The following is a 57,671-nucleotide window of genomic DNA, read 5'->3' as shown; positions in this document are numbered from 1 at the left end:
TCTTCCACGTAGAGCCAGTCGCGTACGTTGGTACCGTCTCCATATACAGGCAGACGTTTTCCTTCCAGAATGTTCTTGATAATGAGAGGAATCAGTTTTTCAGGGAAATGGTATGGTCCGTAGTTGTTGGAGCAGCGGCTGATAGTGACAGGCATTTTATAGGTGTCACGGTAAGCCATTACGATTAAATCAGCACTGGTTTTTGAGGCGCTGTACGGACTGTGCGGACAAAGCGGAGTTTCTTCGGTGAAATATCCTTCTGTCCCTAAAGAACCATATACTTCATCAGTAGAAACCTGGTGGAATCGAACGCCTTTTTTCCAGGTAGGATAGCCGTTTTCATCTTTTCCTGTGACCCATGCACGACGGGCTGCATCCAGTAGGTTCTGTGTTCCCAAAATGTTGGTCTGTAAGAATAATTGCGGATTTTCGATGCTGCGGTCCACATGACTTTCAGCTGCAAAGTTTACGATGTAATCAAACTTGTAGTCAGCAAATAACTGGTCGGCCAAATTACGGTCACAGATATTTCCTTTTACAAAGAAGCAACGTTCGTTGTCGATGTCCTGTGAGATTGTTTCCAGGTTCCCGGCATATGTCAAAGCGTCGAGAATTACAATCTTGATGTCGTCATGTTTGCCCAGAATATATTTTATATAATTGGCTCCGATGAATCCGGCAGCTCCAGTAACTAGATAAGTTTTCATATAGAGTTTTATTTTGAATGCAAATTTCGGAAAGTTTTTTGGATGTGACAAGACTTTTTTGTTTTAATCATTCAATTCAATTACCTCCAGGTCAGAGAAATTTCCGTTTTCTATGTTGAATCGTACAAGTGTGCGTACCCGATGAAAACCATATTTTCCGGCAGCTCCCGGGTTGATATTGAGTAACCCCAGGTTGCGGTCGTATTTAACTTTTAGAATGTGTGAATGGCCACTGATAAACAGCTTTGGGGGATGTATCATAAGTGTTTCCCGAATGGAAGAATCATACTTTCCAGGATAACCTCCGATGTGTTTGATGAGTATGTCGGTACCTTCCAGTTGGAAACGGTTGATTTCTGGGAAGCGTATACGCAAGTCTTGTCCGTCGATGTTGCCATAGACAGCTCTCAGTGGACGAAAATCCGCCAGACGTTCGGCTACCTCCAATGAACCGATGTCGCCGGCATGCCATATTTCGTCACAATTTTCGAAATATTTCAGGTAACGTTTGTCCCAGTAGCTGTGGGTATCCGATAAGAGTCCGATTCTTTTCATTTTTCTTTTGCTTTTGTCCGGCAAAGATACTACATTTGAAAAAACCTTGAATGATTTCAGTATATGGAAAAACACTATAATTATTTCAACCGAGATATAAGCTGGTTGTCATTTAATCACCGCGTATTGCTGGAGGCAGATGATGATACGCTTCCTCTGTTCGAAAGAATTAATTTCATAGCTATTTATTCGTCGAATCTTGAAGAGTTTTATCAGGTTCGTGTGGCGGAACATAAAGCGGTAGCATCTGGAGGTAAGAGTGAAGACATGACTGTGGAGGAAGCTCATAATCTGATTCGGCAGATTACGGATACGGTGAACCGTCAGTTGGAAGACCGTGTACGCATCTATGAAGAAAAGATTCTTCCGGCATTACGACGTAATCATGTGGTGTTTTACCAGAGTAAAAGCGAGGTGGAGGATTTTCATAAGGAGTTTGTGCATCGCTTTTTTATGGAAGAAGTGTTTCCCTACATTCAGCCGGTGAAAATCGATCCGGATAATGTGCGCTTTTTCTTGAGGGACAGACGTTTGTATCTGGCTGTAAGGGTATGGAAAGATGCGCAGGAGAAGCCGGAATATTATATTATAAAAATGCCTTATAGTAAGGTGCCCCGCTTTGTGCAGCTTCCTTCGCATGAGGGATATTATTACCTCATGTTTCTGGAGGATATAATTAAGGCCAATTTGAAAGAGGTGTTTATTGGCTACAAGGTAGAATGCAGTTATTGTTGTAAGATTTCACGTGATGCTGATGTGTTTGTAGATGATGTACCTGCTGAGAGCATGGTGGAAAAATTGAAGGAGAAGGTGAAGAAACGTAAGATTGGGGCCATCTGCCGTTTTGTGTATGACCGGAAAATGCCGGATGATTTTCTGGATGCCCTGGTAGAAGCGCTGGGAATTAACCGGGAAGAGCTTGTGCCGGGTGATAAGCATCTGAATCTGGAAGACTTGGCGTCCCTTCCCAATCCGAATCCAGATATTCCGGCCATCGTCAAGCCGCAGCCGATGTTCTTGCCCGGGATGAACGAAAAACACTTTATGTATCGCCGGATAGCCAAACGGGATATGCTGCTTTATTATCCGTATCACAGTTTTGAACATTTCATTCATTTTCTGTATGAAGCCGTTCACGATCCATTTTGTCGTGAAATCATGATTACGCAGTATCGTGTGGCGGAACATTCGGAAGTGATTAATGCCTTGATTGCTGCCGCACGAAACGGGAAACATGTCACGGTGTTTGTGGAACTGAAAGCCCGTTTTGATGAAGAGAATAACCTAGCTACGGCCGAATTGATGCGGAAGGCGGGGATTGACATTATATTCAGCATTCCGGGACTGAAAGTACATGCCAAGGTTGCATTGATTCTCCGGAAGAATGACAAGGGAGAACGGTTAAGAAGCTACGCGTATGTCAGTACGGGTAATTTTAATGAGAAGACAGCAAAAATTTATGCAGACATAGCTTTGTATACTTGCAACAAGCAGATAGTGGACGACATGTGTACCCTGTTTAAGGTCTTGCGGAAAGAAGTGACAGAGCCTCGTTTCAAACGCCTGTTGATAGCACGGTTCAATCTGCTTCCGGAATTAAAAGCTCTGATTCAACAGGAAATTGATTTTGTAAAAGAAGGAAAGCCTGGTCGGATTATTTTGAAGATGAATGCCTTGCAGGATACGGCTATGATAGATGAGCTGTATCGTGCCAGTGAGGCAGGGGTGCAGATTGATTTGATTGTAAGAGGAATCTGCTGTCTGGTTCCGGGAGAATCGTTTAGTCGGAATATTCGGGTTACCCGTATCGTGGATAGTTTTTTGGAGCATGCCCGCGTGTGGTACTTTGGGAATGGAGGTGATCCGTTAGTTTTTATCGGTTCGCCCGACTGGATGCGTCGTAATTTGTATCGTCGTATCGAGGCGGTAACTCCTATTCTCGACGGCAGACTTCGTCGGGAATTGACAGACATGCTGGAACTCCAGTTATCGGCCAATCGGAAAGCATGTTGGGTAGATAATCAGTTGCGGAATATCTTTAAAAGAAAACCGGGTAACGATGATGTGCGCGCGCAGTACGATTTTTATGAATATTTGAAAAACAAGTTGGCTGAGAACTAATCAGCCGACTTGTTTTTGTTTTCTGATATAAGCAGTAATTTGTCTCCTGGTTTCAATTCCATTTGTCCGTTGGGAATCAGGAACTCACTGCCACGTTTCACGAGCATAACCAACGTTCCTTTGGGAATCTGCATTTCGGCCAGTCTGTTTTTATTTTCCAGCATTTCGGCTGTCAGGGTGAGGTCATTCAGGCGGGTGTCGATTTCTTCCGGCAGTTCCACTCCAAATTCATTCCCTTCTTTAGGTGCGGGCAAGTCCAGCTGCAGGATTTTTGCCGCCTTTGTAATGGTCATCCCCTGAATGACCAAAGACAGAAGCGTGATGAAGAATACAATGTTGAACAATTGCTGCGAACCTTCAATCTGTGCCAATACCGGATAAGTCGCAAAAATGATGGGGGTAGCTCCTCTCAGTCCCACCCACGAAACAAACAGTCTGCCTTTATTCGTAATGTTACGGAAAGGTAGCAGGCAGAGGAATACGCTGAGCGGACGGGCAACGAGAATCATAAACACACCAATCAGTAAGGCTACCGCTGCGATATCGAGCATTTCGTGTGGGTTGACCAGTAGTCCTAAAGTAAGGAACATGATAATTTGGAAAAGCCAGGTCAGTCCGCTCATAAAGGTATTGATTTCTTTTCGGAAAGCCAGTCGGGTGTTTCCAAGAATGACTCCCATGATGTAGACAGCCAGATAGGCATTTCCTTTCAGCAGGTCCGTAATGGTGAAGGTAATGAATACCAGGCTCAACAAGAGGATTGAGTAAAGCGAACTGTTGGACAGGTTGATGCGGTTTATCAGCCATACGCTGAATCGTCCCATGGCGTAACCGATGACTCCACCGAAGAAGAACTGCACGAGCAGGTCTTTGGTAATCAGTAGAAAATCAGGATTACTTCCACTTGAAATCACTTGTATCAGTACGATGGTCAGCATGTAGGCCATCGGGTCGTTACTTCCACTCTCCAATTCTAGCATGGGGCGTAGATTCTGTTTCAAGTTCATGCGCTGGGAGCGGAGTAGGTTGAACACAGAAGCAGAGTCTGTAGACGACATGGTAGCGGCAAGCAGCAAGGAACTAAGCAGGGTTAATTCTATGTTGGTTCGGTTCCAGTCGGAAATATAGAATATAAATATACCGGTCAGCAAGGTTGTAAGCAATACACCGGCAGTTGACAGTACAATACCGGGAGTAAGGATGGGTTTGATTTCGTTGTATTTGGTATCCATACCTCCGGAAAACAGGATAATACTTAGTGCCATCATTCCAATGAATTGCGCGTCTGAAGCACTGTTGAATTGCAGTCCGAGTCCGTCACTGCCAAAACACATTCCTACTATCAGGAAAAGTAGAAGAGTGGGAATACCAAACCGGTATCCGGTTTTACTGATGAGAATGCTGGAAAAAATAAGGATGGAGCCAATCATCAGTATGTTTTCAGCTGTAAAAATCATGATTATGTAATAATAAATAAAGTAATGTGAATGTTGTATATGTATTATAATGTTCAAAGGTAAGAAAATGTTTGGCAGGCAAATGCTTTTTGTAAAGATTTTTGTGAATCTATTGTCTCTTCTGTAGTACTTTTTCAGTATGTACTTGCTAAAAGTGGAAAATTCTACGACAAATTCTCTGTTTCACACTGTGAAATACAAAAACCATAGTGTGGGATACATATTTCACACTGTGGGATATAAATCTCGCACTGTGAAACAGAGAACTTTTTCCTACGTTTTGTAGAATGTATGAGGAGAAAATTAGGAATATGTAGGGCAATTTATACTTGTTTGTGGAATGGTACTATAATTCTATAGAAATTTATTTTTGTTTTCAAGGAAAAATGTATATTTGCAATGTTTTGTTCCGTATTGATTTCCGGTTTGGCGAAATCGCGGATGAAAAGGGAATCGGGTGAAAGTCCCGGACAGTCCCGCTGCTGTAAGCTCCAGACATTTACGTTTGTCTACCCTCTGCAAGGCCACTGTCTTTTAAATGAAGATGGGAAGGCAAGACAAACGGGAGTAAGTCAGAAGACCTGCAAAACAAAGTCATGCTTGCATTCTCGAGGAAAGAATGGCAAGAACGTGCGTAATGTAGAATTACAATTAAAACTTAAATGAACAGATTGAAGAAACTGGCTATTACTGTCGGCTGTCGCTTTCTTATAGCTATGTGTCTTTGCTTGTTTGCAGGTGTAGATATTATTTATGCCCAACATGCGGACTCTGATAGTATTACAGGAAAGGTGCACCAGATTCCGGATGTGACGGTGAGTGGGAAGAAGACGATGAATAAAATATCTTCAGTTGTTCCCGTGCAGCGTTTGGGAAAAGACATGATGGAAGATCTGGGTATTCAGAATATGGCAGATGCGGTAAGGCGTTTTGCAGGCACTGATGTGCGTGATTATGGAGGTACGGGAGGATTGAAAACAGTTTCCGTTCGAAATATGGGAGCTGCCCATACTGCAATTAGTTATGATGGAGTTGCGGTAAGCAATTGTCAGGCTGGACAGATAGATATAGGGCGTTTTTCTTTAGACAACGTAGAGTCTTTATCGTTAAGTGTAGGTCAGAATGAAGATATGCTTCAGTCTGCCAGACTGTATGCTTCGGCTGGAGTCTTGAATATTGAAACATCTCGTCCCGAGTTTCTGGAGGATAGAAAATGGCAATTGTTGTTTCAGGTAAAAAGCGGTTCTTTTGGACTGGTTAATCCTTATTTTCGATATGGACAACAGCTAGGCGAAAAGACGGTCTTGTCTGTTGACGGAGACTATTTACGTTCGGATGGACAGTATCCTTTTTTGCTGAAAAATGGGAAATATACTCAGACAGAGAAAAGAACGAATTCGGAAGTGGATTCCTGGCATACGGAATGGAATCTTGTTCATGAATTTAAGGAAGATAAAAAATTGAATGTTAAGGCATACTATTATCAGTCAGAACGTGGATTACCGGGAGCTGTGATTTTGTATAATCCTGTTTCAAATGAACGCCTTTGGGATAAGAATGCTTTTGTGCAAGCAAAATATCAGGATAAAATAGCTGAGAAATGGTCATTACAGGCATTGGCTAAATACAATTATGCCTGGAATAAATACCAGGATAAGGGGGCACAATATGAGGGGGGAGTTTCCACAGATCATTATACCCAGCATGAATATTATGCCTCAGGAGCTGTTTTGTATCGACCGTTTCAGGGCTTTTCCGTATCATTGGCTCAAGATTTAGCAGTGAATACACTGGATAGCAATTTACCGGATTGTCCGTTTCCCACTCGTGTGACTTCTTTGACAGCCTTACATGCTCGCTATCAATTGGATGGTGTGCAAATGGATGCTTCCTTGATAAATACATATATAAAGGAACATGTGGAGAGTGGAGAAAAGCCGGATGATTTGAAGAAATTATCCCCTTCTTTTTCGGTGAATTGGAAACCTTTCAGTGAACAAGATTTCTTTTTAAGGGCTATGTATAAAAGTACTTTTCGTACCCCAACCTTTAACGACTTGTATTATTATCGTTTAGGAAATCGTTCTCTTCGTCCGGAAAAAGCAAAGGAATATAACATAGGCGTAACGTGGGGGGCCAAAAGGAACTCTGTATGGGACTATTTGACATTTACAGGAGATGTGTACTTCAATCAGGTAACAGACAAGATAGTGGCTTTTCCTTCTACTTATGTATGGAGAATGGCGAATTATGGGAAAACTCATATATGGGGAGTGGATATTACTCTTTCTATGGGTATTCCTTTAGGTGAATTGTTTAAAGCATATGTATCAGGAAGTTATACATGGCAAAAGGCTGTTGATTTGACTGACCCGAATGCTAAAAATTATAAGGATCAATTGCCTTATACGCCAGAACATAATGGGAACGGTTCCGTCATTTTGGAAACTCCATGGGTAAAATTAGGATATAGTTTGATTGGAGTCGGAAAAAGATATTACTTCTCACAGAATATTCCAGAGAATGAGATTGAAGGATATGTGGAACAAACGCTAACTCTTTCTCGGCAATTTTCATTTAAGACCTGTCGTTTAAGACTACAGGCAGATTTAATTAATTTCATGAATGAGCAATATGAGGTAATAAAGTATTATCCAATGCCAGGGCGTTCATGGAAAATAACAGCTGCTATTCATTTTTAAATTTAAATATTTATGCAATTTAGAAAATTATTTTTCAGTTTGTGCTGCATGGTGACATTAGGAGCGTCACTGGTAGCTTGTAGCGAAGATGAAGAGTTATTTGATGACAGTGGTTCTAAGGTTACCCTTCCTACTCATCGGGCATTTATTCTGAATGAAGGTACCATGGGGTATAACAATGCAACATTGTCTTTTTATGCACCGGATAAAGATGCCGAATTTATTAATGATATTTTTTATACTCAGAATCAGGCTAAATTAGGTGATACAGGACAGTCCATGATTGAATATAATAATGACCTTTATGCAATTATTGCAGGTTCAAGATATTTGGTTCGGATGAATACGGCTGGAGTAGAGAAACAGCGCTATACAATTCCAGAATCAGAGGGAGCTCCTCGTTATTTGGCAGCTGATGACGGGTATATTTATATGACGCAATATGGTGGTCAAGTGACGAAACTGGATGCAAATACCCTGAAGGTGGTAGCTACATTTACCGGGGGAAATAACTTGGAAGGTATTGCAGAATGTGATGGCAAGTTGTACGTGGCTAATTCATATTTAAAGAATGATGCCGGGAATCAGTATCAGAAAGAGTTGTTTGTCATTAATGCAGATAACATGCAGTTAGAAACGACTTTAACTGTTGATATTAACCCGAATCAAGTGTTGGAAGAAGATGGAAAAATTTTCTTGATTTCTTGGGGAAATTATGCGGATAAAGGATATTCTGCTCAGATGATAGAGCCGCAGAATGGTAATAAGCAGACTTCGTTAGGAGTTGCTACTAATATGGCTGTAGGAGATGATATGGTGTATTTTGTAAATTCGGAAACAGATTATTCTAATTGGCCTGAAACAAGTACGAACAATACATTCTTCTCTTATAATATTAAGACTGCTACGGTAAATTCATCTTCTTTCCTGAAAAATGCACCGGCAGAACTGGCTACATCAAGTGTATACATGATGAGTGTGGATGATGAGAAGGGAGATATTTATATTGGAGTGACATTCTATTCGAACTCAAATGGTACGATGTATCGTTTTGACCGTAACGGTAACTTTGTAGAAAAGTTTGATTGTGGTGGTCAGAACCCTAAAACAATGGTTTTCATTGATTGATTTTTATGAAACAAATTTTACTATCTGCCCATATAGTAATTACAGTCTTGCTTCTCTCTGCCTGCGGCGGAGGAAGCAAGACTTCTTCCGTTCAGGAGGAAGGAGATACCCTGAAAATGAGGTATGCCACTAACTTGTCTGTGGTAAAGTTCTCTGATTATACCATGGTTTCTATCCGTAACCCATGGGATACATTGAAAATATTGCATACTTATCTGTTGACTGATAAGACTCAGCCGGTTCCGGAGAATCTGCCTGAGGGGACTGTCGTACGGGTTCCGTTGGAACGGGCTGTGGTGTATTCTGTGGTGCATGGAAGTGTGTTGAAAGAATTGGGACAGGCCAAAAGTATCAGGGGAGTCTGCAATCTGGAATATTTCAAGATGCCGGAGGTACAGAATGGATGCCGGAATGGAGAAATTGTAGATTGCGGAAACGGAATGAATCCGGATATTGAGAAAATTATCGACCTTCGTCCGGATGCTATCATGCTTTCCCCGTTTGAGAACAGCGGAGGATACGGTCGGGTAGGAAAGTTGGGAGTACCCGTAATCGAATGTGCGGATTACATGGAAACCTCCCCGTTAGGGCGTGCAGAATGGCTGCGCTTTTACGGATTGCTGGTAGGGCAGGAACAGCGGGGAGATTCACTTTTTGCACAGATAGAAAAAGAATACCTGGCAGTAAAAGATTTGGCGGCACAGGCTACCTCCCGTCCTACGGTATTAAGTGATTTGAAGTATGGCTCTGCATGGTATATTGCCGGAGGACAGAGTACTACAGGACGCTTGTATGCAGATGCCGGAGCAGATTATGTTTTTGCAGAATTGCCGAACAGTGGTTCTGTGCCGATGGCTTTTGAAGCCGTTTTCGACAAAGGAGAACATGCCGATTTCTGGTTGATAAAATACAATCAGCCACAAGATAAGACCTATAAGGAACTTCAGAAGGACTACTCGCTTTATACTCGTTTCAAGGCATTCCGCGAACGTCGGATTTATGGATGTAACACCTATCGGATACCTTTTTATGAAGAATCCCCTTTTCATCCGGAGATATTGTTGAAAGATATGGTAAAAATATTCCATCCCGAGTTGCTTGAAGGTTATGAACCGAAATATTTTAGTAATTTAGCGGAATGATACATTCTGATAAAAAACATTACGTAATATTCGGCACCCTGGCTCTTTTGATAGCGCTTTTAGTGGTAGCCAATTTATTTTTAGGTTCGGTAGATATTCCGGCGCAGGAAGTGCTGCGTATTTTAAGTGGAGAAGAGGCTGAAAAGGCAAGCTGGACGTTTATCGTGTGGGAATCGCGTTTTCCTCAATGCATCACGGCTTTGCTTTGTGGAGCAGCCTTGTCGGCTTCCGGACTGATGTTGCAGACGGTTTTCAGTAACCCATTGGCCGATTCTTCTATTTTAGGAATCAGTTCAGGAGCCAGCTTGGGAGTCGCACTTGTGATGCTTGCCGGAGGAGGAACCATTGCCACAGGTGTGTTTACACTTTCCGGATTTTTTTCTGTCATATTAGGTGCATTTTTGGGTGCTGTAGCTGTGTTGGCTTTGGTATTGTTTTTATCCTCTTTGATAAAAAGTAATGTAATGCTGCTCATAGCCGGTATCATGATAGGCTATATTACTTCTTCACTGATTTCTTTGTTGAATTTCTTTGCTACGGCAGAAGGAGTCCACTCGTATATGGTGTGGGGAATGGGAAACTTTGGTGGAGTTTCTTTGGAGCAGCTTCCGGCCTTTTCGTTGCTGACTGTGGTAGGCTTGTTAGTAGCAGTTATGCTTATTAAGCCTTTGAATGCCTTGCTTTTGGGGCCGCGCTATGCCGAAAATCTGGGAGTGAATATTCGCCGGGTACGTAACTTCTTATTGTTGGCTACCGGATTGCTGACTGCGGTAACGACTTCATTCTGTGGCCCTATATCTTTTATCGGTCTGGCAGTTCCTCATCTGGCTCGTTTGATGCTGGGTACCTCCAACCATAATTCGCTGATGCCTGTTACGCTGCTTGCCGGAGGAGCATTGGCATTGCTGTGTAACTTGATTTGCGTCCTTCCGGGAGAGTCGGGGGTAATACCGCTGAATGCCGTAACTCCAATCTTGGGGGCGCCGGTCATCATTTATGTCATTATCAATCAACGTCGAATTCAATACTTTAACTGATGAATCAATCGGAAATCGTGGTAGAGGGTCGTAACCTGACAATCGGTTATCAGGTAGGGAAGAAGCGGACGGAAGTACATTCCGGTCTGAATTTTCAGCTTTTTCGTGGGGAATTGACATGCCTACTGGGAGCGAATGGAGCAGGTAAATCTACCTTGCTTCGCACTTTGGCGGCTGCTCAACCGTCTTTATCTGGCGACTTGAAACTATTGGGGCGTGATTTGTCTGCCTACTCCGAACGTGAGTTGTCAAGAACCATAGGGGTCGTATTGACAGACCGTACGCAAGCAGGAGGGTTGACAGTATATGAACTGGTCGCCTTGGGACGACAGCCTTATACAGGATTTTTCGGACGTTTGGATAAGACCGACAAGCAGTTGGTAGAACATGCACTGCAAGCCGTAGAGATAGCACATAAGGCACGATGTTATATGGCTGAACTTTCTGACGGAGAACGACAGAAAGTGATGATTGCAAAAGCGCTGGTGCAGGAATGTCCGTTGATATTGTTGGATGAACCGACTGCTTTTTTAGATGTGGTAAGCCGTATTGAAATCATGAATCTTCTGCATCGTCTGGCCATAGAGGAAAAGAGGGCTATTCTTCTGTCTACTCATGATATTGAACAGGCGTTGGTTTTGTCTGATCGTCTTTGGCTTCTTTCTTCAACCGGAGGGTTGGAATGTGGCGTGACGGAAGATCTGATATTGAACAACCGGATGGATACATTGTTTGCCAATCATGCCCGGATTAAGTTTGATTTGATGCATGGTGGCTTTTCTCCTGAGGTGTCGGGGGAGAAATCTATTGTTTTAAAGGCGAAAGATGAAGTGCTACGTCATTGGGCGCAGAATGCTTTGAACCGTCATCATTATTTTTGTCTGGATACTTGTTCTTCCGCTCAGAAGCTGCCTTTACTGGATGTGCAAGCACCCGATATGCTTCTTTATACAGATGAAAACGGACGAACTACATGTTTTTCTACCTTTGAGGCATTACTTCATGATATATAATTATTAGTGAATAAGCTTATTTGAAAGATATTTGTTATTTTTGCTTGACATAGTTGAAACGAAAACAATAGATATATGATAGCCGTGATAAAAATGGCCGGCACATCTCCTGAACTGTACAGTTGCATAGCCCCGTTGGTGATGAATCCGGAAATTATTAAGTATAATCATAATTATCCCTTTAAAACCAATGAATCATTTATTTGGTTTGTGGCATTTTATGCTAATCAGGTAGTCGGTTTTTTTCCTGTAGAGGTACGGAAAAAATCTTTGGTAATCAATAACTATTATGTCAGTAATGACGATGAAGATGTTTTTGTGAGCTTATTGAAGGCTGTGGATAATGATTTCTTGGGAGAAGAAAGGGACGTGGAGGCTGTTGTTCAGAAACCTCATGAATCATATTTCCGTACACACGGATTTGAAATAGAACGTGCGTGGAGCTTGTATCTTAAAATGAGGAAGAAGCATGAAAACGAATGAAAAACCGAAAAATGTCTATGAACTGACACAAGAGCGTTTGGCTGTTCTTTTTAAAGAATTTGATAACATTTACGTGTCGTTTTCTGGAGGAAAGGACAGTGGTGTGCTGCTTAATTTATGTATTGATTATATACGTCGGCATCAACTGAATATAAAGCTTGGTGTCTTTTTTATGGATTATGAAGTGCAGTATGACCATACCATTGAGTTTGTTAATCGTATTTTGGAGAAGAATAAAGATATTCTTGATGTGTATCGGGTTTGCGTTCCTTTTAAAGTAAGGACGTGTACTTCCATGTATCAGCATTATTGGCGACCATGGGATGAGAAAGTACGAGATATTTGGGTACGAGAAATTCCTCAAAATGTGCTGAGGGCACAAGATTTTGATTTCTTTCATGAAAATATGTGGGACTATGAGTTTCAACTACGTTTTGCTGCCTGGTTGCATGAAAAGAAAAAGGCAGTACGTACAGCTTGTCTGGTTGGAATACGAACTCAAGAAAGCTATAACCGATGGCGTACCATTTACGGTGGTTTGAAGCAACAGCTTTATCACAATTATCAGTGGACTTCCAAGATTGCCAATGATGTGTATAATCTTTATCCCATTTATGATTGGAAAACGACTGATATCTGGACTGCAAATGGAAAATTCGGTTGGGATTACAATCGCCTGTATGACCTTTATTATTATGCAGGTGTGAGCTTGGAACGGCAGCGAGTGGCCAGTCCTTTTATTAGTGAGGCCATTGAGAGTTTACGCTTGTATAAAGCTATAGAGCCGGATACTTGGGGACGGATGATTGGCCGTGTGAACGGAGTTAATTTTTCTGCTATTTATGGAGGTACCCATGCGATGGGATACGGTTCTATTAAATTACCGGAGGGGCATACTTGGAAGTCCTTCATGGAATTTCTACTTTCCACACTTCCGGAGGAAACCCGAAGAGGTTATTTAAACAAGCTGCATACCAGCATTAAGTTCTGGAGAACGAAAGGTGGTTGTTTGAGTGATGAAACGATAGCAAAACTTGAAAAGCTGAATATCCCGATAACGGTAAGAAATAAAAGTAACTACAAGACGACCAAGCGTCCGGTTATGATGGAGTATTTGGATGATATTGATATTGCGGAGTTCAGGGAAATACCTACTTATAAACGTATGTGCTTGTGTATTCTTCGTAATGATTATGCATGTAAATATATGGGATTTGCCATGAACAAAGAAGAGAAAAAAATGAAAGATTATATTTTACAACAATATAAGAAGATATGGACATAGAAGAGAAAACAAGTCCGGTTTACCATGTAAAAGCCGTACCGGTGGAGAAAGTGTGTGCCAATAATTATAATCCGAATGTGGTGGCGCCCCCAGAAATGAAGTTATTGGAACTGTCAATTTGGGAAGATGGATTTACTATGCCTTGCGTATGTTATTATGACAAGGAAAAGGACAAGTATATTATTGTAGATGGGTTTCATCGTTATCAGGTGCTGAAAACCTCTCAGCGAATTTATGAACGTGAGAAAGGGATGTTGCCTGTAGTGGTAATTGATAAGGATTTGTCTAACCGTATGGGATCTACCATCCGTCATAATCGTGCGCGGGGGACTCATGATATTGGATTAATGACGAATATTGTGGCGGAACTGGCCCAGGCTGGGATGTCGGATAAATGGATTATGAAAAATATAGGAATGGATAAAGATGAATTACTTCGTTTAAAGCAGGTTTCGGGGTTGGCATCTTTGTTTGCAGACAATGATTTTTCTATCCCCACTCCCCAGTCCATTTTACCGGAGAGTGAAGAGTAAAGTTCTTTTTAGTATATAACGTAGCCTAAGATACCACTGCATACAATCAGCAGAATCGGGTTTACCTTATATCGGTTGGAAGCAATGAAGCATCCGATAAAAAGCAGGATGCTGATAATGATTTGGTACGTGTCTGTTCCGAAATTTTCCCCATTCATCAGTACGAGAGCAGCAGCTGCAAGCAGACCGACTACTCCGGGACGCAGGCCATTAAATACGGCTTCTACTGCCGGATGACGTTGATATTTCAGAAAAAAACGGCTGATAAATATCATGAGTATAAACGAAGGTAGTACCACAGAGAATGTGGCCACCGTAGAGCCTAGTATGCCGACTGCGTGTGAGTAGCCGGCATTTACCATGGCCGTGTATCCCACGTAGGTAGCAGAATTAATACCAATAGGACCAGGGGTCATCTGGCTGATAGCGATGATGTCTGTAAAGTCGGACGAACTGAGCCATTCGTAACGGGTGACTACCTCTCCTTGTATCATGGAAATCATGGCGTAACCTCCCCCGAATCCGAATAAACCTATTTTGAAAAACGTGTAGAATAGTTTCAGTAATAAAAGTACCATAGTTTATCTCCTTTTAGTTATATTTCTTTTGGTAGCGTCCATAAAGGTAACCTCCTAATCCACTGAGGATGATGACATAGATAGGCGAAAAACCGAGAAGCCATATCAGTAGTGCCGAAACCACCGGGATCCAGATATTGTATCGGTTGATACGGGCCGATTTTGCCATTTTGAAGGTAGGAGCTGCAATTAAGGCTACTACTGCGGGGCGGATGCCTTTGAACACATGTTCTACAGCTTCTACATGTTGGAATTGTCTGAAAAACAGAGCGATAGCAAGGATGATGAGAAAAGAGGGAAGTATGGTACCTAGAGCCATCCAGAAAGCTCCCCAGAATCCTTTCAGTTTATAGCCGATAAAGATGGCAATGTTGACGGCAAAGATGCCTGGTACAGTTTGTGCCAGTGCCATCAAGTCAAGAAAGTCTTCCTTTTTTATCCATTTTCGTTTGTCTACCAGGTCGGCCTCTATTAAAGGAACCATGGCATATCCTCCTCCAATGGTGAATAGACCTATTCGGAAGAAGATGAAAAATGCTCTTAAATAGAAATTCATGTTATTGCGTTTAATTCTTTTTCATGTAAATACTTGGGGGGACTCCATAAAATTTTTTAAAGGTATCCGTAAAATATTTGGGGTCGGCAAAACCCATTTTGTCTGAAACCTCGGCTACCGTATAGCGCTGGCTTTTTAACATTAGGGCAGCTTCTTGCATTCTGATATTACGGATAAACTCAGCTGGAGCTATTCCCGTTAAAGCTTTAATCTTGTTGTAGAAGCTGGTACGGCTCATGTTAACTGAAGCGCACAGGGTATCTACATTGAAGTTCTTTCCTAATCCTTCTTTGACAAGTTCGGTCACTTTCTGAATAAACTCGTCGTCCAGGCTTGTGGGCAATTCCACGGCAGGAGCTTCTTCCGGTAATGCGGTTACGGCCGATTTAAAGCGGTCACGTAACGTCCTTCGGTTTTCTATAAGGGTATGAATGGTAGCTTTTAAAATATGTATATCAAAAGGTTTCACCAGATACTGGTCGGCTTTAATTTCCAGTCCTTCCAGAATATGTTCCTTGTCGCCGAGTGCGGTAAGAAGAATAATTGGAATATGGCTAGTTTCCATTTGTTCTTTCAGTATCTGGCACATTCTTTTGCCATCCATTATTGGCATCATGATATCAGACAGAATTAAGTCCGGTTGCTTTTCGTGGACAAAATCAAGGGCTTCTTGTCCATTGCCAACACCCTCTACACGATAGGTGTCTGAGAGGCTGTGCATAATGAACGATCTCAGAGATACATTATCTTCTACCACAAGAATGAAAGGAGCTTGTCCGTCTGTCTGTACATTGGTGAATTGTACATCTGTTATAATACTTTCCGTTGTCTTTTTTTCTATAGCCTGTGTCTTCTCCGTGGTGGCTTCTTTTTCTTCTTTTTTATACAGATAGTTTTTGCTTTTTATGGGGAAACTCAATACGAAAGTGGTTCCTACGTTTTCTGTACTGCTGAATGAGATTTTACCTTCATGATTTTCAATCAGGCGATAGGTCAGCAACATTCCGATGCCACATCCAGTGGTAGTCTGGTTGGCAGTGTTGTATCCTCTGAACAAATATTTGAAGAGTTTTTTCTGGTCTTCTTTGTTCATTCCAATGCCAGTATCAGAGATGGTGAGTGTCCAGTTGTTTTTGTTGTGTTCAGCTTTTAGCGATACACCCCCTCCTTGCGGGGTATATTTCAGGGCATTAGACAACAAGTTACGTAAGATGGAATCCATTTTACTTACATCAATCCATACATTCAGGCTATCAAACGTACTTTCGTAAGACAGTTTGATGTCTTTCTGGCGGGCAAAGCTTTCAAACTGAAGCAGGTAGTTGCTTAAGTAATGGTTTAATTCGTGCTCTGTCACGATGGTTTGTGAAGAGTATAGTTCTTCTTTCTGAAAGTTAATCAGGTTATTAGCCAGTTCTGCCAGGTTCTCGGTGCTTTGCATGGCTAGCTTAATATTCTTTTGTCCGTTTTCACTTAAGTTTTCCTTTTCCATGATTTCACTCAGAGGAGCCTTAATCATGGTCAACGGTGTACGGATATCGTGTGCGGCATGTGTAAAGAAATTGATTTTTTCTTCAGAAGTTTTCCGCTCACGTTTGATAATCTGGTAGCGCAGGAAAGTGTAGGCTGCTCCACTAATCAACAAAGCATATACCAGAAAGGCCCAGAAAGTCAGCCAGAAAGGGCGTTCTACCATAATCTGTATTTCTCTTTCTTCCAGTATCTGCTGGTTATCGAGCAGGATAGATCGCACTTTTAGAGTATAATTACCTGGCGATAAGTTAGTATAGCGTATGGTTCCGTTGCTGGTGGGAGGAGTCCATTGGTCGTAGAATCCTTCCAGTTTCCAACTATACAGAATACTTGATGGATTGTCGAAATTGATGGAAGACACGTCCATTGAGAATGTGTTCTGGTCGTATTTCAATTGAATGAAATTGGTTTCGTCCAGAGTTTTTGTCAAAGGAGAATTCTTTTCCATCGGGTATACAGGGTGGTACATGATATTCAGGTTAGAGAATACCATGTGACTAGAAAAGTTTGAAGGTAGTTCCAGGCTGTCGGGCAAGATAATAACTCCCTCGTTGCTTCCAAAAATCAGCTGACCGTTTCGGGTATGTATTCCGGCAGTCGGATTAAAGTTAGCTCCTTGTAAACCTTGTTCCCGGGTCCAGTTGGTAAAAGTCTGTTCTTTCAGATTATAGAAAGACAGTCCATTTTCTGTTCCTAAAAACAAATTACCGTTCTTGTCAGGAACAATACTATAGATATTATTGGTTTGCAAGCCGCTGTTATTGGCCATGCAGTGTGTGATTTCATTTGTTTGATTATCAATGACAAACAACCCGTTACCGTAGGTGCCGACATACGTTTTTTTCAAATCGGGAGTATTGTAGATTGCATTGATACAGCCAAAGTCTTCTTTTTCCATGTAAGGATACAGTTGCTGTTTCGGTTTATCGAATACATATAATCCTTGTATGGTTCCTACCCAGAAAGAATTTTCATTTCTTTCTAAAAGATACGTGATAGGGTAGGAGCTACTGTATTCCTGTTTTTCCTGCGTACGTGTATCAAAGTTTTTCAGGCTGTAGAATCCTCCACTCCAGATAACTTCATTTTTATCTTTTATCAGTCCGCGGATATATTTGTCCGGGGTTTCACGTGCCTGCGATTTTCCTTGCTGATGGAAAGTTGTAGTTCCGGCCTTCTTGTCTATGCGGAAGATGCCGGACATATAACCTCCGGCCAGGATAATTCCCGGTCTTATTTCGCATACGGACAAGAAGATATGATTCTCATATTGAGGAAGTTCCTTCTCTGTGCAATAGCTTTTCCACTTTTTTTCACTTATGTCATAACAGCTTATTCCGTTACAGGTGGCATACCATATATCTCCATCAGAGTCTTCCATGATGCCGTTAATACAGTCGTTTGACAAAGTGTTGCTGCTGTTCGGTGCATGTTTAAGCCATTGGTATTTAGGGTATTTTTCTGAATAGACGGTAATACCGATGGGATAAATCACGTTCCAGATACGGTTACTCTGGTCCATATAGATATCCTTGATGATACTTCCGTTCATCTTGTTGAAACTCTCATTGTCTTCTTTTAAGAAATGAGAAAGTTCCTTTTTTCTGACATCCAGTTTGTATACTCCGTCTCCATCGGTTGCAATGAACACTTCATCCAGGTTTTTCCGGTTGGGCGTGATGGTGTTAACTCCAATGTCTTTCAGGTGTTTTCCGATGTCTATTAATTCTCCACTATCTGGGGTATAGATAAACAATTTATCGAGCAGGGCATTGATGATAAGCTTGTTTGTAGGTTTATGATAATAAATGTAATCTATAATATTAATGGTAGAGATATTGATTCTCTGTACATTTGTCAGTTGACCTTTATTTAAGACTGCTGAATACAGAAACTGTTCAGTGGATATGAAATATTTATTTCCCTTTGCCTGTGTGATACAAGTTACTTTACCGGGGATTTTCTGACTTATTTTATGCGTCTTTTGAGTATCTCCATTATAAAGATATTGATATCCTTCTGTACAGAACCAGATATTCTTTTCATCGTCTAGATAGATGCAAGTTATCGGGCACTTTTGAGTTTCCGGGAACTGCTCATGTAAATCAAATACCAGTTGAAAGGAGTCTCTGGCTTCATTCAAGTTGAAAACCAGTCCGTCTTTCCCAATTTCCCATAACTTTTTTTCCTTGTCTGTTTTTAAAATATTCAGATTAGGGAAACAGTTGACAACCGTTCCGTCTTTAATCAGCGGATAATGTGCAAACTGCTTTCCGTTATAACGGTCAATTCCCTTGTGAGTAAGAATCCATATGTAATCGTGTTCTCCTTGTTGAATAGAGAGAACTCTTCGACTGCTAAGTCCGTCTGCGATACCGATATATTGAAATACTTGTGCCTCTGAACGTGTGTATATGACAGATAATAGAAGGAAAATGAGATAGATAAATTTCTGCATAATACTTTTGTTGGTAAGTGCAAATTTCGGAAAAAACAATCTCTTATCAAAATAATATGGGGTTTTATGTACGAACAGGAAATAAAAAAAGGCATGACCGAAAAGTCATGCCTTGAAATATTTACGATAAAGTATTTATGCATTATTTATCGCCACGGATAGCTGCGATACCCGGAAGGATTTTACCTTCGATAGCTTCGAGCAATGCACCACCACCAGTTGAGATATAAGATACCTGGTCAGCCATACCGAACTTGTTGATACAAGCTACAGAGTCACCACCACCGATCAATGAGAAAGCACCTTCTTTAGTAGCTTCAGCAATAGCTTCAGCGATTACCTTAGAACCACCAGCGAAGTTGTCCATTTCGAATACACCGGCAGGACCGTTCCACAGGATAGTCTTAGCACCCTTGATAGCAGCTTTGAATTCTTCGCGAGTCTTAGGACCTGCATCCAGACCTATCCATCCGTCAGGAATGTTCTTGTCTTCGCAAACCTGAGTATTTGCATCGTTAGCAAACTTGTCAGCAGCGATACAGTCGCAACCCAAAACCAAGTTTACACCTTTAGCTTTAGCCTTAGCCATGATTTCCAAAGCCAGATCCAGTTTGTCATCTTCTACCAATGAGTTACCGATCTTACCACCCTGAGCTTTAGCGAAAGTAAATGCCATACCACCGCAAAGAATCAAGTTGTCTACTTTGTCCATCAAGTTTTCGATGATACCGATCTTAGTAGAAACTTTTGACCCCCCCATGATAGCAGTGAACGGACGTTTGATGTCTTTCAATACGTTGTCAACAGCCTGTACTTCTTTTTCCATCAGGTAGCCCAACATCTTGTGGTCTGCATCGAAGTAGTCAGCGATAACAGCTGTAGAAGCGTGTTTACGGTGAGCAGTACCGAATGCGTCCATTACGTAGCAGTCAGCGTAAGAAGCCAAAGTCTTAGCGAATTCTTTCTGAGAAGCCTTCATAGCTTTCTTAGCGTCTTCGTAAGCAGGATCTTCTTTTTCAATGCCTACAGGCTTACCTTCTTCTTCCGGATAGAAACGGAGGTTTTCAAGCAGCAATACTTCACCCGGTTTCAAAGCAGCAGCAGCATCCTGAGCTTTAGCACAGTCAGGAGCAAACTGAACCGGAGTACCCAGAGCAGCAGCTACAGCGTCTACAATCTGGCTCAAAGAATATTTAGCGTTTACTTTGCCTTTGGGTTTACCCATGTGTGACATGATAATCAAAGCACCACCGTCTGCCAAGATTTTTTTCAAAGTAGGCAGTGCACCACGGATACGAGTATCGTCTGTAATTTTACCTTCTTCGTTCAAAGGTACATTGAAGTCCACACGAACGATTGCCTTTTTGCCGGCAAAGTTGAATTTGTCAATAGTCATCATAATCTCTAATATTTTTTGTTTAAAGTGTTTCTGTTGTTACAGACATCCCTTCGAGAGGATGCACCGCAAAGGTAAGAAAAAAAATAAAAAAGAAAGAATGAGGTATAGATTTTTACATACTTAATAGAGTGTTTTGAAGGTCGTTAAAAAACGCCTTTGCATTTGGTTTGAAACGCAAGTACGTTTCAATGCAAACGCAAAGGCGTTTTATCTTAAAGCACTTGCGTTTTGATTCAAACGTCAAAGCGTTTTGTCTTAAACACAAGTGTATTTTGAGTTGAATTTAGATTCGTGTTGAATATCAATAGGTTAATCTTCTGTAGGAGCGGCGTGTTCTGCTTCGAAAAGTAATGAATCTCCCTGCGTGATAAGAATGGAATCGCTGTCACAGTAGTGAGGGAAATAGTCATTACAATCCCATGAACGGTCCAGCTTTTCTTTAGGACTTGGGAATTTCTTGGCATAAAGTGCGGCAAGCTCCGGATTGGCCAATACTTTTTCCATGAAATATCCGAATACGGGCAGTGCGGTGCGACTGCCTTGCCCTAGTTCGCCTGTGCGGAAATGAATGCTGCGGTACTCTCCGCCTACCCAGGCTCCTCCTACCAGGTTGGGACTGATACCCACAAACCAGGCATCGGAGTGATTGGAAGAGGTACCGGTCTTCCCGCCGAACTCCGTACCTTTATCAAAGATGCGGAAACGCCAGAGCGCTTGTGAAGTTCCTTTCGGGCAAGTCAGTCCACCTCTTAACATCTGTTGCATAAGGTAGGCACTGGCGTAAGGAATGGCCTGGGTTGTTTCGGCCTCTTTCTGGTAGATAACTTTTCCATCCTTATTTTCTACACGGGTAATCAGTATGGGCTGAATGGCTTCTCCATCGTTCACTACGGTGCCGTAGGCAGAAACCAGCTCCAATAGCGATACGTCAGAAGCTCCCAGGCTGAGGGCCGGTGTTTCTTCCAGCTTGGTCTGGATGCCCATGCGGTGTGCAGTAGTGGCTATCTGGTGAATACCTACTTCATGGGCTATGTTGGCAGCAATGGTGTTGACCGATTGGGCAAACGCCATTTTCAGAGACATGGTATCGAGAGTGGCACCTCCATTGGCATTGTGAGGCATCCAGAGTTTCTTTTCTCCATTTTCTTCCACTTCCCAGGGGATGTTTTCATCCACACGCAGGTCGCAGGGAGATAATCCCTGATTCATGGCTTCAGTATAGACAAAGAGTTTGAAGGTAGAGCCGGGCTGACGCTTGGACAACACCTTATCGTATTTCCAAGATTGGAAATTGATGTCGCCTACCCATGCCTTTACTTCTCCCGTATGCGGAGCGATGGCTACAAATCCGCAGTGCATGAAGCGTTCCATGTAGCGGATAGAGTCCATGGTGCTGAACAGGGTATCTTTTTGTCCGAGGTCATAGTCGAAGACTTTGCAACGATGAGGCTGGTTCAGGTAGTAGGTGATGGAATCAGTCTGGTTGCCGTATTTATGGGACAGATACTGGTAGGCCGGTGTCTTTTCGGCCAGCTCTTCGATGAAGCGAGGAATTTCCTCCCCATTCCGGTCCCGCCACGGAGCCTGCGTGCCCCAATGCGCATCAAACCGTTTCTGTACTTCGCGCATCTGACGGCTGACAGCTTCTTCGGCATATTGCTGCATCCGGCTGTCGAGTGTGGTATAAATTTTCAGTCCGTCGCCATAGAGGTCTGTATTATTTTCCTTGCACCATTCCTTCAGTTCATTGGCTATGGCTTCGCGGAAATAGAGTGCCGGACCAGTGTAATAATTCTCCTGCTTGAATTTCAGAATGGTGGGAAGTTTCCGGATGGAGTCCAGCTGATACTTGTTCAGCACATGGTGTTCATAAAGCTTTCCCAATACCACATTCCGTCGTGAAAGACTGTTCTTCGGGTTGATTTTAGGATTATAATAAGTAGTAGCCTTCAGCAGACCGATAAGTGTGGCAGCCTGTTCTACGGTAATTTTATCGGGAGTTGTATTAAAATAGGTATGACAGGCCGTCTTGATGCCGAATGCGTTGCTTCCGAAGTCTACCGTGTTGAAATACATGGTCAGAATCTCTTCTTTGCTGTACAGCATTTCAATCTTGACCGCTGTAACCCATTCCTTGGCCTTCATAATCAGCAGTTTTACTCCGGGAATATGTCCTAAGAGTCCGGTAGAGTATTGTGAACGTACCTTGAACAGGTTTTTGACCAGCTGCTGGGTGATGGTACTGGCTCCGCGTGCCGTTCCGTGAGCTACGTAGTCTTTGGCGGCAGCAAATACTCCTTCAAAGTCGATACCGAAATGCTTGTAAAAGCGTTCGTCCTCCGTACAGACCAGCGTCTTGACCAGTATCGGAGAAATATCCTTGTATTCCACCGGTGTACGGTTTTCTGAGTAGAATTTTCCAATCAGTTTTCCGTCGGCACTGTAAATTTCGGAGGCGATGTGCTGTATAGGCTCTTTGATGTTGAACATGCTCGGTGATTTTCCGAACAGCCACAAGAAATTGAGGTCAATCATGACCAGTAAGACGATGAGCATGCCAATGCCGGTGAGGATTCCCATTCCGGTACGCCCGTACCATGGCAATTTACGGAAAGTATGTACATACCAGCTTATGCACTGTTTCCCGAATTTGGTTATCCGGCTCAGAAGCTGTTGAAAAAGTCGGATAAGAAATGATGCTGCTTTTTTCATATCTCGTTGTTTAACCATGCGTCAATCAACTTTCGCGCAATACTTAGTTTCTTGGGGATTTCCGGCAGGTGGTCGCGGTGGTAGAATGCTCCGGCACTCAGTTCTTCATCTTGTAATTTGATGGTTCCACTTTCATATTCCGCATAGTATCCCACCATGATACCGCTTGGATAAGGCCAGGGCTGGCTCCCGAAATACTTCAGGTTTTTGATACGGATACCAGTTTCTTCCATTACTTCGCGGTGTACGCACTCTTCCAGTGTTTCGCCAGGTTCCAAAAAGCCGGCTACCAGTCCTTTGAAACTGCCCCGGAAGTTGCGTGCGTGTACCAGTAATACACTATCCCCTTTCTTTATTAAAACGATAACAGCAGGAGAAATGCGCGGATAGATTTCCTGTCCGCAGTGAGGGCATCGTTTGGTGATGGGGCCCGTCTGTGTGGTAGGGGTGCCGCAAGCCGGACAAAAGCGGCTGTTCTTGTCCCATGTCAGTATTTGAGAGGCTTTCCCGGCACATTGGTATTCTTCCAGTGGCAGTACATCGTACGAAGCACGCAGGTCTGTCGGAATAAATGAGGTGTTCTGTCCTGTTAGTGCTTCCAGCGGAAGGGCACATGCTTTTGCCGGATGGCCCAGAATTTCCCCGACGGTATGTATGGGCGTATCAGCAGGAAGCTGTACGGGAGGTTCCACGGAATATGGGATGTGGAACCTGTCTCCGTCTTTAACCAGAAGGAGCTGCTGTTTGGGGCAGAAAATAAACCAGCCGCACAGCTCCTTTTCATCTTGTTTCATTGTTATCTGTCAATTTAGTTGTTCAATCCTTTCATGGTGAGCTGAATACGTTTCCGTTCGTGGTCAATGCTCATGACTTTGACCCGTACATGCTGGTGGATGCGTACCACGTCGGCCGGATTGCTGACAAAACGGTCGGCCAGTTGCGACACGTGCACCAGTCCGTTTTCCTTGATACCGATGTCGACAAAGCAGCCAAAGTTGGTGATGTTGGTCACGATGCCGGGCAGTTCCATCCCTTCCTGCAGGTCGTCCAGGGTACGTACGTTCTTGTCAAACTCAAATACCTGTATTTTTTGGCGAGGGTCTCTTCCGGGTTTATCCAGTTCCTGCAGAATATCCGTCAGGGTGGGTAAACCTATCGTATCGGTCACGTATTTCTTCAAATCGATTTTACTGCGGAGCTCTTTGTCCTTAATCAAGTCGGCTACCGTGCAGTTCAGGTCTTTAGCCATCTGTTCCACAATCGGGTAGCTTTCCGGATGAACCGCAGAATTGTCCAGCGGATTCTTGGCTTGCGGAATGCGGAGGAATCCGGCACACTGTTCGTAGGCTTTGGCCCCCATTCTCGGCACCTTCAATAACTGGCGACGTGACTCAAACGGACCGTTTTCAGTACGGTAGTCCACGATATTCTGTGCCAGTGTAGGACCTAATCCGGAAACGTAGGTCAGCAGGTGCTTGCTTGCGGTGTTGACATTCACGCCCACCAGGTTGACACAACTTTCTACGGTCTGGTCGAGTGAAGCCTTCAGCTTGGTCTGGTCCACGTCGTGCTGGTATTGTCCCACACCGATGGATTTGGCGTCAATCTTCACCAGTTCAGCCAGTGGGTCCATCAGTCTTCTGCCGATAGATACGGCACCACGTACCGTTACGTCATAATCCGGAAACTCTTCGCGGGCAGTTTTAGAGGCTGAGTAAATAGACGCTCCATCTTCGCTGACGACGAAAACCTGTACTTCACGGTCGTAGCGCTGGCTGGTTACAAACTGCTCTGTTTCACGGCTGGCCGTGCCGTTTCCGATAGCAATAGCCTCGATTTTATATTGTTCCACTAACTTTACAACCTTTCGGGCTGCCTGTGCATATTCAGATTTGGGCGGGTGGGGGTAAATGGCCTCGTTATGCAGAAGGGTACCTTGTGCATCCAGGCAGACCACTTTGCATCCCGTACGGAATCCAGGGTCGATACCCATCACCCGTTTCTGCCCCAAAGGAGGGGCCAGCAACAACTGACGGAGGTTTTCTGCGAATACCCGAATGGCTTCTTCATCAGCCTTCTCCTTGCTGAGTGCGGCAAACTCGGTTTCAATGGCAGGTTTCAGCAAGCGCTTGTAGGCATCGGTGAGGGCCTCTTCCACTTGGTGTGCACATGCATTGTTTGCCCGAACGAACAGCCGTTGAAGGCGTTCGTTGCACATATCTTCATCTTCCGGGAAAATGGTTACTTTCAATACTCCTTCTGATTCTCCCCGGCGAAGGGCCAGCAGGCGGTGGGAAGAACATTTCTTCAAGGGCTCACAGAAATCAAAATAGTCGCGGTACTTGGCCGAAGCTTCTTCTGTTTCTTTTCCTTTGACCACTTTTGACTGAATGATAGCTTGGCGCTGGAACTGGTTACGCATTAGGTTGCGCGACCGCTCGTCTTCGCTGATTTGTTCAGCCAGAATATCGCGTGCTCCTTTCAGTGCATCTTCCTCGTCTTTGACTTCTCCTTTGACGAAGTTCCGTACCTTGGCGGCAAGGTTGTTTTCTTTTTGCATCATGAGCAAGAGGGCCAGTGGTTCCAGTCCTTTGGCACGTGCAGTCTCAGCTCGGGTTTTTCGTTTGGGCTTGAAGGGAAGGTAAATGTCTTCCAGTTCAGTCGCATTCCAGCAGGCAGAAATACGGGATTTCAGCTCTGGAGTCAGTTTCCCTTGCTCCTCGATGGTGGAAAGTACGGTTTCCTTTCGTTTGGACAATTCACACAGTTTCTCATACCGTGTCTGAATGTCGCCTATCTGCACTTCATCCAGTCCGCCGGTAGCTTCTTTACGGTAACGACTGATGAAAGGAATGGTAGCTCCTCCCTGGAGCAGTTTGAGTGTATTGGCTATGCGATGTGCCGGCAGTTTCAGTTCAGCGGCAATCATCTGGCTGAATTCTTCCATTGATAGGGGCTTTATATTATTTGGTTGCAAAAGTAGTGAAAAAATGGCATAAAAAAGCGGTTGGGAAATCTTTCGTATTTGGGTATTTTAGGAAGTATTCTGCGGGAATGTCGGCAACTTCTCGTATCTTTGCAAAAACTTATATAAAAGTCTGCAAAAATGATGACTAGACGATTTTATTTTCTAATCAGCCTGATCACACTACTCGGCATGGGCCAAGGGCATTTGAAAGCCTCGAATAATGAGGAAACCATCACATTGAAATTTGTAGAGACGAGCGACGTACACGGATGCTACTTTCCCTATGATTTTATACAGAACAAGCAGATGAGAGGAAGTCTGGCCCGCGTTTCTTCGTATGTGAAGGAAGAGCGTGAGGTGTATGGCGATAATCTTATTTTAATGGACAACGGTGATATTCTGCAGGGACAGCCTGTGGCTTATTACTACAATTATATGGATACTGCTTCCGTACATGTATGTGCCGCTATGCTGAACTATATGCGCTATGATGTGGGCAATATGGGCAATCATGATGTGGAGACAGGACATGCGGTGTACGACCGTTGGGTAGGACAGTGTGACTTTCCTATACTTGGGGCCAATATCGTGGATGTGAAAACAGGAAAGCCCTATTTGAAACCTTATGAAGTATTGGAACGGAACGGAGTGAAGGTGGTAGTGTTAGGAATGATTACGCCGGCAGTACCATCCTGGTTGCCTGAGCAGTTATGGGCCGGACTTCGTTTTGAAGATATGGAAGCATGTGCAGCGAAATGGGTGAAGGAAATTCGTGAAAAAGAACAACCGGATATTTTGATTGGACTGTTTCATTCAGGAATGGATGGAAAGAAACTGGACAATGTGGTAGAAAACGGATCGAAAGGTGTGGCTGCCAATGTGCCAGGGTTCGACGTCATTTTTATGGGACACGATCATACCCGCTGGAATGAAAGAGTGACCAATACATCGGGCGATTCTGTGTTGGTAATTGATCCGGCCAATACGGCAAAAGTAGTATCGGAAGTGACCGTAACAGTGAAGAAACAGAATGGAAAGATTGTATCGAAGCAGGTAGATGGAAAGCTGGTGAGCATGGATGACTATGCCGTGGATAAGGATTTCATGCATACTTTCCAGAAACAGTATGAGGCGACGCAGGCTTTTGTGTCCCGGAAAATCGGACGGATTGAGCATACGATTTCTTCTAAGGATGCGTTCTTTGGCCCGTCAGCCTTTATTGATTTGATTCATCAGTTGCAACTGGATATTACCGGAGCAGATATTTCTTTCTGTGCGCCTTTGTCGGCTTATGCCGAGATTAAAGAAGGAGACATTCGTATGAGCGATATGTTCAACTTATATAAGTTTGAGAACATGCTTTACACGATGGTGTTGACTGGAAAGGAAGTAAAGGATTTTCTGGAAATGTCGTATGACCTTTGGGTGAACCAGATGACTTCGCCCGATGACCACCTGCTGTTGCTGAACGAAAAAGACAACGGTTTCGGTCGTTTCCGTAATCCCAGCTTCAATTTTGATTCTGCGGCGGGTATCATCTATACGGTGGATGTGACCAAACCATACGGAAAGAGAATTACGATCGAACGGATGGCCGACGGCAAGCCGTTCGAGATGGACAAGCAATATCGGGTAGCCGTCAATTCCTATCGTGGAAATGGAGGAGGAGACTTGCTGACTAAGGGAGCAGGTATTCCCAAAGCAGAACTGGCAAAGCGTATTGTCTTTTCAACGGATAAGGATTTACGCTATTACCTGATGAAACGGATTGAGGAGGTTAAAGTACTAAATCCGGCTCCGCTGAACCAGTGGAAGTTCATTCCTGAAGAATGGACTGTACCAGCTGCAAAGCGTGATTATGAACTTTTGTTTGGAAACAAAGATAACGAATAAAATACGTAGGAAGACGGAAAATGTGTAAAGGGTTCCGCAAACATATACGAGTATGGGCATTGTGTCTGGCCACCTTGTTTGCCGCATATTATGCCACGACTGCCCTGTTTACCCACGTGCATGTGGTAAACGGGGTGATGCTTGTGCACTCGCATCCCTTCTCGCATTCTCACTCTCATAGTGACGGGCAGACATTAGCGTTGCATTTTCTGTCGACTTTTTCTTCATTGGAGCCTGGGCATACGGAAGTAAAGACTCCCGATTTGCCCCTGCTCTATTCATTACCTTATATAAAGAATACATTTCATGCCGTATGTTGTTGTACGGAAGGGATGTACCTTCGTGCTCCTCCTGTACTATCGTTCTTATTGGGAATTTGAAGAACATAGTATTAATTTTTTAGGAGCAAATAATGAAAAAATATATCAATTTACTGATGGGAGTGGTATGCGCTCTTGTCAGCTGTACTATTGCATACGCTGATGGTCCCGTAAAAGAAGGAAATGCCATTGTGGGACACGTAATTGAGAAAGGTTCGGAAGCAGGATTGCCTTATGCGACCGTGTTGTTGGTGGAAACAGGAGAAGGTACGGTGACGGATGCCGGAGGATATTTCCGTTTTAAAAAGTTGTCGGCAGGAGAATATACCTTGAAGGTGCAGATAATGGGATATACCACTCAGGTAAAGAAGGTGACGGTGAGTAAAGACTTTGTGGTCGACATGCATTTTGTTATGGAGGAAGAAAGTATCATGACGGATGAGGTAGTAGTATCGGCCAACCGGAATGAAACCAGCCGTAAAGTAGCGCCTGTGGTGGTGAATGTGATGAGCAACAAGTTGTTTGAAATTGTCAATTCCACCGATTTGGCCAAATCGCTGAACTATCAGTCGGGATTGCGTGTGGAAAACAATTGCCAGAACTGCGGTTTCCCTCAGGTACGTATCAATGGATTGGAGGGACCTTATTCACAAATTCTGATTAACAGTCGTCCGGTGATGAGTGCATTGTCGGGCGTGTATGGACTGGAGCAGATTCCAACTAATATGATTGAGCGTGTGGAAGTGGTTCGCGGAGGTGGTTCTGCTTTATTTGGAGCCAATGCCGTGGGGGGTACCATTAACATCATTACCAAAGACCCCGTTCGTAATTCATTTCAGGTGGCTTCTACCATGTCGAACTTGAACGGAAAGGTATGGGAACAGTATATGGGAGCCAATGCCTCACTGGTTTCGTCCGACAATTCGTATGGCATCGCGCTGTATCAGTCTTATCGCAACCGTAATCCGTATGATGCGGATGGGGACGGATTCTCTGAGTTGGGTAAACTGAATATGAATACATTCGGATTGCGGGCATATTACCGTCCGACACAGTTCAGCCGTATCAGTTTGGAATATCATACTACCAACGAGTTCCGTCGCGGAGGAAACAAGTTTGACTTGCAGCCTCACGAAACAGACATTACGGAACAGACCAAGCACATCATTAACAGCGGGGGACTGACGTATGATGTTTTCTTCAATGAGTACAAGCACAAGCTTTCTGTATATGCTTCGGCACAGCACACCGACCGTAACAGCTATTACGGGGCAGACAAGGCAGAGAATGCATACGGAAAAACCAAAGACTTGACTGCTGTAGGTGGTGCTATGTATGTAGGAAACATGGACAACTGTCTCTTTTCTCCGGCTACCTTTACCGGTGGACTGGAGTACCAGTATAACTCCTTGCATGATGTGATGACGGGTTACGGACGTGACTTGAGACAGGATGTGAAGATTGCCAGCGGATTTGTGCAGAATGAATGGAAACTGGATTATTTCACGATATTGGCTGGGTTCCGCTTGGATAAACACAATTTGGTGGATAATGTGATTTTCAGTCCGCGTATCAATACTCTCTGGAAACCTTCTGATAAATTCCAGGGACGTCTGACCTGGTCGACGGGTTTCCGTGCACCTCAGGCATACGATGAGGACTTGCATGTGGCGGCTGTAGGAGGTGAGGCAATGGAAGTACGACTGGCAGGAGGACTGAAACCGGAACGTTCTAATAGTTTCAGTGGTTCTGTAGACTGGAGTTTTAATTTCGGACATTTCCAGTCGAACTTGCTGATTGAAGGTTTCTATACGGCGTTGAACGATGTATTCTATCTGGAAAGTTTAGGAAAGGACCCTGTATCGGGCACATTGGTGCAGGAACGCAGAAACGGAAACGGTGCACGAGTGTATGGAGCCAATATTGACTACAAGATTGCCCATGGAAAGGAAGCACAGTTGCAGTTAGGTTTTACGGTACAGCGCAGCCGTTATACGGAAGCGGTGAGATGGAGCGAAGATGAAGATGTAGCAGCTATCAAGCGCATGCCGCGTACTCCGGATTACTATGGATACTTTACGTTCAGTTCGGCCCCGTTGAAGAACTTTGACTTTTCTCTTTCCGGCGTATATACGGGACGCATGATTGTTCCTCACTTTGCCGGATACATTGAGAAGGACCGCCTGGAACATACCCCTGACTTTATGGATTTCAACTTGAAGCTGAATTACACCTTTGTGCTGAATGACCATTTGAAGTTACAGGTAAACGGAGGTGTGCAGAATATCTTTAATGCCTTCCAGAAGGATTTGGATAAAGGTATGAATCGTGACTCCAAGTATTTCTATGGCCCAACACAGCCGCGTACATACTTTATTGGAATAAAGTTCTTTAATTAATTGATGATAAATATTTGGATGGCGGTGTCTCTTGGTGAAGGCACCGCTTTTTTATGTGTTGTTCAAAGTATTTTCATGTAAAGTCAGTACTTTCCTTGCAGTATTGTAGTACTTCCCTGAAAGTACTGGAGTATTTCCTTTGCAGTACTGTAGTACTTTCGTGGAAGTACTGGTTTTATGAAAGAGTGATGTATTGAAATGCTTTTTAGACTGCGGATTGTGTGGAAACAAGACATTTCGTTATTTTTGTGGGAAAATAAAAGAACGTATGAAAAGAGCAGCATTGATTTTTGCATTGGGGCTGTCACTTGGAAGCAGTACCTTTGCGCAGACTTTTGAAGATTATTTTGTAGACAAGACGCTTCGTCTGGATTATATATTTATGGGAAATGCGGACAAGCAGGACATTTGTCTGGATGAATTGTCGGTTCTTCCGCAGTGGGCAGGAAGACGCCATCATTTGTCGGAACTTCCGTTGGAAGGAAATGGAGAGATAACCATGAAGGATAAGGCTACCGGGAAGGTTATCTACCGCACTTCTTTCTCCAGCTTGTTTCAGGAATGGACTGGAGAACAGGAAGCCAAGGTGGTGAAACGTGGATTTGAAAATGCTTTTTTGGTGCCTTATCCCAAGCAGCCGGCAGAAATTACCGTCGTTTTGCGGAATGCCTCGCGCGAAGTGAATGCTACGCTGGTACATGAGGTTAATCCTTCCGATATTCTGATTCATCAAAGAGGGGAGGGAGAGTTGACACCGCATCGCTATTTGTGGCAAGGAGGTTCTTCGGATAAATGCATTGACGTGGCCATTATGGCAGAAGGTTATGCAGCTAATGAATCGGATTTGTTTTACAAAGATGCGGCGGTGGCGTGTGAAGCCTTGTTTGCGCATGAACCGTTTAAGAAACTGAAGGACCGCTTCAATATTGTGGCTGTATTTAGTGAGTCAAAAGACAGTGGGGTAAGTATTCCCCGAAAGGATGAATGGAAAAAAACAGCCGTAAGTTCGCATTTTGATACGTTTTATTCCGACCGTTATCTGACCACGCGTAGCGTGAAAGCCATTCATAACTGGCTGGCAGGTATTCCATACGAGCATATCATTATCCTTGCCAATACGGATACCTACGGAGGAGGAGGTATTTACAACTCCTACACATTGACTACGGCACATCACTCTATGTTCAGACCAGTTGTGGTACATGAGTTTGGGCATAGTTTTGGAGGGCTGGCCGATGAATATGCGTATGATGAGGCTCCCAGTCCGTTGTATCCTTATGACATAGAGCCTTGGGAACCGAATATTACGACTTTGGTTCATTTTGAAGATAAATGGAAGGATATGCTGGAACCGGGAACTCCTGTGCCAACAAAACCTCAGACTGATGAAAAACTGATTTACACAAAAGTCGGGGTATACGAAGGGGCTGGTTACACTAAAAAAGGAATTTATCGCCCGACTACGGAATGCCGGATGAGAATCAATGAGGCACCTGTGTTCTGTCCCGTATGCCAGCGCTCCTTGGAACGGACGATTCGTTTTTATACAGAGTAATAATTTCTAAATCTATTGGTTATGCTTCAATTTACACCACTTCAAACCACAGACAAAGACTATTCTTTTGTAGAAAACTTGTTGCATGAGTCTTTCCCTGAAGCGGAGCGGAGGGATGATGTAGGACAACGAGATAATGTGGATAACTGCGCAGACTTTACCTGCTACTTGATTTCAGATGATGAACTTCTGGTTGGACTTATTACAGTGTGGAAGTTTGCCGGCTTTTCTTATGTGGAGCATCTGGCTACTTCTCCATCTGTGCGCAATAAAGGATATGGACGGAAAATCATGGAAGTCCTTCAGCAGCAATTCCCGGGAGTCATTATTCTGGAAGTGGAGAAACCGGTGGACGAATGGAGTCGCCGGCGTATTGGTTTTTATCAGCGGTGCGGATTCAGTTTATGCGAAAAAGAGTATGTACAGCCTTCGTACCGCAAGGGAGGAGAAACACTTCCTATGTTCCTGATGTATGCAGGAACAGAAACGATAGACAAAGAATTTGAATCTATACGGAATGAAATTTACCGTAGGGTATATGGAGTAGAATCTGTATAATATACAAAAAACGCGGAAACTGATGTCTCAAACTAATCAAGTTTCCGCGTTTTTTATGGGAGGATTATTGCCAGCCTCCTCCTAAGGCCTTGTATAAATTAACCATCGTAATCTGTTTGTCACGTACTGCATTGCTCAATCCAATTTGGGCATCCAGGTAACCTCGCTGTGCATCCAGCAAATCCATGTAACCAATTACTCCGTTGATATATTGCAGCTGAGCCAAATCAAGTGTGATTTTCGAAGACTGCTCCAGTCGCAAGCGGGTTTCATAGATTTCTTTCACCTTGTTATACTCTGCTATGGCATTGTAAGCATCTTTGAAAGCGTTCAGTACCACTTTCTCGTATGCGTAGGCAGCTTGTTCACAGGCAGCTTTCTTTGCTTTCAGCATGGCCCGGTTTTTTCCCATGGCGAAAATGGGCTGAAGAATAGTTCCCGCCAATAAGTAATGAGGCAATTTGAACAGATGAGAAAGTTCGTCGTTTTCTGAACCATGGCTGGCTGTCAGTGTCAGTTTAGGGAACATATTGGTATAAGCAATTCCTACAGCTGCATTGGCAGCAATGACGGCCTGTTCTGCCTGACGTACATCCGGCCGACGCTCCAGCAAGGAAGAGGGGAGTCCCACGGGTAAGGAAGCTGCATGAATTACATCTTCAGGCAGGACTGTTCTTTTTATGTCGTGGGGATATTCTCCAGCTAAGAAGGCTATTTCATTTTGTTTCAATGTAATTTTCTTTTCCAGATCGGGAACCAAAGTGGCTGTTCTTGCCAATTCCACCTGTGCCTGGCGGAAGGCTGTTTCTGAAGTCAGTCCTCCTTCATAGCGGATACGTGCGAGGTGCAGACTTTCCCGGCGGGCATCTACTGTCTTTTTCACGATAGACAGCTCATTGTCGAGAGCCACCAGTTCAAAGTAGGATTGTGCCACTTGTGCCACCAGACTCATTTTCAAGGCCCGCTGATTCTCAATGGAGCCCATAAACTCGGCCATACTTTTGTCTTTGGCCCAGCGAAGGTTTCCCCACAGGTCGATTTCCCATGTAACTCCCAGTTTTATATCATACTGGTCGTCTGATTTATAGTGTCCGCCTCCGTGGTCTTCGCCTTCTTGTTCTGCATAGAACTTAAGTCCGACTTGAGGGAAGAGGTTTGCATAATCAATACGTTTCATGGCAGCCAGTTCCTTGACTTTTGCTGCTGCAATCAGCATATCCTTGTTGTTGTCCAAGGTCTTTTGGATGAGTTGCTGAAGGATCGTGTCCGTATAAAGCTGTTCCCAGGGATAGTCACCAATAGATACGGTATCTACGCTTGTGCTGTCGAGGGTAGAGGGCAAATCTATCTGAGGACGGGTGTATTGTTTCCCGATTTTGCAGCCTCCCATCAGGAGGGCTGCTACGGGAATCACCAAAATTTTATATAGTTGATTTTTCAGTTTCATAAGCTACATCTGTAAGGTTTACTGTTTCGCTTTAATTTTGTGGGTAGCTTTGTAAATCATTACAAAGAAGAACGGCACGAGCAGGATACCTACGGTAACAGCTACTATCATTCCGAAGAATACACCGGTACCGATGGCTTGTCGGCTGGCTGACCCCGGACCTGAGGCAATCACCATTGGAAGCATACCCAGGATGAAGGCCAGTGAGGTCATCAAGATGGGGCGGAAACGCAGGCTGGCTGCATGAAGAGCAGATTCTACGATATCACGTCCTTTATCGACTTCGTCTTTGGCGAATTCCACAATCAAAATGGCGTTCTTCGCGGCAAGACCGATAAGCATTACCAGACCAATCTGAAAATAGGTGTCATTTTCCAAACCGCAGAGGGTAATACCCGCATACGCTCCTAAAACGGCTACCGGAAGTGAAATCAATACGGCGATAGGCACTGTCCAGCTTTCATAAAGGGCTGCCAGGAACAGGAAGACGAACAGGAATACCAGCGCCAGGATGAGTCCGGTTTGTCCGCCGGCTTTCTTTTCCTGATAGGACAGACCGCTCCATTCAACACCGATATTGTCGGGTAATTTTTCGCGTGCAATCTGTTCCAGCGTTTCCATTACCTGACCGGAACTTGCTCCATTGGCTGTGGTTCCTCGGATAACGGCTGTATTAAACATGTTAAAGCGTCTGATACTTCCCGGTCCGGTTGTATAATCAGTAGTTCCAAGGGCTGTCAGCGGAATCATGTCACCATCAGATCCTCTTACAAAGAACAGACCGATATTGTCGCGTTGCTGACGATACGGAGCTTCTGCCTGAATGTATACACGGTAGATACGGTTGAACATGTTAAAGTCATTCACGTAAACAGAGCCGGTGTAAGCTTTCATGGTAGAGAATACATCTGCCATCGGAACACCTGCTAACTTAACCTTATCACGGTCTACATCGAAATACAACTGAGGAATTTCTGCCTGAAGTGATGAAGACAATCCTGCAATTTCTTTCCGTTGTGAAGCGTAATACATCAGCGTATCCGTAGCTCTTACCAAATCGTCATACGTTGCATCGCCACGGGCTTCCAGCTGCATTTCAAAACCACCGGCAGTACCAAGTCCGGGAATTACCGGAGGAGTAGAAAGATACACTTTACTTTCCGGGTATTTTTCCAGCTCTTTCTGTATGCGGTCCATTACTTCGTTAATGGTCGTGTTGTCACGTTCCTTCCATTCTTTCAGGATGACGGTCAACTGGCTTCTGGCCTGGCTGGTACCTACACGCGGACTGCTACCTGTTACATTCTGTACGTATTCCACTGCCGGGTCTTTCATGATGAAGTCAATAGCTCTGTCAGTTATGATACGTGTTCTTTCCAAAGTGGCTGTTTCCGGAAGTTCCAGTTCCACGGTGAAATATCCCTGGTCTTCTATCGGAAGGAAGCTGGTCGGAACAAGGCGATGGAATACATAGATGAAAACCAATACCATTCCAAAGCCTGCCATTATACGGCGCGGGTGTTTGACAACATGCTTGATATAAATAATGTATTTATTGTTTCCGATAGCCAACCATTCATTAATTAGTCTGAACACCTTGTTCTTGGGTTTATTCGGATCTACTGGTTTCAGGATGAGTGAACACATTACCGGACTCAAGGTCAGCGCTACAACCGTAGACAGAAGCACAGATACTACGATGGTAATAGTAAACTGGCGATAAAGCTGTCCGGTGATACCTGACAAGAAACTTACAGGAACAAATACCGCTGCCAATACGAGTGAGGTAGCAATAATAGCGCCTACCAGACCTTCCATGGCTTTCTTGGTGGCTTCGTATGGACTGAGTTTCTCTTCTTCCATAATGCGTTCCACATTTTCCACTACTACGATGGCGTCGTCCACTACAATACCAATGGCCAGTACCAGTCCTAACAAGGTCAGCATGTTCAGTGAGAAGCCGAATATCAGCATGAATCCGAAGGTACCAATCAAAGAGATAGGAACTGCTACGACCGGAATCAGTGTAGCACGCCAGCTCTGCAGTGAAAGGAATACCACGATGATTACCAGCACCAATGCTTCAAACAAAGTCTTGTATACCTCATGAATAGATTGTGAGATATAAGTGGTCATATCGAACGGGAAGTTGTATTCCATACCTTCCGGGAAACTTTTGCTGATTTCCTTCATGGCCTCTTTGACGTTCTGTGCCACTTCCATGGCGTTGGCTCCAGGAAGCATGTAGATTCCAAGAATGGCTGCATTTCCTCCGTTGATACCACTTTCTGTGCTATAGGAAGAAGCTTCCAGTGATACTCTTGCCACATCGCGCAGACGTACAAGTGAACCGTCGGGGTTAGCGCGCAATACAATTTCCTCAAACTGAGAGGCCGATGACAAACGCCCCTGTGCAGTGATAGGTACGGTAATATCTACTCCGCTTACAGGTTGCTGTCCGAGTACACCGGCAGCTGATTCACGGTTCTGGTCTTTCAATGCGTTCTGAAGGTCTTGTACCGTCAATCCGAAGTTAGCCAGTTTAGCTGGGTCGGCCCATATCTGCATGGCGTAGTAACGGCTTCCGATGTTGGAGATACGTCCTACTCCCGGGATACGGCGAAGCAAGTCCTGTACGTTTAATGTGGCAAAGTTACTTAAATAAATTTCGTCGAATTTGGGGGCGTCCGAAGTCAAACACAGCGTCATCAGCTGACTGGGTGCCTGTTTTTCTACGGAGATACCATTCTGAATCACTTCCGCCGGCAGACGAGATTCCGCCAGTTTGATACGGTTCTGGATTTCTACCGCCGCTAAGTCGGGGTCGGCAGAAATATCGAAAGTAACAGTGGCAGAGAATCCTCCTGAGTTGGAACTGCTGGATTCCATGTAAAGCATACCCGGTGTTCCGTTCAATTCCTGTTCGATAGGAGTAGCTACAGCCTGCGATACCGTTACGGCACTGGCTCCCGGATAGGAGGCACTGATTTTTACCACAGGCGGAGTAATTTGCGGGTATTGGTCGATAGGCAGCATCATCAAACCGATGATACCTACAATCACGATTAATATAGAGATGACAGCCGAGAATACGGGCCTGTCAATAAAAAAGCTGACTTTCATGCGTAAATTTGTTTAGGGGTGAGTTATTCTTCCTCTTTTTTCGCTTCGCTCTGTAATTTGGCCGGATCTTGTACGCGGACTTTCATTCCCGGAGCCAGTTTATGGAATCCTTCGTAGACAATCATTTCGCCGGCCGACAATCCGCGTTCTACTACTACATCGTTCTCGAATTCAGGGCCTAACTCAATGAATCGTCTTTCCACGGTAGAGTCTTTTCGCATGACAAAGATATGAGCTCCTCCTTTTTCAATGATAAGAGCCTTCTGGGGAACTACTGTGGCATTTTCACGTACGTCGAGCAACACTTTAACCTTGGTGAATTGTCCCGGCAGCAATACGTGGTCTGGGTTAGCCAGTTCGGCACGTACGGAGAATGTTCCAGTTTTAGGGTTTACCTGAGGAGCTGCAAAGTCTACCAGACCTTTGTGCTCGTATATAGAATTATCAGGCAATGTAATGGTTACGGTAGGCTGCCAGGAGCGGGTAGAGTCTTTCTGACCGAATGTCACGTTTCGCTCCTTGCTTTTTAAGTAGTCCAGGGCTGTCATGCTGAAATCCACCAGAATGGTATCACTTTTTACGATAGTAGCCAGCAGCGATTTTCCATTGCTGCCTACCAGTGTTCCCAAGTCGACGTGACGTTCACTGATTTCTCCTGAAATCGGCGAGCGGACAATCGTGTAGCCTAATTCCTGTTCAGCCTGTTCCAAGTCGGCCTGGCTCATACCTACGCTGGCTACAGCTGTTTCGTAAGCAGCCACCGCATTGTCCAAGTCCAGCTGGCTGGCTGCATTTTGTTCATACAGCGGGCGGATACGTTCCAGGTCACGTTTCGCTTTTTGCGCCTGTGCCTGATCTTTTTTCAGCTGAGCACGTACTTTGTCAGCCTTGGCACGATATTGGTCTTGATTGATGACAAACAATACTTGATTACGTTTGACTGAGGTTCCTTCCTCGAATAGCATTTGTTCCAGAAAACCTTCTACACGTGCACGTACTTCCACGAATTGCTGGGCACGGATACGGCCTACATATTCACCGAAAATTTGTACATTTTGTTGGCTAGCTGGCATAACTGACACAATCGGCGTTTCAGCTACGGGTTTCTTCTCTCGAGTAAAAATAAAGTAAAGGGATAAAATGACTGCGATGCCGATAACCATGTAAATCATTTCCTTTCTTTTTACCTTAAATTCTTTCCTAGTCAAAAAGCGTTTCATAAGTTCAATTTTTTTATAGTTTTAGATGCCATTATCTTTAAAATGGCGGACAAGATTCGTGCCAAAGATACAAAAATGTTTTATAAGCTGAAAATCAGATAGATTTAACCTTGATTTAATAAAGATGTATTGGGGAATTTTACAAGTTGTTGTAGAAAAAATCCACAATCGGACTGTAGTCATCGTTCTCTCCACAAATGTTTGAGGGTCCAGATGGGGTGATACCATATCATTCGAGGACCAGCAAAACGCATGACTTCTTTTATTTTTTGTCTCATCTTGGGGTGGTAACAGTGCACGGTACACTGGCGACACGTTTTCTTTCGTTCTCCAAACGGACAGTGCTCCAGTCTTTGATGTGCATATTTGAGCAACTCGCTGCATGCAGAACATAAGGTCTGATTTTTCTCCTTATGCCGGCAATAAAAATGAATCATTTGTGCTATGGTCTGTTTTTCTTCTTCTATCCGTGAAAGTTTATTCATATTTTATATAGAACTTCAGTTTACAAAGGTACGAATAGAATTGATATTTTTCGTAACTTTGCGCTCAAAATAATCTTTAAACAAAATGATATTAGAGGAACATTTAGAGATAACTGTAAAGGCTCACGATCAGCAATTGCATCGTAGAGTGGATTTATTGTTGCGTACGGGAAAATTATTGGTAGAGAGTCTTGCCGATACGAACCGTATTGTAAGAAACATGAAACGTACGGCTGCTTATCTTGGTATCCCCGAAGAGAAGCTTCACATCAACGTCAGTTTTACCATGTTGATGGTGAACGTGAGTGATGGTGACTATTCTTTTACTAAATTCCAGCGAATTGAAGGTCATGGAGTGAATATGACGGCCATTTCGGAAGTCAGCAAGCTTTCCTGGCGTGCGATTGAAAATGATTACACGCTCGACCAGTATGAAGAAGAACTGGAAAAGATTCGTAAGAAAAAACGTAATTACACTCCGTGGCAAGTGGCGATTGGCGCCGGATTTGCCTGTGGCGGATTCTGCATTCAGTTCGGTTGTGACTGGATGGCATTTTTGTATGCATCAATTGCTGCCATATTGGGTATGCGCTTGCGTCAGGTATGCAATGAGTCTGGTTTGAATCATTACATGGGAATCGCTATTTCTGCCTTTGTGGCTACCATCATTGCATGGGCATCTACTTTGTTGCCTGCAGAATGGACATCTACTCCCTGGCATCCGTTGCTTGCCTGTGCCTTGTTTATTGTGCCTGGAGTTCCTTTGATTAACTTTGTGGACGATATGCTGGATAATTATATTCAGGTAGGTATTGTCAGAGCGGTGAATACCTTGCTGATGGTGGCTGCCATGGCTTTCGGTATCGCATTTGCCGTGAAACTTTGCCATATTGAAAACTTCTTCCCGACCATCAGTATGGTTCCTCATCATCAGTATTGGGAGTATGCCATAGCTGCAGCTATTTCAGCCATGGGATTCTCGATGATTTTCAATATACAGCGTCGTTTGTTGTGGGTAGTAGCTATCGGAGGTATTATTGCCGTATGTACGCGTAACTTCGTGAACTTAGGACCGAGCACAGACAATATCGGTTTGAATATGGGACTGGTTATAGGTTCTTTCTCAGGAGCTGTGCTGGTTAGCTTGATTGCCATTAAGGCAGTTCACTGGTTCCATGTGCCCAACCATGTGCTGACTATTCCTTCTGTCATCCCGATGATTCCGGGAGTACTGATGTATCGTATGCTGTTTGGTATCATCAATATCAATGTGCAGAGCATTGATCAGGTAACTCCTCTGATGAAAGCAATAGAAAGCGGTGTAAATTCCGGACTTGTGATTATGTGTATTGCTTTAGGAGTTGCTATTCCGAACATTTTCGGACGTCGTTTCATTGCTTCTTCAAAGAATAAGCGTCTGGCAGAGCTTTTGAAAGAACGTAAGGCTCGCGGCAAGTTCGTTGAATGGTAATTAAACTTTGATTTGTTCGTTCATTATTCTTTATAGAAGTGAAGATGATTCACTTCTTTATGAAAAAATCCCACCAAGACTTCAGGTCAGGTGGGATTTTTCGTATCATACGGGTTCTTGAGTTCTTGTTAGAATTCAAATTTCTCCAGTTTCATAGCGGCTAATTCCTGAATCTTTGGAACCAGGGTAGTGAAATGTGCAGCTTGTTCGTGTGCTGCAAGAGAAGCCGCATCTTTCCATGTTTCACAAATCATCAGGACATCCTGGCGTGTAGTGCTCTGAAAGAGGTCGTAAGCTACGCATCCGTTATCTTTCTGTGAAGCAGCTACCAGCTCTTTTGCTATGCTTACTACTTGGTCGTAGTTCTGTTTCTCTACTTGAATAAATACGTTTAGTCTGATCATTGTTTTTTGGTTTTTAAGTTATTTGACATTGCAAATATAGGATAAAAAAAAGGGACTGTACAAGTGTACAATCCCTTTTTGAGTTTTATTTAGAAAGAATTATTTCTTACCTTCCAGCTGTTCTTTCAATGCAGCCAAAGCGTCGATGTCACCCAGAGTAGTTGAAGCTGCCTGGTTCTGAATCATCGGAGTTTCTTCTTTCTTAGAAGCCTTCTTAGAAGCTTTCTTTTCTGCCTTTTCTTCTGCCTTAGCAGCATCTTCGAAGATACGGCTGTGAGAAACGATGATACGTTTTGCATCCTTGTTGAATTCGATTACCTTGAACGGCAATTTTTCATCCAACTGAGCCTGAGAACCGTCTTCTTTTACCAGGTGTTTCGGAGTTGCGAAACCTTCTACACCATAAGGCAATGCTACAACGGCACCCTTATCCAGCATTTCGATGATAGTTCCTTCGTGAACAGAACCTACAGTGAATACTGTTTCGAATACATCCCAAGGATTGTCTTCCAACTGCTTGTGACCCAAGCTCAGACGACGGTTTTCCTTGTCGATTTCCAGAACTACTACGTCGATGTCTGCACCAATCTGAGTGAATTCAGAAGGATGTTTAATCTTCTTAGTCCAAGACAAGTCAGAGATGTGGATCAATCCGTCAACACCTTCTTCGATTTCTACGAATACACCGAAGTTAGTGAAGTTGCGAACTTTAGCAACGTGCTTAGAACCTACAGGATATTTTTCTTCGATAGTTTCCCATGGATCTGCTTTCAGCTGTTTGATACCCAAAGACATCTTGCGTTCTTCGCGGTCCAGAGTCAAGATAACAGCTTCTACTTCGTCGCCCACTTTCATGAAGTCCTGAGCAGAACGCAGGTGCTGTGACCAAGACATTTCTGATACGTGGATCAAACCTTCTACGCCCGGAGCGATTTCGATGAATGCACCGTAGTCAGCCATAACGACTACTTTACCCTTCACGTGATCACCTACCTTCAAGTTAGGATCCAATGCATCCCATGGGTGCGGAGTCAACTGTTTCAAACCAAGAGCGATACGTTTCTTTTCGTCGTCGAAGTCCAAGATTACAACGTTCAACTTCTGATCCAAAGAAACAACTTCGCGAGGATCGCTTACACGGCCCCAAGACAAGTCTGTGATGTGGATCAAACCGTCTACGCCGCCCAAGTCGATGAATACACCGTAAGATGTGATATTCTTAACAGTACCTTCCAGTACCTGACCTTTTTCAAGTTTGCTGATGATTTCTTTCTTCTGCTGTTCCAGTTCAGCTTCGATAAGAGCCTTGTGAGAAACAACCACGTTCTTGAATTCCTGGTTGATTTTAACAACCTTGAATTCCATAGTCTTACCTACGAATACATCGTAGTCACGGATAGGTTTCACATCAATCTGAGAACCCGGCAAGAATGCTTCAATACCGAATACGTCAACGATCATACCACCCTTAGTGCGGCACTTGATGTAACCCTTAATGATTTCTTCGTTTTCAAGAGCAGCGTTAACACGATCCCAAGAACGAGTAGCGCGAGCTTTCTTGTGAGACAAGATCAACTGACCTTTTTTGTCTTCCTGGTTTTCGATGTACACTTCTACAGTGTCACCTACTTTCAAATCCGGATTGTAACGGAATTCGCTCAATGGAATGATACCATCTGATTTGTAACCGATGTTTACAACCACTTCGCGTTTGTTCATTGCGATTACAGTACCGTCTACAACCTCACGGTCGTTTACTTTGTTCAGCGTGCTGTCATAAGCTTTTTCAAGATCTTCTTTGCTTACGTTCGTTGTTGCATCACCGTTTTCATACGCATCCCAGTTGAAATCTTCAATAGGAGCAATGTTCTTTAAGTTTTCCATTAAATAAAAAAATTGTTTTTAAATAACTAATTGTGTTAGACTTTATATTGTTTATATAAATCGGCTGCAAAGGTATAATAAAATCCTGAATATTAAAAGGCTTGCTTGCTTTTTTTAAGGGTAAGGAAAATAGAAAAACCAGAAAAACGCTCAGCAAGGGAGGTTTTTCCGGTTTTTTATGAGTTTTTTGGATTTTCTGTTAGTTTTCAAGTGAATAGTCAATGGTGGTGACTACGCGTATCTTCTTGATATAAGGGGTGTTGGGGTCGCGGTCGGTGATGCTGAACTGCCCCTGGTTGGCCTGACGGATTTTGCCGAGGTTACTGCCGGAATCCTTGGCAAACTTTTCGGCTGCTTCGCGTGCGTTTTTGGTGGCTTCTTCAATCATCTGTGGTTTTACCTTGTTCAAGTCGGTATATTCATACTGCACCTTGTACTGGTATTCTCCGGAGGTGATGGCGATGCCTCTTTTCAGCAGTTCTCCCTGCTCACTGATGAGTCCACGTATCAGATCTACCTTGTCGGAAGTTACGGTGATGACAGTGGTCACATTGTAGCGGTTGGCCGGGTTCTGGTTGTTGCCATAACGTTCGGCAGCCAGGTCGATGATTTCCGGAGCGTTCACACTGATTTCCTGCTCTGTCAGTCCTTTTTCTTTCAAGAAACCGGTGATGGTCTGATTGGAACGCTTGATGTCGTCGTACAATCTTCCCAAATCATTTCCTAGGCTTTTGTACACCAGTGGCCAGGTTACTTTATTGGCAGGTACTTCTATTTCGGCCAGTCCTTTTACGGTGATACTGCGGTCTTTTTCTGCAAACTTACTGAATCCTTTTTCAATGAATACGCCTAACAGCAGCAGGCCGATGGCCAGAATAATGGCTTCGATTCTAAAGTTCTTCATGATGATTTTTATTTATAGTTAGATATTCGGAATCTGAGTGCAAGGTATTGAAAATTATTTGATTTTCCAACGATTTTCAAATGTCTTTACGTTCGTGTGAAAACGCACTTACGTTTTTCAGGAAGGTGAAAGCCCTTCAATTCCTGTATGGGAGACTGAATGAAAATACCGGTGTGGAGGTTGAATTTTCGGGCGGTTTCCTTCAGTTCGTCCTGGAAAAACCATGCGATGGAGCCTACAAAAGAGACGGGAATCCGGTTATGCTCCGGATAGGAAAGAATGTTGCGGCGGAAAAATTCACCAAAACATTCAATTAGGAATTCTCGGACTTCCGGTTGATGCTTGTGCTTATATATATAAGGTGTAAGACTGGCCAAAAAACGGTTACCCTGCGGCTGTCTGTACACTTTATCTAAAATCTCTGCTACGGTCAGGTTATATTCCTTCAATAAGCCTTCCAGCAAGCCGGAAGGTAACTGCTGCTTGATGCAGTCGCCTATAAATCGTTTTCCTAAATAGGCTCCGCTTCCTTCATCTCCTAAAATATAGCCTAATGGAGGAGTGTTATGCGTGATTCGTTGACCATCGTACAAGCAGGAGTTCGCCCCTGTTCCTAATATGCAGGCAATTCCCGGCTGATGCTTGCACAATGCACGGGCAGCTCCAAGCAAATCACCTTCCACCTGGATGGTTGCGTGAGGGAATGCTTCGGCGAGTAAACCGGAGAGCTTGCCGGCTTTTTCAGGGGTACAGCCAGCCCCATAAAAGAAAATGGCTTTCACTTCTTCTTGTGGAAAAGGCAGTTGTGCAAGCAGGCTTTCCTGAAGAAGCTGTTTTATTTTCTCTTCTGTCAGATGAAAAGGGTTGATACCTTCGGTGTGAACAACCTGGCAATCGTGTAACGTGTTTCCGAAGCACCAGTCGGTTTTGGTCGCTCCGCTATCGGCTATGAGAATCATGTGAAAAGCAGAATTAGAAAGGTAGAAAAAGAAAGAAGACGGAACATGCCGTCTTCTTTTTATGATTAAGTAAAAATTAGATTATGAATGACAGTGTCCGCAACCGCCACCGCAGCAGCCGTCTTCTTCAGCTTCGTGTTCGCCGCAACCGCCTCCACAGCTGTCGCAACCGCATCCGCAGCCTTCACCGCTCATCAGTTTGAGGATGCTTTCCATTTCCTTGTTGGTTGCATCGCGCATTTCCATTACGGTACCTTCAAAAATCAGGTCTTTACCAGCATGCGGGTGGTTCAGGTCGAGCACCACTTTATCTTCTGTGATTTCGCCAACGTTGGCATAGAACTGATGGCCTTCTGCATCGTTCAGCATGATGATGTTGCCTTCGAAGATATTGTCGCTATCGAATTTTCCATCCGGACCGCAGAACATAGATTTGGGCACCTGGCGTACGTTGTCTTCGTCTCTTTCGCCGTATGCTTCCGCACAAGGAATTGTAAAGTTGAAGTTGTCACCTTTCTTCAGTGCTAAGATTTCCTTTTCAAAGCGTTCCAAAGTATAACCGATTCCTGAGATGAACTGGAACGGATGGCTTGCAGGGGCTTCTTCACGTAATTCTTTTTCTCCGTCTGTTACCGCATAAAGTTTATATGCTACTGTGATGTATTTATTTTCCATGTCAAAAAATTAAATGTGCATTAATATTAATCAGTCGCAAAGATAGGAAATCTCGGTGTAATTATCGAATAATTCGGGAAGAATGAAAATGAAGTTCTTATGTTGCAGGTATGAGATTGTATATATATGTGAACAGGTGAAAATAAACGGTAAGGTTTTGAATCACCAACAGACTGTATTGAACAAATCATGTTCCTTTGCGTATAATTTATTGATGAAATGCGTTTCCTGTTTTTGTAAAAAACTATTTACGCCTCATGCTTTGACTCTTTAAATAATAATCATGATAAAAAGAATGATGATGAAAAAAAGTGTGCTTTATGCATTCATAGCTGCTATGCTGACAGCAGTATCTTGTACAAACGATATACCGACAAATGTGAATGGTGATACTTCAGGAAATACATCAGAAGACACATCCGGCAGTGGCTCGGGTGACTTGTCTGGTAATTCTGGTAAAATTTCCATTGTCGCCAGTATTGCCTCTCAAACGCGTGCTCCACAATTGGGAAGTGATGGAAGCGGCAGTTTTCAGAAAGGAGATAAGATGACTCTTTGTGTAACGGGAGGAGCTGCACCAGTAGTGACTGATTATGCTTATGAGCTTGATTTTCTTAAATGGCCTGATTTTGGACTTTCAGAAGAGGTATCACAAGTCACTTTTTCAGCTTGTTATCCCACACAAAAAGTGGAGAAGGATGGCACTTTTGAATTTAATTCGTTCAAGGCTCCCTATGGTGATTTGTTGATTGCCACTGCTCAGCCGGTAGAAGTCGGCACTTCTGAAACGGTGGCACTTACTTTCTGTCATGCATTGCACCGCCTTAATTTAGAGTTTGTGCCGGGAAATGGTTACACGGAGGAGGATTTGACTCTGCTGTCATGCACTTTCTCTGCAAAAACCACATGTGTGATAGATGCCGTTAAGGGAAGTGTGAAGGAGGTGAAGGATGAACAAGGAAGCCTTACTGTAACGGGGGCAAAAGCTTCGTTCTATCTAGTGCCCCAAGCGACCGATGGGATTTCTTTCACTCTTACTTTAGGTGGCGAAACCAAGCATTTTACTCTGGATGCTTTATTTAAGCAGTCGGGTAACCCGCAGACTGCATTGGAAAGTGGTAAATCGTGCACTCTGACCTTGAAAGTGGGACGTGACGGTATTACCGTATCCGCTGGCAGTATCGGAGCCTGGGAAGATCAGGCCACAGCCGATGGAGAGGTCGTGATTGGCTGATTGCTGTGGCAGAACTTGACTCAGGAAGATTTTTGATAAATATAAGAGGGCAGATTTCATTGATTTGATGAAGTCTGCCTTTTTTGTTGTTGCTTGTTGATGGAAGCTTACAGATATTCATCTGTAAATTTTTACCTTTGTAAGAGAGAAATTTAGGTACAAACAAGAATCAACAGTATTATGAATAGAATTATAGTAGTGACAGGTGGAGCTGGAGGTATCGGACGTTGCATCGTCGCACATTTTGCTTCTCAGGGGGATAGTGTATATTTTATAGACCAGAATCAGCAGGCCACTCTCACACAAGTGGAAAAGATGCGTGAGAGAGGCTGGCAGGTGACCGGATTTGTCGGCGATGTGGCAGAAAAACAGGCATTAGAGGAATTTGCAGCTTTGGTGCTTCGTGAACATCCGGAAGGCATACATTGCTTGATTAATAATGCTTGTCTGATGCGGGGAGGTATCCTTTCTGACTGTGAGTATGAAGATTTTCTGTATGTGCAGCGTGTGGGAGTAGTGGCACCTTATATGCTGGCCCGGTTGTTCAAAGACCATTTTCAAGGGATGGGAGCGATTGTAAACATTTCGTCTACGCGTGCTTTTCAATCGCAGCCGGATACGGAGAGCTATACGGCAGCCAAAGGAGGAATTACTGCGCTGACTCATGCTTTGGCCGTTAGTTTGTCGGGCATAGCGCGTGTAAATTCGGTAGCTCCCGGATGGATTGATACCGGTGCCTATCATGAAGAAGCGCATTATGAAGCAGTCTATAGTACGGGAGATACCGCCCAGCATCCGTCAGGCAGGGTGGGAGAGCCTGCCGATATTGCCCGTGTGGTGGATTTTCTTTGTGATGAGCGCAATTCATTTATCAATGGAGAAAATATTACGGTCGATGGAGGTATAAGCCGTCTGATGGTATATCATAATGACTGTGGATGGACTTACGAACCTTCAGCATCGGGAAAAGGATAATTCTTTTTGTCTCTTTCTCGCTGTGTGCGGAATTTCATGGGAGAAAGCCCTGTCTTCTTTACGAAAAATTTGCCAAAGACAGACTGGTCAGAGAATCCTAACTTTTCTGCAATTTCTTTAATATCCAGGTTTGTACATTCCAACAACTTACGTGCGTCGGCACAGAGCAGTTCGCTGATGTGAAAGCGGACCGTATGTCCGGTGATGTGTTTTACGATGCGCGAAAGGTAGGTGGTTGAGATGTGCAGACTTTCTGCATAAAACCCTATGTCATGGTGCTGGCGATAATTTTCCATCAACGTTTTTTTGAATAGCCTGAAAATATCTGTGGAGCGTCGTGCATAATCCGGAACTTCATGGCGGGTTTGAGTCAATATATCAGCTATCTGTAGAAGACAGAAACTGCATAAGTGGTTCAGAATACTGTCGTAATAGTTGGCTGCATTTTTTCTGCATGGTGCAAATAGGGCGAAGATTTTTTGCAGGTAAGTAGCTTGTTCGTTTTCCAATAAGAATACCGGTAGCTGATAGTGTCCCAAGTAGTGTGCCAGTTGTTCATATAGTGGCTGTCCGTCGGGTAAGCTATCAAAGAAAGTTGGTTTCAGATAGAGGAGCATGGACTGGAAGTGAGAACTCGTAGCCTGAATCATGCATTTTGTGCTGGGGGTAAGTGTAACTAAATGTGCAGGTTGAAGTTCGTAAGTCTGATATTCATCTGCCAGTTGGGCTGTTCCGTTTGTGACGAGAAGAAAGAAAAATCCTTCTTTCAATTCGGCTTTTCCGGTAGGAACCGATGAGGAGGTAAGTTCGCAGTAGCATGTGCTTTCAGTTCCGTTGCCATGTGTTTGTATGATTTCAAGTAGAGTCGGATTCATCGTATTTATTTTTGTGGATAAAATTAAGAGTTGTTTCGTTTTTGACCAAAATTAGTCTTCCTTTTATGAATAAGGAATGAAAAAAATAAGGGAACTTTGCGGCACTTTTGATAAAGAGAACAAGTATGAATAAATTTATGTGCCGGCGCTACCTGCTGTTTTGCGTATCTTTGTTTGTTAATGCACTGGGAATTGCCTTCATTACCAAAGCTGCATTAGGTACTTCGCCTATTACGAGTGTGACTTACGTATTGAGTATGTTCACTCCCTTTACCATTGGTCAGTGGACCATCCTGTTGAATCTTCTTTTTGTGATACTGGAATTGTTCTTAATGACACGTGAAGATTTGAAATCTGATTTGCGCATGTATCTTCTGCAGATTCCTATCTCTTTCAGCTTTGGTATGTTTATTGACCTTTGTATGCATTATATTCTTTTCTGGCTCAATCCCGTAGAATATGTGTATATGATTGTGGCCTTATTGATTGGATGTGTGATTTTAGCTGTAGGAATTGCACTTGAGGTAAAGGCCAATGCCGCGATGATGGCCGGAGAATATTTTGTAAAGGTCATTACCCGTCGGTTTCGCGGAGAGTTCGGTTATATAAAACTCGGATTTGACGTGACATTGGTAGCTATTGCTTGCTTGTTATCACTTGCTTTTATGTCGGGGGTGTACGGAGTGCGTGAAGGAACTGTGATTTCTGCCTTGGTAGTCGGTCCGATTGTGCATTTTGTAAGTCCGTATTACCGTTTCCTAGATAAATGGATTACAGATGCTTCTGTGCGGAACGTACCGGATTTTTCACAAGGGCAACATGTGGTTATTACTATAGCGCGTGAATATGGCAGTGGAGGGCATCTGCTGGGTGAAATGCTTTCCAAAGAATTGGGCATCAAACTTTATGATAAAGAATTCATACGTATGGCAGCCCAGCGGAGCGGGATGGATGAACAGTATATTGTGAAAAACGAGCAGTCCATTCCTTCCTTCTGGTTGAAGTGCATTCTTTCAAAAAATAGTGAGCAGCCATTGGAATCCAGCCTTTCTTCAGACGATGTATTATTTGTGTCGGAAAGTAAGATTATTCAGGAACTGGCCGCAAAGGAATCTTGTATCATTGTGGGACGCTGTGCCGACTTTGTATTGAAAGACTATCCGAAGGTGCTGAAACTGTTCTGTTATTCCGATTTGTCTCATTCTGTGACCCGTTGCGTGAGCGAATACGGTATTGCGAAAGAAAGTGCTGAAACGGAAATCAAGCGGGTGAATCGCAACCGCATTCATCACTATGAATACTATACGGGAGAGAAATGGGGAGAACCTCATCGGTATGATTTGATGCTGAATACCGGGGCTCTTGACTTGAAAACGGCTTGTCAGCTGGTGAGAGGAGTTTATCAGGGGTTAGACAAGGCCTGATAAACCATTTCAGAAATTTGTGCGATAATGGCTTCCGTATCCTCCATGCTTTCCTGTGAGTCTTTGACAAAAACAACGAGGGTATAACGGTGACCATTAGGGAACTGTACAAATCCGGCATCGTTAATGGCAATGAGTTGTCCCGATGCGTTGCGGTCGCCAGTACCGGTTTTATGCCCTACGGTGACCTGCTTGTCTTGTAGAGGGTGGACTATTCTGCTTGTTCCAGTCTGACAGGTGACAAGGGCTTCTTTGATGAATTCCTGATGAGGTTTGTCGAATAAAGTCCGGGTAAGTAGAGCCTCGATGACTTCTGCGGTAGCCAGCGGAGTGCTCCAGTTTTCATAGCCAAGGTTCAGGTCCTGGTGCATGTCGTCTTCTGTGTATTGGATAGAAAAATCGTTGATTCCCAAACTACGGATATAACGGTCGGTCACCGCAGGACCTCCGGTAAATTTGAACAGGATGTCGCATGCATTATTGTCGCTTAAGTGGAGGGTGTATTCCATTAATTGCTTAAGTGAAAACTTTCCTCCGTGAGGGTACCGGTCTCTTAGCGGACTGTAAGTATTGGGCTGCAGGTCTGTGCTGTCTACGGTAAGCAAGGTATCAAAGGAGAGCTGATGTCTTTTACAGTAATCTCCCACAGCCAGTGCCTGATGTAATTTGAATACGCTCATCAACGGGTAGCGTCGGTTGTTCTCTATGGTGACAGTATCTTTTCCGTCTGCAATGATGGCTACTCCCACTTCAGCTTTTTGCTGTGAGATAAACTGATGGATATTGGTGTATAGTTCTTGAAAGCGATTGCCGGCCAATACATAGGCTGGAAATAGGATGAATAATAAGAGAATCAGACGGTTTGTTTTCATATTCGTACGGGGAAATTTATGATATTTCTATGTCTTCTTCGTGAAGAGAGGGGATGGAAAACAAAAAGAGGCTGTCTCAAAATAGAGAAATTGGACAGATATACTTATAATTTATAAGTTATAGTATAAAAATCTCCTGCTTTTAGCCATATCATTAGAGTAAACTAAGGCTGAAACAGGAGATTTTTTATTTCTAAGTTTCAATCTGTAATATTTTTACTTTTGCAATTCTATTTTGAGACAGCCTCTTTTCAAAATTCGTTTTCAGTAGATTATGCTTCAGCGCAAGGAATTACAGAAACATAGCTTCTGTCTTCGCGACCTTTCTTGAAACATACAGTACCATCTACCAATGCGTAAAGAGTGTGGTCACTACCCATACCTACGTTTTCACCCGGGTTGTGAACTGTTCCTCTTTGACGAACAATGATGTTACCAGCTTTGCAAGCTGAACCACCGAATATCTTTACGCCTAATCTCTTACTAGCTGATTCACGGCCGTTCTTAGAACTACCTACACCTTTCTTATGTGCCATTTTCTTCTACGTTTTTAATGATTAAGCAATAACTTGTTTGATTGTCAATTCAGTAAACTGCTGGCGATGACCGTTCAGTTTCTTGTAACCTTTTCTTCTCTTCTTGTGGAATACCAATACCTTGTCACCTTTTACCAAGTGAGAAGCTACTTCGCAAACCACTTTTGCACCGTCTACAGTAGGAGCACCTACAGTTACAGTACCGTTGTTGTCAACCAACAAGACTTTGTCAAATTCAACAGTTGCACCGTTTTCAGCATTCTGAATGTGGTGAACGAACAGTTTCTTGCCTTCTTCTGCTTTGAACTGCTGACCGTTAATTTCTACGATTACGTACATTTTTAAATAAATATTAAACGGGTTTCCTCCGTAAGGTGAGCTGTTCTCTGTAGCTACTTTTTTACCTACACGGACTAAAATCGGCTGCAAATTTACGGCTTTATATTTACATAACCAACTATTTATCTGAAAAAAACGGATATATTTCCTATTTTTTTATCAGTGGAAGTAAATCGGGGAAAATGGCTGTATGCGGATAGGCTGCCAGCTCTTCGCGAGTGGTCATTCCGTGAAGGATACCGGCAAAGTCAACTCCTGCATTTTGGGCGGTTTCCGCATCGACGGTACTGTCGCCGAGGTAGAGAATCTGCTCTTTCGGGCAGTTCAGGCGGGAAGCGGCCTGCAGCAGACCTTCGGGTGAGGGCTTGGCTTCTTTCACGTCTTCTCCTCCTACGATGATGTCAATGAATCCTTCGGGGAATATTTTCCCCATCAGCTCCATGATGCGGTAGCGGTACTTGGTGGAGATGATGCCGATACGGGCTCCATTGGCTTTCAGGGCGCGTAGCACTTCTTCCGTTTCAGGGAAAAGTATGGTATTGGCCGTCATGTGCTGGTCGGCTTCCTTGACATATTCTTTCCGGAATGTCTCCAGCGTGTCTGCATCGGTTATTCCGGTCATGATGGAAAAGGAATCAACCAGTGTCTTTCCGATGGTACGTTTGATAGAAAGGTCGTCCACCTGATGGAATCCATGGCGTTCGAGTACATTTCTGTAGCACATCACAATTCCCTTGGAAGAATTGGCCAAGGTATAGTCAAAGTCAAATAAGTAGGCTTGGTAAGATTTCATACGATTTTACTTTATATAATAAGGTATATGTTCTATATCTAAAAGTGACTGCTTGCGCGAGATGCCGCCGGCGTATCCGGTCAGGCTTCCATTGCTTCCTACTATGCGGTGGCAGGGAATCAGGATGCTGATGGGATTGTGTCCGATGGCATTGCCTACAGCTTGTGCTGCCATGTGAGGCCGTCCTAAACGGCGGGCGGTTTCCATGGCTATATCTTTGTAGGTACGGGTTTCTCCGTAAGGAATGGTGGATAAGATTTGCCAGACGGTCTGCTGAAAATGAGTGCCGGAAGGTTGCAGGGGAGGGCAGAAATCGGGTTGTTGGCCGGAGAAATAAACATCGAGCCATTGCCGTGTTTGAAGCAGCAACGGAGTTTCCTTCGTCATGGCTTCTTCTTTCAGTCCGTGACCGAAATATTTTTGTCCGTCGAACCAGAGGCCGCAAAGTCCGATTTCCGTGGCAGCCAGCGTGATTCCTCCCAACGGAGAATCATAGTGACAGGTGAAAGTCATTTCCAACAGTGTTTTTGAGGTGAGAAAGTAGAAAAATGATACGATTTACCGTCCCGAAAAAACGCCTTTGCGTTTAGCTAAAAACGTAAGTGCGTTTTAAGTAAAACGCAAGTACGTTTTGGTTCAAACGCAAGGGCGTTTAAGATAAAACGTAAAGGCGTTTTTGAGAAAGCGTCCTTACGTTTCTTTTACCCTTTTATTCCATGGGTTGATAGTTCTTGGCAAGTCCTCCTTCACTCGTTTCCTTGTACAAGGATGGGAGGTCGTGTCCGGTCTGCTTCATAACCTCTACTACCTTGTCGAATGACACCCGGTGATGGCCGTCGGTAAAGGCTGAATAGATATTCGCATCGAGTGCACGTGCGGCAGCATACGCATTACGCTCTATACAAGGAATTTGTACCAGTCCGCATACCGGATCGCATGTCATACCCAAGTGATGTTCCAGTCCCATCTCGGCTGCATATTCTATCTGGGCCGGACTGCCTCCGAATAGCTGGCTGGCTGCCGCAGATGCCATGGAACAAGCTACTCCCACTTCGGCTTGACATCCGGCTTCAGCTCCCGAAATAGAAGCATTGTGCTTTACGATATTTCCCACCAGTCCGGCAGTTGCTAATGCTCGCAAGATACGTGCGTCGCTGAAGTCACGGCTTTTCTGCAGGTGATACAAGACAGCCGGAACCACTCCGCAGGCTCCACAAGTGGGTGCAGTGACAATTTTTCCTCCGGAAGCATTTTCCTCACTGACAGCCAGTGCGTATGCGAATACCAGTCCGCGTGAGCGAAGAGAGTCTTTATAGCCTTTCGAGCGAATGTAATAAGCCGATGCCTTGCGGCGCAGATTCAATGGTCCGGGCAATACCCCTTCGGCATCCAGTCCGCGATGGATGGCGGCTTTCATGGTCTCCCACACCTCTGCCAGAAAATCCCATATCTCCGGGCCTTCACATTGCTCCACGTATTCCCAGTAGCTGCGTCCGGTGTGTTCGCACCAGTACAAAATCTGGCTCATGGTATTCATGTTGTAAATATCGTTGGTGGCTGTGCGGTCGTGTCCTTCTTCGGCCAGTGCACCACCTCCTACACTGAATACGGTCCATTCATCCAGCTTTTTCTTCTGTGCATCGAAAGCCTTGAAAGTCATTCCGTTCGGGTGGAAAGGGAAGAAAATATGTGGTTTCCAGAGAATTTCTACGGGAGCGTGAGGTTGCAGGGTATCCAAAATAGCTACATCGGTCATGTGGCCACGTCCTGTGGCAGCCAGACTGCCATACAGAGTTACTTCGAATGAGGCAGCCTCTGGATTACGAGCAAGAAATTGTTCGGCAGCTTTGCGGGGCCCCATGGTATGGCTGCTGGATGGCCCCGTGCCGATGCGATATAATTCTCTGATTGATTTCATACTAAAAAATAGGTGTAAGTTTTCTGCAAAGATACGCAATAATCGCATATATGTGCAGAAATCCCGTAGGGTTTATTTTAAATCCACCACGGTGATGCCTGCGCCGCCAAACTGTACGTGTTCATCCTGGAAATGGGCTACTCCCGGCACGGTAGCCAAGTATTGCCGGATGAGGGTGCGCAGAATACCTGTACCCGTACCGTGCAGGATGCGTACGCGGCTGACTCCTACCAAGATAGCGTCATCGATGAAATAGGTGACTGCCTGTATGGCTTCGTCTCCACGCATACCTCTGACATCGATGTCTTGCTTGAAATTCAGTTTCTTTTCGTACATCCGGTCTTGGGTTTCGCTGCTGACAAAGGTCGCCTTGCTGGATAACGGAGCAGCCTTCGGTGCATCCGTCCGTTCCAGACGGTCGACTTTCACGTTGGTTTTCATCAGTCCGAACATGACCACGGCATTCTTTCCGCTGATTTCCATGACTTGTCCCACACTGGTCTGTCCTTTGATGCGCACATAGTCTCCCGCTTCAATAGGACGTACCTTAGGAGCAACCGGAGTTTCAGGAGCATTGGCTTGTTTCGCTTTCTTGTCTTTTTTGCGCTCCTGCTTTTCGCGGAGTTTTTCCATCTTGCGCGCGATTTTCTCTTCCAAAGCCGCCTTTTCCAGGTTCTCTACCTGCTGCTTGAAGTCGGTCAGTTCCTGACGTGCCGTGCGGGTACGTTCCTTTTCAGCCTGCGCTTCCTTGATGGTACGAATGGTATTTTCGATTTTGGCATTCGATTCTTGCAACAACCGTTCTGCTTCTTCTTTGGCTTTCTTCAGGATTTCCTTGCGGCTGCGTTCCAGCTCCTGTATTTCCTGTTCGTAACGGGCGATGGTATCTTCCATCTGTTTTTCTCGCTTGCGTATGTTCTGACGCTTGGTTTCCCAGTAACGCTTGTCGCGCACAATGTCTTGCAGGTATTTGTCGCTCTGGATGTATTCGCTTCCCACAATTTCCGATGCGTCAGCAATAACCTCTTCCGGCAAACCGATTTTACGGGCAATCTCTACGGCAAACGAACTTCCCGGATTACCAATCTGCAACTGGAACAGTGCCCGCATCTCGTGGCGGTCGTATAGCATGGCTCCGTTCACAACTCCTTCGTGATCTTCGGCAAAATGCTTCAGGTTCTGGTAGTGAGTGGTAATCACGCCGAACGTACCTTTTAAGTTGAAGCGTTTCAGTACGGCTTCGGCAATGGCACCGCCAATTTGTGGCTCCGTACCTCCTCCGAACTCATCGATAAGGATGAGACTTTCGCCGTTGCATGATTTCAGCATCATCTTCATGTTAGTCAGATGCGAAGAATAGGTACTCAGGTCGTCTTCAATACTCTGTTCGTCGCCAATATCAATAAATATGTGGCTGAAGATACCGGCGTGGCTCCGTTCATGCATGGATACTAACATACCACATTGCAGCATGTATTGCAGCAGTCCCACGGTTTTCAGGCAGACAGATTTACCACCTGCGTTTGGTCCGGAAATAAGCAGGATGCGCTTGTCGCGTGTCAGGATAATGTCCAGCGGCACTACTTTCTTGTCATGCTTGGCCAGTGACATTTGCAGAAGCGGATGCACAGCCTGAAACCAGTCTACAATCTGCTGGTTCTCAAATGAGGGTTTCAATCCTTTTATATCTATACCGAACAAAGCTTTGGCACGGATGAAATCGATTTCAGCCAAAAACTCGTACGAAGAGAGTAAGGCAGGAACTTGCGGGCGTACCGTAGCCGAGAATTCCGTCAGGATGCGGATGATTTCGCGGCGTTCTTCTCCTTCCAACTCCCGGATGCGGTTATTGGCTTCCACCACTTCTGCCGGCTCGATGAAAACCGTCTTTCCGGTGGCTGATTCATCGTGTACAATACCTCTGATTTTGCGCTTCATGCCCGGAGCAACCGGGATGACCAGACGTCCGTCGCGCATGGTGGGAGTAACATCCTTGTCTACATACCCTTCCGATTGTGCAGCACGGAGAATGCTGTTTAGACTGCGTGAAATGCTTCCCGTGGTAGCCGAGAGTTCCCGTCGGATACGCAGAAGTTCCGCAGAAGCATTGTCCTTTATCTTTCCGAACTTGTCCAAGATGCTGTCGATACGTGCGATAAGCTGGGGGAATACTAAAATATCTCCCGCCAGTTCACGCAGGGCAGGATAAGGAGAATTTTCCGTTTCCTCTTCTTCGTCGGATTGCTGAAGGAATCGTACAATGTCACGGATGGTTTCCAGTGAACGGCGAAGGTCGAACAGCTCTTGTTCGTCCATATACATACCTTCCACCCGGATGCGTTTCAGAGAAGGACGTACATCAAAGAAATATTGTGCCGGAAAATCTTCCTCTTCCTGCGTAATCCGTACAAATTCAACCACTTGCTCCAGCCGTTGGTTTATTTCATCGTAATTGTCCGAAAAGGTCATTTCGTCCACTCGCTCTTCACCTAGTGTGCTCAGGCATTTACCTTTCAGCAATTGTCGTATCTGGTCGAATCCTATTTTCTGTTCGAAATTATGAGGGTATATCATGATTAGTTTGTTTCGTTTTTTCTGCTTGCAAAGGTACGACAATGAAAAAAAATAATCAAAAAAGGCGGTAAATATTTGCAGATTTCAAAATAATGCGTACCTTTGCATCGCCTTTGAAAAACAAGGCAACTCTCACGAAGAGTTCTGGAGAGGTGGCAGAGTGGTCGATTGCGGCGGTCTTGAAAACCGTTGTACCGCGAGGTACCCGGGGTTCGAATCCCTGTCTCTCCGCAATAAACGCTGAAAATCAGCAAATTGCAAAATAAACACCCAGTTTTACACCCAAGAATGTAAAACTGGGTGTTTTTGTCTTATTTAAGAAATGGATTTTTGCTGGGGTTTATTAAACAAGATACTATTTCTTCTTAAAATAAAAAGATACATCAAAGGTTGCCTATGTACATGCGAATGCATTAGATAGGCAACCTTTAGTTATTTAAGTGGCATTGCATTACTTAGGAAATGTG

Annotated in this window: 45 protein-coding genes, 1 tRNA gene and 1 riboswitch (1 of these 47 running past the window's edge); of the genes, 19 read left to right on the top strand and 27 right to left on the bottom strand. The window is 44.1% G+C overall.

Annotated features, from left to right (window positions below):
- Together rfbB and WKT20_RS07040 are read right to left on the bottom strand one after the other, a co-directional pair.
- Positions 1-707 carry the 5' portion of a dTDP-glucose 4,6-dehydratase gene (gene rfbB, locus WKT20_RS07045; RefSeq protein WP_117700694.1) on the bottom strand. The gene continues 433 nt to the left of window position 1, outside the view, so only the first 707 of its 1,140 coding nucleotides appear in the window; its start codon is at positions 705-707; the stop codon falls past the left edge of the window.
- Between the two features lie 63 nt (positions 708-770).
- Positions 771-1,262 carry a metallophosphoesterase family protein gene (locus WKT20_RS07040; protein ID WP_340417090.1) on the bottom strand — a complete coding sequence of 164 codons (492 nt, stop codon included), beginning with the start codon at positions 1,260-1,262 and terminating at the stop codon, positions 771-773.
- A gap of 63 nt (positions 1,263-1,325) precedes the next feature.
- On the opposite strand from WKT20_RS07040, the gene WKT20_RS07035 reads away from it, so the two are divergent.
- The gene (locus WKT20_RS07035; protein WP_340417089.1) at positions 1,326-3,383 is read left to right on the top strand and encodes an RNA degradosome polyphosphate kinase; all 2,058 of its coding nucleotides are present in this window, start codon (positions 1,326-1,328) and stop codon (positions 3,381-3,383) included.
- Here the strand turns inward: WKT20_RS07035 and WKT20_RS07030 are convergent.
- Positions 3,380-4,840 carry a potassium/proton antiporter gene (locus tag WKT20_RS07030; protein ID WP_117700691.1) on the bottom strand — a complete coding sequence of 487 codons (1,461 nt, stop codon included), beginning with the start codon at positions 4,838-4,840 and terminating at the stop codon, positions 3,380-3,382. The genes WKT20_RS07035 and WKT20_RS07030 overlap by 4 nt on opposite strands.
- Positions 4,841-5,232: 392 nt before the next feature.
- Positions 5,233-5,443, top strand: a riboswitch (cobalamin riboswitch).
- Positions 5,444-5,502: 59 nt separating this feature from the next.
- On the opposite strand from WKT20_RS07030, the gene WKT20_RS07025 reads away from it, so the two are divergent.
- The 8 genes from WKT20_RS07025 (at position 5,503) to WKT20_RS06990 (ending at position 14,163) form a co-directional block, all read left to right on the top strand.
- Positions 5,503-7,542 carry a TonB-dependent receptor plug domain-containing protein gene (locus WKT20_RS07025; RefSeq protein WP_445323268.1) on the top strand — a complete coding sequence of 680 codons (2,040 nt, stop codon included), beginning with the start codon at positions 5,503-5,505 and terminating at the stop codon, positions 7,540-7,542.
- A 12-nt stretch (positions 7,543-7,554) separates the two neighbouring features.
- Positions 7,555-8,670, top strand: coding sequence for a DUF5074 domain-containing protein (locus WKT20_RS07020; RefSeq protein ID WP_340417088.1), 1,116 nt, complete (start codon positions 7,555-7,557; stop codon positions 8,668-8,670).
- 5 nt (positions 8,671-8,675) lie between these two features.
- A complete protein-coding gene (locus tag WKT20_RS07015; protein ID WP_340417087.1) occupies positions 8,676-9,812 on the top strand; it encodes an ABC transporter substrate-binding protein in 1,137 nt (378 codons plus the stop codon).
- Positions 9,809-10,849, top strand: coding sequence for an iron ABC transporter permease (locus WKT20_RS07010; protein ID WP_117700687.1), 1,041 nt, complete (start codon positions 9,809-9,811; stop codon positions 10,847-10,849). The genes WKT20_RS07015 and WKT20_RS07010 overlap by 4 nt, the downstream gene beginning before the upstream one ends.
- Entirely contained in the window at positions 10,849-11,862 is a 1,014-nt protein-coding gene (locus WKT20_RS07005) for an ABC transporter ATP-binding protein (protein ID WP_340417086.1), read from the top strand. The genes WKT20_RS07010 and WKT20_RS07005 overlap by 1 nt, the downstream gene beginning before the upstream one ends.
- 75 nt (positions 11,863-11,937) lie before the next feature.
- Positions 11,938-12,345: a hypothetical protein gene (locus WKT20_RS07000; protein ID WP_270653427.1), complete on the top strand. Its 408-nt coding sequence runs from the start codon at positions 11,938-11,940 to the stop codon at positions 12,343-12,345.
- Complete coding sequence (locus WKT20_RS06995; protein WP_007563062.1) at positions 12,332-13,630, top strand: DUF3440 domain-containing protein; 1,299 nt, start codon at positions 12,332-12,334, stop codon at positions 13,628-13,630. Before WKT20_RS07000 ends, WKT20_RS06995 begins: the two co-directional genes overlap by 14 nt.
- Complete coding sequence (locus WKT20_RS06990) at positions 13,621-14,163, top strand: IbrB-like domain-containing protein (protein WP_340417085.1); 543 nt, start codon at positions 13,621-13,623, stop codon at positions 14,161-14,163. Before WKT20_RS06995 ends, WKT20_RS06990 begins: the two co-directional genes overlap by 10 nt.
- An 8-nt stretch (positions 14,164-14,171) precedes the next feature.
- Here the strand turns inward: WKT20_RS06990 and WKT20_RS06985 are convergent, their stop codons facing one another.
- The 7 genes from WKT20_RS06985 to WKT20_RS06955 form a co-directional block, all read right to left on the bottom strand.
- Positions 14,172-14,741, bottom strand: a complete 570-nt coding sequence (locus tag WKT20_RS06985; RefSeq protein ID WP_007563058.1) for a chromate transporter — start codon at positions 14,739-14,741, stop codon at positions 14,172-14,174.
- Positions 14,742-14,754: 13 nt separating this feature from the next.
- Positions 14,755-15,297, bottom strand: coding sequence for a chromate transporter (locus WKT20_RS06980; RefSeq protein ID WP_007563056.1), 543 nt, complete (start codon positions 15,295-15,297; stop codon positions 14,755-14,757).
- A gap of 10 nt (positions 15,298-15,307) precedes the next feature.
- Positions 15,308-19,288, bottom strand: a complete 3,981-nt coding sequence (locus tag WKT20_RS06975) for a response regulator (RefSeq protein WP_340417084.1) — start codon at positions 19,286-19,288, stop codon at positions 15,308-15,310.
- Positions 19,289-19,430: 142 nt separating this feature from the next.
- The gene (locus WKT20_RS06970) at positions 19,431-20,687 is read right to left on the bottom strand and encodes a phosphoglycerate kinase (protein WP_117700683.1); all 1,257 of its coding nucleotides are present in this window, start codon (positions 20,685-20,687) and stop codon (positions 19,431-19,433) included.
- A 309-nt stretch (positions 20,688-20,996) separates the two neighbouring features.
- On the bottom strand, positions 20,997-23,399 hold the full coding sequence (locus tag WKT20_RS06965) for a transglycosylase domain-containing protein (RefSeq protein ID WP_340417083.1): 2,403 nt from the start codon (positions 23,397-23,399) through the stop codon (positions 20,997-20,999).
- A complete protein-coding gene (gene nudC, locus WKT20_RS06960) occupies positions 23,396-24,193 on the bottom strand; it encodes an NAD(+) diphosphatase (protein ID WP_117672413.1) in 798 nt (265 codons plus the stop codon). Before nudC ends, WKT20_RS06965 begins: the two co-directional genes overlap by 4 nt.
- 14 nt (positions 24,194-24,207) lie before the next feature.
- Positions 24,208-26,346, bottom strand: a complete 2,139-nt coding sequence (locus WKT20_RS06955) for a Tex family protein (protein WP_340417082.1) — start codon at positions 26,344-26,346, stop codon at positions 24,208-24,210.
- Positions 26,347-26,556: 210 nt separating this feature from the next.
- Here WKT20_RS06955 and WKT20_RS06950 point away from each other — a divergent pair, with 210 nt between their 5' ends.
- The 5 genes from WKT20_RS06950 (at position 26,557) to WKT20_RS06930 (ending at position 33,092) form a co-directional block, all read left to right on the top strand.
- Positions 26,557-28,260 (top strand): bifunctional metallophosphatase/5'-nucleotidase, encoded by a 1,704-nt coding sequence (locus WKT20_RS06950; protein WP_182416929.1) that lies wholly within the window; start codon positions 26,557-26,559, stop codon positions 28,258-28,260.
- Positions 28,261-28,280: 20 nt separating this feature from the next.
- Positions 28,281-28,640, top strand: a complete 360-nt coding sequence (locus WKT20_RS06945; protein ID WP_131200993.1) for a hypothetical protein — start codon at positions 28,281-28,283, stop codon at positions 28,638-28,640.
- Between the two features lie 32 nt (positions 28,641-28,672).
- Positions 28,673-30,979 carry a TonB-dependent receptor gene (locus WKT20_RS06940; protein WP_340417081.1) on the top strand — a complete coding sequence of 769 codons (2,307 nt, stop codon included), beginning with the start codon at positions 28,673-28,675 and terminating at the stop codon, positions 30,977-30,979.
- Between the two features lie 268 nt (positions 30,980-31,247).
- Positions 31,248-32,534 carry a M64 family metallopeptidase gene (locus WKT20_RS06935; protein ID WP_340417080.1) on the top strand — a complete coding sequence of 429 codons (1,287 nt, stop codon included), beginning with the start codon at positions 31,248-31,250 and terminating at the stop codon, positions 32,532-32,534.
- 21 nt (positions 32,535-32,555) lie between these two features.
- The gene (locus WKT20_RS06930) at positions 32,556-33,092 is read left to right on the top strand and encodes a GNAT family N-acetyltransferase (RefSeq protein WP_117700676.1); all 537 of its coding nucleotides are present in this window, start codon (positions 32,556-32,558) and stop codon (positions 33,090-33,092) included.
- Between the two features lie 64 nt (positions 33,093-33,156).
- Here WKT20_RS06930 and WKT20_RS06925 read toward each other — a convergent pair whose 3' ends face one another.
- The 4 genes from WKT20_RS06925 to WKT20_RS06910 all read right to left on the bottom strand — a co-directional run bounded on the left by WKT20_RS06925 (position 33,157) and on the right by WKT20_RS06910 (position 39,367).
- Complete coding sequence (locus WKT20_RS06925) at positions 33,157-34,539, bottom strand: efflux transporter outer membrane subunit (RefSeq protein ID WP_117700675.1); 1,383 nt, start codon at positions 34,537-34,539, stop codon at positions 33,157-33,159.
- Positions 34,540-34,557: 18 nt separating this feature from the next.
- Positions 34,558-37,662, bottom strand: a complete 3,105-nt coding sequence (locus tag WKT20_RS06920) for an efflux RND transporter permease subunit (protein ID WP_340417079.1) — start codon at positions 37,660-37,662, stop codon at positions 34,558-34,560.
- 23 nt (positions 37,663-37,685) lie between these two features.
- Positions 37,686-38,882: an efflux RND transporter periplasmic adaptor subunit gene (locus tag WKT20_RS06915; RefSeq protein ID WP_177298795.1), complete on the bottom strand. Its 1,197-nt coding sequence runs from the start codon at positions 38,880-38,882 to the stop codon at positions 37,686-37,688.
- A 179-nt stretch (positions 38,883-39,061) separates the two neighbouring features.
- A complete protein-coding gene (locus WKT20_RS06910; RefSeq protein WP_040313230.1) occupies positions 39,062-39,367 on the bottom strand; it encodes a nitrous oxide-stimulated promoter family protein in 306 nt (101 codons plus the stop codon).
- A gap of 85 nt (positions 39,368-39,452) precedes the next feature.
- Between WKT20_RS06910 and WKT20_RS06905 the strand changes: the two genes are divergently transcribed.
- A complete protein-coding gene (locus WKT20_RS06905) occupies positions 39,453-40,838 on the top strand; it encodes a threonine/serine exporter family protein (protein ID WP_117700673.1) in 1,386 nt (461 codons plus the stop codon).
- A 128-nt stretch (positions 40,839-40,966) separates the two neighbouring features.
- On the opposite strand, the gene WKT20_RS06900 is transcribed toward WKT20_RS06905, so the two are convergent.
- The 5 genes from WKT20_RS06900 to WKT20_RS06880 form a co-directional block, all read right to left on the bottom strand.
- The gene (locus WKT20_RS06900) at positions 40,967-41,242 is read right to left on the bottom strand and encodes a putative quinol monooxygenase (RefSeq protein ID WP_118211945.1); all 276 of its coding nucleotides are present in this window, start codon (positions 41,240-41,242) and stop codon (positions 40,967-40,969) included.
- Between the two features lie 99 nt (positions 41,243-41,341).
- Positions 41,342-43,126 (bottom strand): 30S ribosomal protein S1, encoded by a 1,785-nt coding sequence (gene rpsA / locus WKT20_RS06895; protein WP_118166056.1) that lies wholly within the window; start codon positions 43,124-43,126, stop codon positions 41,342-41,344.
- A 199-nt stretch (positions 43,127-43,325) separates the two neighbouring features.
- Positions 43,326-44,030 (bottom strand): SIMPL domain-containing protein, encoded by a 705-nt coding sequence (locus tag WKT20_RS06890; RefSeq protein WP_118166054.1) that lies wholly within the window; start codon positions 44,028-44,030, stop codon positions 43,326-43,328.
- Positions 44,031-44,116: 86 nt separating this feature from the next.
- Positions 44,117-44,989, bottom strand: a complete 873-nt coding sequence (locus WKT20_RS06885) for an ATPase (protein WP_118430597.1) — start codon at positions 44,987-44,989, stop codon at positions 44,117-44,119.
- 81 nt (positions 44,990-45,070) lie between these two features.
- The gene (locus WKT20_RS06880) at positions 45,071-45,664 is read right to left on the bottom strand and encodes an FKBP-type peptidyl-prolyl cis-trans isomerase (protein WP_022054468.1); all 594 of its coding nucleotides are present in this window, start codon (positions 45,662-45,664) and stop codon (positions 45,071-45,073) included.
- A gap of 295 nt (positions 45,665-45,959) precedes the next feature.
- Here WKT20_RS06880 and WKT20_RS06875 point away from each other — a divergent pair, with 295 nt between their 5' ends.
- Both WKT20_RS06875 and WKT20_RS06870 read left to right on the top strand, forming a co-directional pair.
- Positions 45,960-46,898 (top strand): fimbrillin family protein, encoded by a 939-nt coding sequence (locus WKT20_RS06875; protein WP_223805005.1) that lies wholly within the window; start codon positions 45,960-45,962, stop codon positions 46,896-46,898.
- 180 nt (positions 46,899-47,078) lie between these two features.
- Positions 47,079-47,873, top strand: a complete 795-nt coding sequence (locus tag WKT20_RS06870) for an SDR family oxidoreductase (protein ID WP_117672441.1) — start codon at positions 47,079-47,081, stop codon at positions 47,871-47,873.
- On the opposite strand, the gene WKT20_RS06865 is transcribed toward WKT20_RS06870, so the two are convergent.
- On the bottom strand, positions 47,843-48,748 hold the full coding sequence (locus tag WKT20_RS06865; RefSeq protein ID WP_118242823.1) for a helix-turn-helix domain-containing protein: 906 nt from the start codon (positions 48,746-48,748) through the stop codon (positions 47,843-47,845). The two genes, WKT20_RS06870 and WKT20_RS06865, sit on opposite strands and share 31 nt — an antisense overlap.
- 125 nt (positions 48,749-48,873) lie before the next feature.
- On the opposite strand from WKT20_RS06865, the gene WKT20_RS06860 reads away from it, so the two are divergent.
- The gene (locus tag WKT20_RS06860) at positions 48,874-50,172 is read left to right on the top strand and encodes a cytidylate kinase family protein (protein ID WP_340417078.1); all 1,299 of its coding nucleotides are present in this window, start codon (positions 48,874-48,876) and stop codon (positions 50,170-50,172) included.
- Here the strand turns inward: WKT20_RS06860 and bla are convergent.
- From bla to WKT20_RS06825, 7 genes are all read right to left on the bottom strand, one after another.
- The gene (bla, locus tag WKT20_RS06855; RefSeq protein ID WP_340417077.1) at positions 50,151-51,044 is read right to left on the bottom strand and encodes a class A beta-lactamase, subclass A2; all 894 of its coding nucleotides are present in this window, start codon (positions 51,042-51,044) and stop codon (positions 50,151-50,153) included. The two genes, WKT20_RS06860 and bla, sit on opposite strands and share 22 nt — an antisense overlap.
- A gap of 272 nt (positions 51,045-51,316) precedes the next feature.
- Positions 51,317-51,580, bottom strand: coding sequence for a 50S ribosomal protein L27 (gene rpmA / locus WKT20_RS06850; RefSeq protein ID WP_007562978.1), 264 nt, complete (start codon positions 51,578-51,580; stop codon positions 51,317-51,319).
- A gap of 21 nt (positions 51,581-51,601) precedes the next feature.
- On the bottom strand, positions 51,602-51,919 hold the full coding sequence (gene rplU, locus WKT20_RS06845; protein WP_040313291.1) for a 50S ribosomal protein L21: 318 nt from the start codon (positions 51,917-51,919) through the stop codon (positions 51,602-51,604).
- Positions 51,920-52,067: 148 nt separating this feature from the next.
- On the bottom strand, positions 52,068-52,712 hold the full coding sequence (locus WKT20_RS06840) for an HAD family hydrolase (RefSeq protein ID WP_118027680.1): 645 nt from the start codon (positions 52,710-52,712) through the stop codon (positions 52,068-52,070).
- A gap of 6 nt (positions 52,713-52,718) precedes the next feature.
- Positions 52,719-53,225 (bottom strand): methylated-DNA--[protein]-cysteine S-methyltransferase, encoded by a 507-nt coding sequence (locus WKT20_RS06835; protein WP_304207099.1) that lies wholly within the window; start codon positions 53,223-53,225, stop codon positions 52,719-52,721.
- Positions 53,226-53,421: 196 nt separating this feature from the next.
- The gene (locus WKT20_RS06830; protein ID WP_081458135.1) at positions 53,422-54,630 is read right to left on the bottom strand and encodes an L-serine ammonia-lyase; all 1,209 of its coding nucleotides are present in this window, start codon (positions 54,628-54,630) and stop codon (positions 53,422-53,424) included.
- A 72-nt stretch (positions 54,631-54,702) separates the two neighbouring features.
- Entirely contained in the window at positions 54,703-57,204 is a 2,502-nt protein-coding gene (locus WKT20_RS06825) for an endonuclease MutS2 (RefSeq protein ID WP_118166048.1), read from the bottom strand.
- A 146-nt stretch (positions 57,205-57,350) separates the two neighbouring features.
- Between WKT20_RS06825 and WKT20_RS06820 the strand changes: the two genes are divergently transcribed.
- Positions 57,351-57,435 (top strand) — tRNA-Ser (locus WKT20_RS06820).
- Positions 57,436-57,671 lie beyond the last annotated feature (236 nt).

It is taken from the genome of Phocaeicola sp. ICN-14070 (assembly GCF_037892625.1).
GTDB lineage: Bacteria > Bacteroidota > Bacteroidia > Bacteroidales > Bacteroidaceae > Phocaeicola > Phocaeicola plebeius.
This window is presented reverse-complemented; position numbering and strand designations above follow the sequence as displayed.

Bases quoted from the DNA above. Each gene is read 5' to 3' on its own strand.
- WKT20_RS07040 (WP_340417090.1), bottom strand. From the start codon at position 1,262: ATGAAAAGAATCGGACTCTTATCGGATACCCACAGCTACTGGGACAAA.
- WKT20_RS07035 (WP_340417089.1), top strand. From the start codon at position 1,326: ATGGAAAAACACTATAATTATTTCAACCGAGATATAAGCTGGTTGTCA.
- WKT20_RS07030 (WP_117700691.1), bottom strand. From the start codon at position 4,840: ATGATTTTTACAGCTGAAAACATACTGATGATTGGCTCCATCCTTATT.
- WKT20_RS07025 (WP_445323268.1), top strand. From the start codon at position 5,503: ATGAACAGATTGAAGAAACTGGCTATTACTGTCGGCTGTCGCTTTCTT.
- WKT20_RS07020 (WP_340417088.1), top strand. From the start codon at position 7,555: ATGCAATTTAGAAAATTATTTTTCAGTTTGTGCTGCATGGTGACATTA.
- WKT20_RS07015 (WP_340417087.1), top strand. From the start codon at position 8,676: ATGAAACAAATTTTACTATCTGCCCATATAGTAATTACAGTCTTGCTT.
- WKT20_RS07010 (WP_117700687.1), top strand. From the start codon at position 9,809: ATGATACATTCTGATAAAAAACATTACGTAATATTCGGCACCCTGGCT.
- WKT20_RS07005 (WP_340417086.1), top strand. From the start codon at position 10,849: ATGAATCAATCGGAAATCGTGGTAGAGGGTCGTAACCTGACAATCGGT.
- WKT20_RS07000 (WP_270653427.1), top strand. From the start codon at position 11,938: ATGATAGCCGTGATAAAAATGGCCGGCACATCTCCTGAACTGTACAGT.
- WKT20_RS06995 (WP_007563062.1), top strand. From the start codon at position 12,332: ATGAAAACGAATGAAAAACCGAAAAATGTCTATGAACTGACACAAGAG.
- WKT20_RS06990 (WP_340417085.1), top strand. From the start codon at position 13,621: ATGGACATAGAAGAGAAAACAAGTCCGGTTTACCATGTAAAAGCCGTA.
- WKT20_RS06985 (WP_007563058.1), bottom strand. From the start codon at position 14,741: ATGGTACTTTTATTACTGAAACTATTCTACACGTTTTTCAAAATAGGT.
- WKT20_RS06980 (WP_007563056.1), bottom strand. From the start codon at position 15,297: ATGAATTTCTATTTAAGAGCATTTTTCATCTTCTTCCGAATAGGTCTA.
- WKT20_RS06975 (WP_340417084.1), bottom strand. From the start codon at position 19,288: ATGCAGAAATTTATCTATCTCATTTTCCTTCTATTATCTGTCATATAC.
- WKT20_RS06970 (WP_117700683.1), bottom strand. From the start codon at position 20,687: ATGATGACTATTGACAAATTCAACTTTGCCGGCAAAAAGGCAATCGTT.
- WKT20_RS06965 (WP_340417083.1), bottom strand. From the start codon at position 23,399: ATGAAAAAAGCAGCATCATTTCTTATCCGACTTTTTCAACAGCTTCTG.
- nudC (WP_117672413.1), bottom strand. From the start codon at position 24,193: ATGAAACAAGATGAAAAGGAGCTGTGCGGCTGGTTTATTTTCTGCCCC.
- WKT20_RS06955 (WP_340417082.1), bottom strand. From the start codon at position 26,346: ATGGAAGAATTCAGCCAGATGATTGCCGCTGAACTGAAACTGCCGGCA.
- WKT20_RS06950 (WP_182416929.1), top strand. From the start codon at position 26,557: ATGGGCCAAGGGCATTTGAAAGCCTCGAATAATGAGGAAACCATCACA.
- WKT20_RS06945 (WP_131200993.1), top strand. From the start codon at position 28,281: ATGTGTAAAGGGTTCCGCAAACATATACGAGTATGGGCATTGTGTCTG.
- WKT20_RS06940 (WP_340417081.1), top strand. From the start codon at position 28,673: ATGAAAAAATATATCAATTTACTGATGGGAGTGGTATGCGCTCTTGTC.
- WKT20_RS06935 (WP_340417080.1), top strand. From the start codon at position 31,248: ATGAAAAGAGCAGCATTGATTTTTGCATTGGGGCTGTCACTTGGAAGC.
- WKT20_RS06930 (WP_117700676.1), top strand. From the start codon at position 32,556: ATGCTTCAATTTACACCACTTCAAACCACAGACAAAGACTATTCTTTT.
- WKT20_RS06925 (WP_117700675.1), bottom strand. From the start codon at position 34,539: ATGAAACTGAAAAATCAACTATATAAAATTTTGGTGATTCCCGTAGCA.
- WKT20_RS06920 (WP_340417079.1), bottom strand. From the start codon at position 37,662: ATGAAAGTCAGCTTTTTTATTGACAGGCCCGTATTCTCGGCTGTCATC.
- WKT20_RS06915 (WP_177298795.1), bottom strand. From the start codon at position 38,882: ATGAAACGCTTTTTGACTAGGAAAGAATTTAAGGTAAAAAGAAAGGAA.
- WKT20_RS06910 (WP_040313230.1), bottom strand. From the start codon at position 39,367: ATGAATAAACTTTCACGGATAGAAGAAGAAAAACAGACCATAGCACAA.
- WKT20_RS06905 (WP_117700673.1), top strand. From the start codon at position 39,453: ATGATATTAGAGGAACATTTAGAGATAACTGTAAAGGCTCACGATCAG.
- WKT20_RS06900 (WP_118211945.1), bottom strand. From the start codon at position 41,242: ATGATCAGACTAAACGTATTTATTCAAGTAGAGAAACAGAACTACGAC.
- rpsA (WP_118166056.1), bottom strand. From the start codon at position 43,126: ATGGAAAACTTAAAGAACATTGCTCCTATTGAAGATTTCAACTGGGAT.
- WKT20_RS06890 (WP_118166054.1), bottom strand. From the start codon at position 44,030: ATGAAGAACTTTAGAATCGAAGCCATTATTCTGGCCATCGGCCTGCTG.
- WKT20_RS06885 (WP_118430597.1), bottom strand. From the start codon at position 44,989: ATGATTCTCATAGCCGATAGCGGAGCGACCAAAACCGACTGGTGCTTC.
- WKT20_RS06880 (WP_022054468.1), bottom strand. From the start codon at position 45,664: ATGGAAAATAAATACATCACAGTAGCATATAAACTTTATGCGGTAACA.
- WKT20_RS06875 (WP_223805005.1), top strand. From the start codon at position 45,960: ATGATGATGAAAAAAAGTGTGCTTTATGCATTCATAGCTGCTATGCTG.
- WKT20_RS06870 (WP_117672441.1), top strand. From the start codon at position 47,079: ATGAATAGAATTATAGTAGTGACAGGTGGAGCTGGAGGTATCGGACGT.
- WKT20_RS06865 (WP_118242823.1), bottom strand. From the start codon at position 48,748: ATGAATCCGACTCTACTTGAAATCATACAAACACATGGCAACGGAACT.
- WKT20_RS06860 (WP_340417078.1), top strand. From the start codon at position 48,874: ATGAATAAATTTATGTGCCGGCGCTACCTGCTGTTTTGCGTATCTTTG.
- bla (WP_340417077.1), bottom strand. From the start codon at position 51,044: ATGAAAACAAACCGTCTGATTCTCTTATTATTCATCCTATTTCCAGCC.
- rpmA (WP_007562978.1), bottom strand. From the start codon at position 51,580: ATGGCACATAAGAAAGGTGTAGGTAGTTCTAAGAACGGCCGTGAATCA.
- rplU (WP_040313291.1), bottom strand. From the start codon at position 51,919: ATGTACGTAATCGTAGAAATTAACGGTCAGCAGTTCAAAGCAGAAGAA.
- WKT20_RS06840 (WP_118027680.1), bottom strand. From the start codon at position 52,712: ATGAAATCTTACCAAGCCTACTTATTTGACTTTGACTATACCTTGGCC.
- WKT20_RS06835 (WP_304207099.1), bottom strand. From the start codon at position 53,225: ATGACTTTCACCTGTCACTATGATTCTCCGTTGGGAGGAATCACGCTG.
- WKT20_RS06830 (WP_081458135.1), bottom strand. From the start codon at position 54,630: ATGAAATCAATCAGAGAATTATATCGCATCGGCACGGGGCCATCCAGC.
- WKT20_RS06825 (WP_118166048.1), bottom strand. From the start codon at position 57,204: ATGATATACCCTCATAATTTCGAACAGAAAATAGGATTCGACCAGATA.